Raw genomic sequence first — 57,671 nt, 5'->3', positions numbered from 1 at the left:
CTTGATTCAGGGGCAATTACACGTAAGTTGAAAAAAGCAGAAGCATCTAAATTGATTGGTGATTTGTTAAATGTTAAGACATTTGGTGTAAAAAATCCAAATTATAAACCAAATGCTTTGGTAGGTTCGCCTGAATCTAAAGAGCCTGAATTTATTTCACCGTTAGATAGTACAGATGGAGCATTTCTTGTACGTGAAATGGAAAAAACTTTCCGTGATTTATTCTATCAAATTAAAGATGATGATAAACTAGGATTTGAAGAAATTATTGATCGTGATCGTGACAAATCAAAAACACTTTCTGTTCTTCAATTTACAGATTTTTGGTATAACAAGGAAAGTATGGATCCAACTTTTGCGAATTGGGCAAAGAAAAATGCTAAGACATTCATGACGGTTATTGATCGTGAATTTGTTCCTGGAAAAGAACATGAAGCAACTGGTTTTAAAGCTGAAAATAGCGAGAATCAAATGAAAGCTTTAGGACACCCTAATATTTATGTTCGTAAAGAAATCAATGCTTCAACAGAATCTGATATTATTAAACAATTTGAAAATACAGCAGTTGAAAAGATTGAAGTAAAAACAACAGTAACGAAACAAAAGGGTACAGTTGAAGTTGTTGCTAGTCAAGGTATGAAATTAACTTCAGTACAGTTGATTTCACCAAATGGTACTTCTAAAGATTTACCAATCAAAGATGGAAAAGTATTATTTACAGGTGAATTGGAAGATGGTAAGTATATTGTGAAGTATACTTATACTGGTGATGGTTCAGTAAGAACAAAAGCTATTGTAGATGGTAAAGTGGTTACTGAAAAAGTAAGTAATTTAAAATCTGATGATGCAGTAGCAGGAAATTCTTCATCTAAAACGGATCAGTTAGAAGCGGTTCCTTTAGAAAAAGAACGTGTATTTGATAATACTGTTGAAATCTCTAGTCTTGTGATTAAGGCAAAAGAGCCTAAACTAGAAAAGGTAGAGACTGAAGTACATGAGGTTGCTGTTAAGGCTAAGGCGAAAGTTTTGCCTAAAACAAGTGCTTTACCAAATACTGGTTCAAAATCATCAGGATTGTCTATGTTGTTAGTAGCTGGCTTAGCTGTAGCTGGTTTGTTTGGATTCAAAAAGAAAGAAGAGAAAAATTAAAAATGAAAGAACAAAATAAAAATACTGTGAAGGGTCATGGATTCTTCCGAAAATCAAGTGCGTATGGATTGGTTTCAGGTCTTGCTCTTGGAGCAGTGCTTATCATGGGTGCTGGTGCTGTAAGTGCAGATGAAGTTGCTACTGGTGATGGGGCTGCTCCTTCAGCTCAGTTTGCTTCTGATGAAAAACAAGATCAATCTGTTGTGGTTGATAAAGTTTTGACTGAAGCAGTTGAAAAAGCTAAAGAAGCTGGGTTGACTGTTGAAAAAGAACCAACCAAAAACATTGGTACAGCTACAACTGATGAACAGGCTAAGGAGCTTGAAAAAACCGCAGAAAAAGAAGTGACTGCCCAAAAAGCTGAAATTGAGAAGAAAACAAATGAATATAAGACACAATATTCTAAAGCTGAAGCTTCTCGCAAAGATTTTGTGAAAGATCTAGCAAATAACCCTTTGTTATATTCAAGTGCATCTGCACAGTTGAATGATGCAGGTGATGTTGATTTTAATAATGGGAAAGCATCTTATGGACAATTCTCTTCAAGTAAAGGTAGTGTATCTTTCTTGAATACAGAGAATAATATTGACTTGAGTGATAAAAAACAACTTGATGGTGTAGTGACTTCTTCAGTTGGTTCACAAAAAGAAATCAATACATATTATTCTAAAGGGGATATGTTTTCTGCTAATACAAGTATTGCTGACAAGAAAAATTCAAAAGTAGTTCCTATTGAAATTGCTCAAGGTGAAACTATTACTTATAAAGTAAATTATGCACCTGATTCATTGCTTGCACAATTAGGTGTTGCTTATGTAGAAAAGAAAATTCGATTGAATGAATCTCCTTTGAAATCAGGTAAAGTAGTATTGTTGGCTGATCGTTATGGTAGTGGAAAAGGAAATTTTGTTCTTGGTGGTCTAGGGAAATTTGATGATGTTATTAAGACAGGTGATTGGTCTTATGATTTTACAAAAACATATTTTGGTAAAGATGGCAAAATTTTAGATTCAAAAGAATTAACCTCTAAAGTGTTTAATAAATTTGCTTTTGGTGGGAAAGAAATATTAAAAGCAAGTGATATTCAAGTAACTGTTGCCCCTAAAGATAAAAATGAAGAAATCTTTAATGGAGATGATGCAAAGCTAACACAAGTAAAAAGTCTGAGAGCTACCTATGGTGGAGAATCTTTTGATAAATATACACGGGTAGAAACAGTTGTAGATAATTCTAATAAACAAATTAACCCTGTTGCACATGAAATGATTTTTGGTTCACAAAAATTACGTCCTTTTGATGTTTCACATTTGGAAATTCCATCTAAACCAAACATGAAATATCATTTAGTATCTTATAAGAAGGTAACAAAGAAAAATGATGTTCCTACAAAACCAGTCGAAAAATATGGTTCTGTGACGGTAGAACATGTTACGGATAAGGGTGAAGTTTTGAAATCAACTGAAGATGTAGTGAAGAAAGGTAAGGTTGGTTCAGATTATTCAACTGAACAAGGTAAGTTTGATAAGGTTGAGAAGATTCATGAAAATGGCAAAGTCATTGAGCGTACAACTACATACAAACTAGTAGCGGTTCCAGGTAATGCTAAAGGTAAGGTTGTAGAAGGGAATACGCATGTTAAGTATGTCTACACTAAGACAGTTACTGACAAAGACGTTACCCCTAAACCAGTAGAACCATCTAAACCAACTGAACCAGCTAAACCAGCTGAGCCGGTTAAACCAACTGAGCCGGTTAAACCAGTTGAATCGCCTAAACCAACTGAGCTGGTTAAGCCAACTGAGCCAGCTAAACAAGAACCATCTGGACAATTAAAAGAACTTCCAAACACAGGAACAGCAGCAAGCATGCTTTCATTTATTGGGATTGTTTCTGGACTTCTTGGTTTAACTGGTTTGAAGCGTAAGAAAGACTAGTAATTAAGTCTTAACTAAATAAAAAATGATGACCACAAGTTGAATAAAGATTCTCTTGTGGTCTTTATTGAAAGGAGAAAAAATGCAAGTATTTATCGCTTCTGGACGTGTTGCATTCATCCCAAGCGATGCAGTAGGTCGAACTCAAAACGGTCATGTGAGTTTTAAATTTGAGTTTGTTTGTGACTCTAGCATGACTGATGATACAAATAAACCAATTTCTAGTTTCTTCCATGTGCAAGTATACGGAAAACAAGCAGAATTGATGGCTCAGAGTTTATCTAAGGGCTCTCCAATTCTCTTAAAAGGAGAAATTATCCAACGACCATATAACGATGAACAAGGTCAACGTCGAACGTATCAGTTTATTTCACCAAACCAACAAGGAGGAATCACTTTCCTTGAAAATAAGGAGGCATCTAACCGACGTAAACAGGAACAACAGGGGTTTTCTCAACCAACACCAAGTTCTATTCCTCCATCTTATCCTGAACCAATGGATGCGGATTCCCCATTCTAAAGGGATTGAAAGCATACAAGAACACTTGTGTGCTTTTTTTGTTGCTTATTTATTGTATAAAAAGTTATATAACTTATAGCACAACAATATCTTTTGTCCCTTTAACAAAGAATTTGAGATTATCTCTTAAAATATAGGGGAATTAATAAATAAAAAGAAAGGAGTGTATCAATGTCAAGACAAAAATATAATTATCTGTCTGATGAATTGATTGCAGAATCTCTTCAGGTGACCAATTACTTAGAACAAAGTCGATCTAGTCGATTGAATGTTCTTCAGTTGGATGGGGAGAAATGGTTAGAAAATTACTTTAACCGTTATGAGAAAGCCTCTCCAAGGCTACAGTTTCACATATTTCTCTTTTCGAGCTTCTATACTCGAAAAATGGAATGGTTCTTGGAAGGTGTAAGGGGGTAGTAGTTTGTTTGAGTTATTTGAAGTAGTGTTTTATACCCTTATCCAACTGATTCGAGCCAGTTGGATCAATACCTTCCTTTTTCTAGGATGCGCAGGTTATTATCTATTCAAGCTCTTCCAGCCGTATTTTTTAAGAAATTATCAAAGGTTACTAGCAGGTAAGAGTAGTCTAAGGCAAGCAATAAAAAGAGGTTGGAAAAATCGTAAAGGAATTGAGTGGAAGCAAGTATGGTTCAAATCAATTAGAGGGCTGATCAATGGGATGAAGTCAATCATACCTAAAATCTTTGCACTTGCCTCTCTCATCCTTTGGAATGTTTTCTTCAGGATATTCTACACTCTCCCTTTTGTTAAACGAGAACGGAAACGTTTTGATAAAGAAATGAAACCCATTCTTTATTTTAAAAGTTATCGTAGCTTCGTTTATATGGGATTAGGTTTTAGCTTTATAGCTTTTATCTTAACCAATTACCTGGTTACTGTTTTGAGGGCCACAATCCGCTTTCTCTATTTTAGTGCCTGGTCGTTTAAAGATGCTAGTAAGGCCGTAAACTTTGACTTAAACAGCCTCTTGTTTCAAAGCTTATTGAACGCTAAAGTCTTCTTAATAGCACCAATTTTAGCATTTCCAATCTTTCTATTGGGCTTAGTTATAGCCTGGAAATCTGCCTGGATAAACTTCGAACAGTTTCGAGACTATAACAACAATGAAGAAGGAGATGACCGCTTTGTGACGATTGATGAAATTCGTCGTCAATACAAAAAGATTCCCAATAAAGCTTTAACTTATCCAGGTGAAGGTGGTGCTCCAGTACTTCATGAGTTGACTCATGATTTAGCAGGGCAAACACTGAGAACCCAAATGTTATGGCAAAATAGAAAAATGAGCCGATACGTAACTAATGCGGAACGGATTTTAGGAATGTTAGCTTTTCCTTCAGGTTATTACTACATTGAAGATAAGCCGACGAATCTGTTAGGGATTGGGATGACTCGTTCAGGTAAAGGGGAAGGTCATATCACTCCAGCAATTGATATCAATAGCCGTGCGGAATTACAACCATCAATGGTTCTTGCAGACCCTAAAGGAGAACACTACCAAGCCTCCTACAAGCTCATGAGACAACGTGACTATGATGTGAATGTTCTTTCTTTCCAAAATATGGATTGGTCTATGTCCTTCAATCCTCTAGCTCTAGCCATAGCTGCCGCAAAGAAGGGATACTATGAGAAGACTCAAACCTATGTCAATGCAGTCGCAGAATCCATTTATCCGAAACAAAAAGGTGGAGAGAAGGGAAATGCTGAATACTTCCGTAAGTCTTCTATATCCCTATTTAACGCTCTGACAATGGCTTTGATGGATCGAGCCAATGAAACCTATCAAAATGGTGAAGACGATGCCTGGGATACTATTACCATCCCTAACGTTGCGAAATTCTTGGCGACAATGGGGTCTGAAGAAGTATTTGTAGATGGTGCTGGAGAAATCGTTGAAAATCCAAGCAGAGAACAACAAGTATCGAAGAAGTCAAAAATCACAGTCTATTTTGATAATTTGAGACAAGTCAATCAAAAACAATTCTCGAAATTTAGACAAATGGCGGATATTGAATTTCGTGCTTCAGACTTTGGTGGTGATGAGACTAAAGGGAATGTCTACTCTAGCATGATGACAGGAATCAACCTGTTCTTGCAAGACAACGTGGCCAAACTGACTTCTAAAAACTCTATTGATTTAGAGTCTGTTGGCTTCCCACGTAGATTATCTGTCAAGTTGAGATCAAGTACCAATAGTCAACTTAAAAATGAGTTCAAGCACAAAACTGCTAAAGTAACGATTACAGGATTGAAGAAATGGGGTAAAGTCGAAAAGAAAGTCGATTATGTAAATCAAGCGACGGCTTTAGTCGATGGGGAAGGCTATCTCACTTATGCCATTGAGCCTAAACTTCCAGATCAGTTTACGGTAACGATTGATTTCAATCATAAGAACAATGGCCATTCCCCTGTTCGAGATCAAGTCTTCCAATTTTCAGCTGAGAAAGTCTATCGAAAAGATGGAGATAGTCTGGAACTAGATGAGTATACCAAGAAGCCGATTTTAGATTATATCGATATAACCGTCCTTAAGAATAAAGAAGACACCCAAAATCTTCTTCAGGAGTCGGATATTGAACTGGTCTATTCAGATAAACCGAAAGTCATTTACCTGGTAACACCGCCAAACCGAACAGAGTATAATGGGATTGTTTCGTTATTCTTAGATCAGCTATTCAATGCTAACTATGAGCTTGCTCTCTCAAGTGGTCGTAAATGTATTAATCGGATTCTCCACATCTTAGATGAGTTTACAAATATCCCTGCAATTCCTCATATGGATACAAAAATTTCTATCGGATTGGGACAAAATATCCTCTATTACCTATGGATTCAAAATCTGGAACAATTGGATGATAAATATGGCCAAAATGTTGCCCGAACTATTATGGATAACTGTTCATTGAAGGTTTATGTTAAAACAACATCTTCAGACACTAATAAGAAATTTAGTGCTGACTTAGGTACACGTACTATCACAAGGAGACGGCGCTCCAGCAATATCCTGGACGAAGCAAATCCAAATGTAGCTGTTGAGAATCCAAAACAAGAATTGTTGACACCAACGCAATTGGCCAAGCTACAGGAAGGAGAAGCAGTTATCTTACGTGGGGTCAAGGGACGGGATAATGTTGGACGTAAGGTCACAACGGATCCAATCTTCCTACATGATAAGACGACCTTCCCTTATAAGTACATGTTCTTACAAGAGGAATTTGATACATCGATGACTCTTGCAGATATTCCAGTTGAAAGTGCCCACCGTGAGCTAGAGCTTCAGGATATAGCAGTTGATGCTGGTACAGCCTTTAACAACATCATAGACTGGAGGCAACGTTTGACCATGCCTATCCTCAGCAACAATGGCGAAACTCCTAAACTATCAGGTCGTTACAGTAAAGGACAAAAGGTACAATCCCAATCCTTTACTTCCACAGATGAATTATTCCAAGCAGCTGCAGCTAGTGTTATTCAAGGTGACTATGATTATTATGATGATGGAGACGACTTCTTTGCGGATGAAGTTATCTAAAAAGATGTACAATAAGTTATATAAACACTTGCAAGAAAAAAAGCTGTTTGCTATAATAAAATAAACAATGGTTAGGAGATAAATGATGAAAGCAAAGTACTTTTTAAGAATTGTTTTAGTAGGTTTAGCCTTGATTATACTTGGAGCTTGTGATCAAAAATCACCTGATTCTATTGCTAAAAATGTGCTAAAAGATAGCTATACAGGCTTTTCACCAGAACATAGTTCTGATAGTTCTGTTTTTAAGGGTGGAGTAGGAACTACCTTGAAATTTGATAAAGAAAAACGAACCATCTCAAATAATGACGGTAGAAGTGTTAAGTACAGTGTACTATCAGAGGAACAAGTAAAGACTATTCCAGCTGCTTTCAGAGGGACTATTGTTAGTTTAGAAAGTCAGCTGAAAGGAAAGGATAACTTTACAATCGCTGTTGGTGATAATGCAGATAAGCCTGAGGATGCAGGTGCCTATTATCAAGTCGTCTTGACTGAGGGGGGTAAAAAAATCCGAATCATTGAACTCCTTCGTGGCTATAAAGAGGACAATGCTTTCTATGATTTCAATGGAACAGCAGATTAATAAAAGTCTCAATTACTTGAGACTTTTTTTGTTGTCAGAATTTCATTGTCCCTTTAAAAACGATTTTGCCATTATTGAATATGATAGGGGTATCTTAAAAAGAAAGAAGGTATCTTTAGTGCACTATCAAACCTTTTCAGATTTGGTGAATGAGGTCAAGAATCTCAATGGTGAAATCACAGGTGAGAATGCAAAAAAGCTGGCAGAGTTCTATTCCTATTGGAATAACTATTTAGAACCGACTCCTGCATTTATGGCATTTCTCACCTATTTACCAGGAGGGATTGCCAAGGCTCTTTATCAAATCACTTCCAGTCTAGAACATGTTTTTAATAATATGTTTAAGCTCTTTGGCCTCTTCGGTTATCTGGGCGACCAGAAGACGATTATAGGCCAGTTCTTTTACTGGTTTCAGCTATTGGGGACGTCCTTGTTCACCCTGATTTTGGTCGTGTCAGCCGTCGCAGGAGTTTTTACTAAGCCAGTAAAGTATAAGGGGGTCATTACGAATTTCCTTTTGGTGACTGCTGTAACTGCCGTATTGCCACTAGCTTTGACCACTATCTCAACAGCAGTGGCACAGGATGCCATGTCTATCCAGACAGTCTCCAGTGAAGCGCCATCTGGCAGTAAACCGACTTCCTCCTTGGCTCTTCAACCCATGAAAAATAATGTGGTAGACTTAAAAGTCTTGATCTACAAGGATTTTTCTACGGAGTTGTTTCCAATGGATGATTATGGCTATATCAAGCCTGTTCAAGAGGGATCTACCCCTGTCAATAATATCACGGATAACCCTGAACAGCGGGACACGACTGATTTTGCGACCAAGATTGATTTTGGGGCAAACTATGGTACAACAAATCCAGAAATGCTAAAGAGGATGCAGGAAGACGACAAAATAGCAGGGATTAAGGGCTTGTTCCTCCATAAGTTGAATTCTAATAACACTGGAGTTGAAAGCATTACAGAACACCGCCTCATTAATCAATTGAGTGCTTTTGAATCCGTTTATATGCGTTATAAAGTCAACTGGATAGGGATGTTTCTTCAGTACATTATCCTTGTTGTTCTCTTGGTCAGCATGATCATTAAGCTCGTCAAATCAGTTTTTGATATTCTGATTGAAGCAATGATTTCTCCGATTCTTGGTTATAGCTCCCTATCAAACTCAAAGAAATACAAAGAGTTGTTAAGAACGATTGGTGGTGCCTTCGCAGGAATTTTCTTTGAAGTTATTATTATGCGTGTAACACTTGAGATTTTCAGAGATTTGCCAATCCTATCTGTTTCAGCAGTATCTAAGCTTTCTGGCGGATTCTTTGATGGGCTGAACATGTGGGAGCAGTGTCTCGCAGCTGCCTTTGTCTATGTGGGCGTATTCTTTGCGGCAATGCAAGGAGTGGCCATGATTGAACGCTGGCTTGGAGTTTCAACAGGACATAGCGAAACAGCTCAACAATTGCTTGGTGCTATGATGATGGGCAATGCCTTTGCGGCTGGAGCAGGTGGTGTCTTCAATGGGGGTATGGCGCTTGGTCAATTTGGTATGGATATGGTTAAAAAAGCTCCAGATGCCTTATCTAAAGGAAGCCAGATCCTAGGAAATAGCCTTGCCAAAACTGGAGGTGGTATTCAAGGTGCTTTGAACTCTGTAAAAGACCAGGGCTTGATGAATGCGGCCAAAGGTGGTGTAAGTAATATGGTTGATTTGGCAGATGTAAAAGGGCATGAAGCATTTAATAAAGTTAAGGGAAGCCTCGGAGGAGTTTTAAATAATTTGGATGATAAAGCTGTTTCTGCCCAAGAGGCTACATATAATGCTTTGAAGAACGATGCTTATGTACAAAGAGGTGGTTTCAACGGTATCTCTGGTAATGATAATGAGTTTACGCTCGATCCATCTGGTCAAAATGGAGGAGAACAACTGTTCCCAGATTCATCAGGTGATTTAGGAGGAGCTCCTTTCATAGATTCAAGTTTTTCAGCTGGAGAGACTGAATCAGTAACAGTTGATGTTAAATCACCATCAAACGGCTTGATTAAAGATCCAACACAACTGTCTGCATCCGAACCATTAAAATCTCTTCAGAAAGAACCAAAACTTGAAGCTAAAAAAAATCTTCGACAAAGTGTGCACCAAATGAATTACATGAACCAACAAATGCAACAAGCAGGACAGCGTATGCAGGGAGGACGTCATATCACAGGTGCTGAGAGTGACAACGAAGAAGAATAGGCTGCACTATGGATCTAACAGGAAAGAACATTGTTATCACAGGAAGTCTACGTCCTTTAACTCGAAAAGAAGCCATACGATTTTTGGAAAGTAAAGGAGCTGTCGTGCAAAGTTATATATCTAATAAAACAGATATATTGGTTTTAGGACACAAGCAGTTGAACCTTTTTGATTCAGATAAAAGGTCTAAAAAGCATGATGCAGCGCTTAGAAGAATATCAGAAGGTCAATCCATCACTTTCCTTTCTGAAGAATCATTCTTTGATTTAGTCAAGAAGTCTCAAGATTGAGGCTTCTTTTATTGTGCAAAAAAGTATATAACTTTTTGTACAATTCTTTCCTGGAAGATAATGGCAAAAATACTATTGTCCCTTTAAAAGATATTTTCGATTATTCATTATAATGTGAGTGTCAAAACAAATGTAAAGGAGAAATCAATGTACGGTGAAAAATACGGTGTACCTAGAGATATCTATGCCAAAATCAAGATTATAGGCCTTCTTATCCTAGATATTGCTTTTGTAGGAATTACTGGCGTAATCGCTTTGAGCGTTGGCCTAAAGATCTTTCCTAAAAGCCAGTGGATACAGATGTTCGCATTCATTTTGTTGACACCAGTCATGAGTTTATATCTTGTATTGCCAGCCAACGGTGGCAAAAAGAATTGGCACAGCATGTTTCTTTTCTTCAGACGAAGAAGAAAACGTTATATCAGCTTGAATTATATCAGAAGGAGAAAACCTTAATGGCGATTAAACAAATTCAATCCCCAAATAATGAGAAACGTCCGCTGGGACGTATTCAAGAAACGAAGAAACAAACGCAGGAATATTTTGATTTACATTCTTGCGTTGAGTTGTTAGATGTAAAATCAATCATTCCAAACAGCCAGGCTTATATCCAGTTAGTTGATTATGGCTACTTGCAGCTGATGGAGGTACCAGGTAAAGATTTAGGATCGATGTCTTATAACGAAGTTATGAGAACCATTGAAAATTTTGAAACCTGGTTGACTCGATTTGGACCGAATATCCAAGTGGAGACGACAACTTTACCAACAAATACTGACACGCAAATTTCTGACTTACGCCATCATTTGGATTTAGTGCGACAAGATATGTCTAAGCTATCAGTAAACGAGAGACGTTTTTTACAACTCAAGGATCGTGAAATTTGGCTTCAAACCCAAATTAAAGTTGAAGAAAATATCCGACAAGAAGTCTATAATACAGAGTTTATATTGTGGTTATTTGCGCCTACAACAACCGAATTGGACGAATTGGTTCGGAAGGCTAAAACCTATGGCAATAATGATTTTGTTCCGCAAGATATCAGCTACAGGAAGAAAATTCAGATTATAAAGCAATACAACAATATGAATGAGAAAGTGTAGGAGAGATAGCATGCCTGATTTATCAAAACGTAGACAAAGACAACTAAAAAACGAAGGATATGACCTTGCCTTTCTTAGCCAGATTCAACCGCAAGGAAATATTGATTTTCAAAAGGATGACCGCTCTTGGATAAGTGGAGATGGATACCATACAGTCTTACACTATTATGAGTATCCGACTGAAGGAATGGACCGCTTTTGGCTCTCCGAATTGTTATTGATTCCTGGAACACGTTCTTTCCTGTCACTATACAAGGAGGATAATAGACAACTTCAAAAAGAGATTGAGGGCTCTATTGAAGAGAAGTCAACACGGATTACAAACAATAGTAAACTAACCAACAATCGGAAAGAACTAGATGAAATTGACAATCTGAATAAACTAAGCCGTGAAATTGATAAGCAAAATATAGCTATGTACGGGATGTATATTCGTGTCTTTGTGTTTGCATCAACCAAAGAAGAATTATTTAAGAAGGTTGAAGAGGTCAAAGACAAAACGTCAAAATTCAAATCCACTATTCTATCTGGAGAATTAGATTTTGAATACCATGCCCCATTTATTCCAGCCGAATATCAGATTGATTTGCCCAATCATCGAAGAGGAATACCGACTCCAGCTCACTCAATAGCTGGGGGATATTTCTTTAATCATACGAAGCTAGAAGATGAGAAGGGTTTCTATCTGGGATGGACTCCAACAAACGGAGCGGTAAATTTCAATTTTCTAGAACGTGACGAGAAAAGAACACGATCCTTTATGATTCTATCTGGAAATCCAAAGATGGGACAACGATCTTTTCTTATGAAACATACAGACGGTCTCTATGCGAAGGGGCATTATATTCGTAACTTTGATGCTACTGGTCAGTTCCTTGATCAGACACGAAAACAACATGGATTGATTCTTGATTTATCAGGTAAAGCTAACCGTATCAATATCTTCCAGGTATTTCCAACAGTAACCAATGAAGCAGGAACTGAAATTGATAAGAAGAAGTCTTACAACCTTCATATCGAGAAATTGAAGAGTATCTATAAGCTCCTGAATAATGAAGTGACGGGAGACGATTTAATCACATTTGGAACTCTCTTGAATGAGTTCTATATTGAAGAAGAATTGTGGGCTCGGAATCCTTCGTTGAATCCAGAAAAACTGAAAGCGACGGATATTGTGAAGGAAGAGTATCCTATTCTGTCTGATTTTATTTTGTTTGTGGATGCCTACAAACGTCGGCTAGAACAGAGTTCTAGCACGGATACGGCTGAAATCAAGGCTGTTAAGCGTATTTACAATACGTTTAACGAACTATTGACAACAAACGCAGAAATTTTCGAGGGAACAACAGAATTCCAAGATATCTCTTCAGAGCAAGTTGTGACATTTGACTTCTCAGGATTGAAGAACGCCTCTCATTTGTTAAATGTTCAAATATTCTCGGTTCTTTCACTTGTCTCAGCTGATATTGTTAATAATGGAAAACGTTGTAAGCAATTGCTGAAGAGACAGCCTGACTTAACGGAGATGGATATGCAGCACTATATTGTTAATATTAGTGGAGCACAGACACTCATTAATCCTAAGCATGAAAGTAGTGTCAACCTTCTGGCCGATATGATTGATACAATGGGGGAAAACTTTGCTGGTGTTGTATTGTCCGTTAATTCTCTACGAGGGATTCTGTTTGAGACAGGGATTGGCACTCATAAGGATCCATACGTGACGGCAGTCCAGAGGATTTTTGGTCTGATGCAATATAGAGTTTTTGCTCAGACGGATGAAACCAGTGTTCCTCTACTAGCCAACGCCTTATCTGGCTCAATGAATCAGTCTGAACTAGAGACTTTGCCTCGTCTTGCGAGAGGACAGTTATTTATGAATATTGCAGGGGTAGGAAATTTGGTCTTTAACCAACAGCTGTTAGCTCCTGAAGTTGAGCGCTATGGTGGTATTGAATAAGAAAGGAAGTTAAACCAGAATGGCCAAAAATAAACTAGGAATGATTGCCAGGACTAAGCAGAGATTTGATCAATACGTATTGATTCGTAAATATCGCATGCAACAAGAAAGAGATTATTTCGCTTCAGAGGGAGAATCTGATCCGAAACGCCTGGAAGCACAAAAAGAACGAGATAAGGAGTTTTTGAACGGTCTCAAGAAGATTGGAATAGGATTTATTGTATTTTTAGTTTTTTATGGAATTTTGCGAACGATATTAGGATTGTGGTAGATAAGCGAGGTATCCATGAAAAAAATATTTAAACTGAAGATCCTCATTCCTTTTGTGGCTCTCCTATTAATTATCAATGTCGGGATAACCATGTTAGTTGGGATAATGGGAGCTGTAAGCAATAATGGAAGAAATGATTGTGGTACCGTCGAGACAACATCTTCAACCAGCGACTCAACAGTTTCTTCAGCTGATGGTTCCATCGATGACTTTGTAAAAAAGCATAAGGAAGCCTATATCCTGTCTTGGAAGGCAGGAGGTTTCCTACCTTCAGCCTCTATCACTCAAACAATGATAGAGAATGGCTTCAATTTTACGAATCCTAATGGTACTTCCTTCTGGAAAGCTCACAATATGGGAGGTGTTAAAACCTCTAGCAAAAGTAATTTTCCAGTTACTCTTGCGACGTATGGTGAAGATAGTGTTGATTTAAGTGGGACAAAGCCTGGAGCGAACGTTGGAGACGGCACAGGAGGAGCTTATACTTGGTTCTCTAGCTATGATGCAGGTATTGTAGGGAAAGCTGAGTTTATGGCTCACCAGACACTTTATAAAGGGGCTATAAACAATACAAATGGTATTGCTAGCCTATCTGCTATAGCAGATGGTGGATGGGCCACAGATGGCACTTATAAGAGCAAACTAACTGATATGTACCAAAAACTAGGTACGAAGTATCAGTGGCTTGATAAGGAAGCTATTGCTGCTCACGGTGAGAAACCTTATGAAGGATCCAGTACACAAGATATCGGTTCTTCAGATAGTGCGGTGTCTTCTTCAGCTGAAAAAAGTGGATGTGGAGAATCAGGTAGTAGTACCGATGGAACGGGAACTGTCCCTTCAGATGCGACTGCATGGGGGTATAAACCAGAAGACTTACCAGATAGCTTGAAACCATTCATTATTGATCCTAAGAGCTTAGGTATGGATTATGCCAAATCCACAGGATGGTATAATCCTGGAAGTGACGAGTATGCTGGACAATGTGTGAATCTTACAATTAGTATTGGAAATCACATATGGGGTCATTCTGGTTCAGTTCAAGGTAATGGGAAAGATCAGGCAGCAGCCTGGGCATCAATATTTGGAAATTCAGTTAAGTCAACACCCAAAAGAGGTGCTATCTTTTCTACACAGGTAGGAGGCGGAGGCTATGGTCATACAGGAATTGTATGTCATGTCTTCGAGAACGGATCTATCTTATTTGTAGAACAAAATACACCTCTGAGTGGATGGGATCAGTTCAAAACTCCATATACATGGAATTATCGTATTTGGACTAAATCACAACAACAAGAACAGGAAATATCTTTTGCTTATCCTGATGACCGAGAAGCTAAATTAAGTTCAAATTAAAAGGAGTATATGAGATGATTGATTGGATAAAGGAGAATATGGTTGTATCGATTGTAGCAGGTATTCTATTGATTTTGGCAGGAATAGGGATTGTATCGAGTTTCAGGCCATCTCAACAAACTAAAATAGAGGAACCAGCTCAAGTGAGTTCTTCAGGAACCGCTCAAAACGAATCGTCTTCCCAAGAGGAAACCACAGACGAGAAGCATTATCGGACAGCTAAGCTAAAACTAGAACGTCCCTATGCAGAGGGAACACTAGAAGATAAAAAGGAAGTGTTAAAAGCCTTTGAAGATGCAGTAGCAGATATAAAAAAGACGAAGTTTCTGCCAAATGTCAAGGGAACAATCGAGAATCATTTATCTATGACACAGAATGCGATGGTTCAAACCTTTGCGATGGCTATTCTGACGAATCAGTATGATTTCCAACCTGAACAATTGGAAGTGATGCCAACTGAATCAGATGATGTTATTCAATTTTTGATTGTTCTAACTAAAAACGGAGAAGAGAACAGCTATTTCGTTGGAAATTTTAATACTACGGTTCAACAAATCCAGCTAAAAGCCTATGTTGGCGGAAATATAGGTGGTACATACGGCTAACAAGTTGCACAAAAAGTTATATAACTTTTTGTGCTTTTATATTGACAAGTAAAGTTGTTTTGGGTATAATTAATTATATAAAAAGTTATATAACAAAATACACAATTATCCAAGGAGGGAATCATGAAGATTCAAACTACAAACTTAGGAAAAGGTGGCGGTGGTAAGACTACAGATACCTTTAATGAAGGGGATTGGTTGGCACGTGTTAAGGGGCTTAGAACACTACTTATTGATGGAGCTTGGGAATGCAATTTGACTAGAACATTTGATGTAAAATGTGAGAAAACCATCTATGATATATTTACGACTGGAGAGTATGAGATTGTTCCAATATCAGAAAATCTCAGTTTGATTTGTGGTGATGAGCGTTTGACAGATGAGCAGTTAGATCTTGCTAGTCGAAACAACAAATATCTCCAGTTGTTTATGTGGTTTAGCGAACATTACGAAGAGTTAGAAGGACAATTTGATGTCATTCTGATTGATACGCACAATGACGAGAGCCTAGTTACGGCTAATTTTATAGCTGTGTCAGATATTGTCTTGGCTGTTTCTGATGCCTCTCTTAATGGTTTTCGTGCCTGGTTATCTTTGAAAAATTTTGTAGACTTCATTAAGAGCGAAGCTATCGAAATCATTACTAAGAAAAGCTATGTTAAAGCAGAACCTTATCTTATTGGGAATAAGATTAAGTATGTTGGAAACAATGTAACAGACACTTGTAAACAATTTTTAGAAGTTGTTGAAGAAGATTCAGCTTATCTGGGATCTATCCAGGAGAAAGAGCTCATGGCCAAGAGTCTTGTGATTAGTCAGAGTGTCTTTGAGCAGCATGAAGAGATGACAGCTAACCAAAAAGAGACACATCAAAAGTTTTATGATAATATAAACTACGTATATGAAAATATTTTGAGTGTGTTAGAAGGAGAGGTAGCATGACAGAGAATCGATTCGCACAAGTAAAACAAACATTCCAAAGTACACCAAAGAGAGAAAAGACTTCTTCATCTAGGAAACAAAATCAGGAGACTAGAAAGTCTCCTGAAAGCTATAACAAAAAGCAACGTTTTCCTTTCTCTCTGCATCATAATGTTCGATACAATATGTTAGATGCTTTAGTAGAGTATCACGGTGAAAAATCAGCTTCATCTTATATTGAGAATCTGATTATAAGAGAATGGGAAAAGATGCAGAGAAAAATTAAGCAATGAGATATCAGAAAGGATGATTTTTTATGATAGATTTTAGTAGAGAAATAAAGAAGAAAAATGACAATGACGATGAAGAACCAGAACTAGGGAAAGATTATATTCATGATATGAAGAAAAAGAGAGAGAAGGAGGAAGAGGCAAAGAAAAAGTTGACAGATCAAAAATTGATTAATAAGTGGGAAAATCTAGAAGAAGAGTCGATTTCAAAAAGAGAAAACGAAGAATTTGGCATGGAAAAATGACAAAAGGAGGTAATTGAAATGATTTTCGTAGATATAAAAAGGCTTGTTCAACTCTTCTTTATTTTTCTAGGAGCTATAGCTGTCTATATGTTCTATAAAACATTTGGGCTTAGTATGGTGTTTCTAATTGTTTTAGGATTGGCTGTTTTAAAATTCGCTCCAGCTTTCTTTCCAGTTGTATTATTACTGTATTTTGGTCTTCACTTTACAGGAGATTTTTCCTTTATTGCAGATGGAATTGTGACAATTCTATGGAGTATCATTTTGATTCCAATGGCTATATTCACTATTGACATGAGCAAATCCTACTTTAGTAAGAAGGAGAAACCCTGGTATGACCAATGAGAGTTTATCTGAAAAGATAGACTCTTTTTTGTCAGAACAAAGGATTATTTGAACATTCAGGTCAAAATTTATTAAAATAAGCGTAATTTTAATAAGGGAGGATTCTGAATGGCTTTCTTTGATGAGAGAGAACTAAAAAATCAATTGCTGTTTCAAAATGCAAAAGAATTTTATAACTTTGTTTCTAGGTATGATGAGGAGATGATTCCAGTCATGAAAGCAAAGGGCTATACCTGTATTCATTCAATGGAGCGAACCGTCGCTTTTACATTTGGAGAGTTTACTTTTAGAAGAAGACGTTGGAAAAAGGGAGATCATTGGGTCATTCCAGTAGATGAAAAGTTAGGACTTCAGAAGAACGTCCGCTTCTCCTGGGAATTTATGTATCAGGTGGCCAAATTATCTACTTTAATGCCATATGATAAAGTAACTCAGGTAATCCAATTGACTTATCACATCTCTATTACAAAGCCAATTGTAGTAAAAGCTGTAAAAATTTGTGAGAAGTTATTGGAGGAAAGAGAGGACTATCGATATTATGAAGAGAATAAAGAAGTTAGCAAAAGAAAAGCCCAGGTTATTTATATTGAGGGTGATGGTGTGATGGTCAAAGCACGTGACACACAGAAGGATAATAAACATTATGATTTATCACATTTTGTAGTCCATACAGGAAGCCAGAAAGTTGGGAGCAATCGATTTGAACTCCAGGACAAGAAGGAATTTATTGGTCTTGACAATCGCTTAGTGAGGGAGCAGGTAATTGATTATCTATTCAATAATTACGAAGTTACGGATCAGACTTTATTGATTACGAACTCTGATGGAGGTCATGGATATACACCCTATGTTTTCAAAGAAATTGCGAAGGTTTTGCGAATTAAACGACATGAACATTTTTGGGATGAGTACCATGTAAATAAGGAGTTGAAGAATTATTTAAAATTTTACTCTGAAGAACTATTAGATAGAGCTTTCCAGGCGATTAAGCAACATGATAAGCAGTTGATGAGAACTGTTCTGGATACGACTGAAAGTTATATCGAAACAGAAGAAGAACAAGAGTCATTTGAGAGGTTCAAGAGTAAAATATTGAGAAATTTCCAATACACTAAACCAGCCGAACAAAGAGGATTCAGTCATGCAGGAATAGGGATAATGGAGAGTCAGCATCGTAAGGTCACTTATAGAATGAAAAAAAGAGGAATGTACTGGACACTTGCTGGAGCTGAAACGATGAGTCGGATAATTGTTTTGAATTATGAGGATTCTTTGAGGGAACTATTCTTTGGTAACTGGAGAGAAGATTATGAAAAATTTATTTCTTTAGAGGAAGTTTCTGCTTACACCATTAAAAAAAGAATGAGTAAAACGTGTAAAGAAAGTACATCTAGATATCAATGTTACCCTGATAGTAAAAGGGTATCCTACTTCAGAAAACAATAGAAGTATATAACAAATTGTGCAAAAAGTTATATAACAATAACCTTTGTAAAAGAAGGCCTTTTTGTGCTACAATCAAACATAAAATGCTTGCACGGTGTGTAAAAATGTGTTATAATCTACTTAAATTAATCGAATAAAAAAAGCCGAAAAGTGCGCTAACACTTCTCGGCTTACCGAGTAAGAAACCGACCTTCTTACTCAGTCTTTAATTAATGATACCTAATAAGTGTATCAATGTCAAGGCTGGGCAAGAAATTTGTCCAGTCTTTTTTTAAAACTCGGTGATGTTCTCCTAAAAAATGTATGAATTTAGGCGTTCTAAAAAATTCTACCGCATACTTCTGAGTGCTTATACTTTACATAAGTAGTCAAAAGTGCTATACTGTAAGTAAGAATATGAGAAAGTGAGGCGGGGAAATATCTTCGCCTCTTGCTTATGAGGAGGTGGACGCAATCGCAACTATCGTAGAATTAGTCAGAGAAGTCGTAGAACCTGTCATTGAAGCTCCCTTTGAACTCGTTGATATCGAGTACGGAAAGATTGGCAGTGACATGATTCTTAGTATTTTTGTAGATAAACCAGAGGGAATTACCTTGAACGACACAGCGGACTTGACAGAGATTATCAGTCCTGTCCTAGATACTATCAAGCCAGATCCCTTCCCAGAACAATATTTCCTAGAAATCACCAGTCCAGGCTTGGAGCGTCCTTTGAAAACCAAGGAAGCGGTCGCCGGAGCAGTTGGGAAATACATCCATGTTGGACTTTACCAAGCCATCGATAAGCAAAAGGTCTTTGAAGGAACCTTGCTAGCCTTTGAAGAGGATGAGTTGACTATGGAGTATATGGACAAGACTCGTAAGAAAACAGTCCAAATCCCATACAGTTTGGTATCAAAAGCACGTTTAGCAGTAAAATTATAGTAAAAGAAAGGAAGCTTTTGAAGATTCAAAAGTGAATAGAAGATGAGTAAAGAAATGCTAGAGGCCTTCCGCATTTTGGAAGAAGACAAGGGAATCAAAAAAGAAGACATCATTGATGCAGTGGTGGAATCACTTCGTTCAGCCTATCGCAGACGCTATGGGCAGTCTGACAGTGTAGCCATTGATTTCAACGAAAAGACAGGTGACTTTACAGTTTATACTGTTCGTGAAGTAGTTGATGAAGTATTTGATAGCCGTTTGGAAATCAGCTTGAAAGATGCTCTTGCCATTAACTCAGCTTACGAGCTTGGGGACAAGATTAAATTTGAAGAAGCACCAGGTGAGTTTGGTCGTGTAGCAGCCCAGTCTGCAAAACAAACCATCATGGAAAAAATGCGCAAGCAAACACGTGCTATCACCTACAACACTTACAAAGAGCATGAACAAGAAATCATGTCAGGTACAGTGGAGCGCTTCGACAATCGCTTTATCTATGTCAACCTTGGCAGCATCGAAGCTCAATTGTCAAAACAAGACCAAATCCCTGGAGAAGTTTTTGCTTCTCATGATCGTATCGAAGTTTATGTCTACAAGGTTGAAGACAATCCTCGTGGTGTGAACGTATTTGTGAGCCGTAGCCATCCAGAAATGATTAAACGTTTGATGGAACAAGAAATTCCTGAGGTCTATGACGGAACTGTTGAAATCATGAGTGTTGCTCGTGAAGCAGGTGACCGTACCAAGGTTGCTGTTCGTAGCCACAATCCAAACGTGGATGCGATCGGGGCAATCGTCGGACGTGGTGGTGCTAACATCAAGAAAATCACTAGCAAATTCCACCCAGCTCGCTACGATGCCAAGAGCGATCGTATGGTTCCAATCGAAGAAAACATCGACGTTATCGAATGGGTAGCCGATCCAGCTGAATTTATCTACAACGCTATCGCTCCTGCTGAAGTTGACCAAGTTATCTTTGATGAAAACGACAGCAAACGTGCCTTGGTCGTTGTGCCAGATAACAAGCTTTCTCTTGCGATCGGTCGTCGTGGACAAAACGTTCGTTTGGCAGCTCATTTGACAGGCTACCGTATCGATATCAAGTCTGCAAGTGAGTTTGAAGCCATGGAAGCAGCAGAAGAAGCTGGCCAGGTAGAAATAGACGAATTGGTCGAAGAATAAAAGCTGATCAGAGGAGGGAAGGATGAAAACTAGAAAAATCCCTTTGCGCAAGTCTGTTGTGTCCAATGAAGTGATTGATAAACGAGATTTACTCCGTATTGTCAAGAACAAAGAAGGACAGGTCTTTATTGACCCGACAGGCAAGGCTAATGGTCGTGGCGCTTATATCAAGCTAGACAATGCAGAAGCCCTTGAGGCCAAAAAGAAAAAAGTCTTTAACCGTAGCTTTAGTATGGAAGTTGAAGAAAGCTTTTATGACGAGTTGATTGCCTATGTCGATCACAAAGTGAAAAGAAGAGAGTTAGGACTTGAATAAACAAAAAATTGCCAATCTCTTGGGACTTGCTCAAAGAGCAGGGAAAATCATCTCGGGTGAAGAGATGGTCGTTAAGGCTATCCAAGACCAGAAAGTAAAGCTGGTATTTCTCGCCCATGATGCTGGTCCCAACCTGACCAAGAAGATTCAGGATAAAAGTCATTATTATCAAGTAGAAGTTATTACCGTGTTTTCAACACTGGAATTAAGCATAGCAGTCGGAAAATCAAGAAAAGTTTTGGCTGTGACAGATGCTGGATTTACAAAGAAAATGAGGTCTCTTATGGAATAGAAGAGGAGGACATGATTTGTCTAAGAAAAGATTGTACGAAATCGCAAAAGAACTTGGAAAAGAAAGTAAAGAAGTTGTAGCGCGTGCAAAAGAGTTGGGCTTGGATGTAAAAAACCACTCATCAAGTGTGGAGGAAGCAGCTGCTTCAAAAATCGTAGCAAGTTTTAAACCTGCTCCTGCTCCAAAGGTAGAATCGAAACCTGTGGCTCCAAAACCAGCAGCAGCTGTTGCCCCTAAAGAAGAAAAAGTGGCACCAGCAAAACCGCAGAGTCGAAACTTCAAGGCTGAGCGTGAAGCACGTGCAAAAGAGCAGGCTGAACGACGCAAGCAAAATAAGAGTAATAACCGTGACCATCAACAAAATGGGAATCGTCAAAAAAAAGATAACCGTAATGGTGGTAAACAAGGTCAAGGCAATCGTGACAACCGTCGATTCAATGATCAAGGTAAAAAACAACAAGGTCAGCAAAATCGCGGAAATGATCGCCGCAAGCAAGAGGACAAACGTCCAAATCAAGCTGGCCCACGTGTTGACTTTAAAGCCCGTGCAGCTGCTCTAAAGGCAGAGCAAAATGCAGAATATGCTCGTTCAAGTGAGGAACGCTTCAAGCAAACTCAAGCAGCTAAAGAAGCCTTGGCCCAAGCAAACAAACGCAAGGAACCTGAGGAAATCTTTGAAGAAGCTGCTAAATTAGCTGAACAAGCGCAGCCAGTTCAACCAGTGGTTGAAGTTGCTCCTGCAGCTAAAGAACCTGTAGTGGATACACGTCGTAAGAAACAAGCCCGACCAGACAAAGATCGTGATGATTACGATCACGAAGAAGATGGTCCTAGAAAACAACAAAAGAATCGAAGTAGTCAAAATCAAGTGAGAAATCAAAGAAATAGTAACTGGAACAATAACAAAAAGAATAAAAAAGGCAATAACAAAAATAACCGTAATCAGGCACCAAAACCTGTTACAGAGCGTAAGTTCCATGAATTGCCAACAGAATTTGAATATACAGATGGTATGACCGTTGCGGAAATCGCAAAACGTATCAAACGCGAACCAGCTGAGATTGTTAAGAAACTCTTCATGATGGGTGTGATGGCGACACAAAACCAGTCCTTGGACGGTGAAACAATCGAACTCCTCATGGTAGATTACGGTATTGATGCGAAACAAAAGGTTGAAGTCGACAATGCTGATATTGAACGTTTCTTTGCTGAAGAGGGTTATCTCAATGAAGATGAACTCGTAGAGCGTCCACCGGTTGTAACGATCATGGGACACGTTGACCATGGTAAAACAACCCTTTTGGATACCCTTCGTAATTCTCGTGTTGCAACAGGTGAAGCCGGTGGTATCACTCAGCATATCGGTGCCTATCAGATTGAGGAAAATGGTAAGAAGATTACCTTCCTTGATACACCAGGACACGCAGCCTTTACCTCTATGCGTGCGCGTGGTGCTTCTGTTACCGATATTACCATCTTGGTCGTAGCGGCAGATGACGGGGTTATGCCTCAAACTATCGAAGCCATCAATCACTCAAAAGCAGCTAATGTCCCAATCATCGTAGCTATCAATAAAATCGATAAACCAGGTGCTAATCCAGAACGTGTTATCGGTGAATTGGCTGAACATGGTGTTATGTCAACAGCTTGGGGTGGCGATTCTGAGTTCGTAGAAATCTCAGCCAAGTTCAACCAAAATATCGATGAACTCTTGGAAACTGTCCTTCTTGTGGCTGAAATCCAAGAACTCAAAGCAGACCCAACAGTTCGTGCCATTGGTACTGTTATTGAAGCTCGTTTGGATAAAGGTAAAGGTGCGGTTGCAACCCTCCTTGTTCAACAAGGTACTTTGAACGTTCAAGATCCAATCGTTGTCGGAAATACTTTCGGACGTGTCCGTGCTATGACCAACGACCTCGGACGTCGTGTGAAGGTCGCAGGCCCATCAACACCAGTATCGATCACTGGTTTGAACGAAGCGCCAATGGCGGGTGACCACTTTGCTGTTTACGAAGATGAAAAATCTGCGCGTGCAGCTGGTGAAGAACGTGCCAAACGTGCTCTTATGAAGCAACGTCAAGCTACTCAACGTGTTAGCCTTGAAAACCTCTTTGATACCCTTAAAGCAGGAGAACTCAAGTCAGTTAACGTCATCATCAAAGCCGACGTACAAGGTTCTGTTGAAGCTCTTTCTGCATCACTTCAAAAGATTGATGTGGAAGGCGTTAAAGTAACCATTGTTCACTCAGCAGTTGGTGCTATCAATGAATCTGACGTGACTCTTGCCGAGGCTTCAAATGCCTTTATCGTTGGTTTCAACGTGCGTCCTACACCACAAGCTCGTCAACAAGCAGAAGCTGACGATGTAGAAATCCGTCTCCACAGTATTATTTACAAGGTTATCGAAGAGATGGAAGAAGCCATGAAAGGGATGCTTGACCCAGAATTTAAAGAAAAAGTTATTGGTGAAGCGATCATCCGAGAAACCTTCAAGGTATCTAAAGTGGGAACAATCGGAGGATTCATGGTTACCAGCGGTAAAGTTACCCGTGACTCTAAAGTCCGTGTTATCCGTGATGGTGTTGTTATTTACGATGGCGCTCTGGCTAGCTTGAAACACTATAAAGATGACGTTAAAGAAGTTACAAACGGCCGTGAAGGTGGTCTTATGATTGATGGCTACAATGATATCCAGATGGATGATGTGATTGAAGCCTACATCATGGAAGAAATCAAGAGATAAATTTCTGCTCCTTTCTTAAGTGGTGAGGGACGCAAGCAAACCCATGGTTTCATTGCTTATTTTTGAGACTCTAGGCTCAAAAATAAGCAGTGATTGAACTGAATTATAAGTCCAAGCACTTTCACCACGGCGAAAGAAGCAGATGAGTTCAAATTGAACTTCGTTTCAATTTGAATTGAAAATCAATAACTTAAGAAAAGCTAGGTCTGCTGGCCTAGCTTTTGGTTCAATTGAGAGAAAGGAAGAAATATGGCAAATCATTTCCGTACGGATCGTGTAGGCATGGAGATCAAGCGCGAAGTCAATGAGATTTTGCAAAAGAAAGTCCGTGATCCGCGAGTCCAAGGTGTGACTATCACTGATGTTCAGATGCTAGGTGACTTGTCTGTTGCTAAGGTCTACTACACTATTTTGAGTAACCTGGCTTCAGATAATCAAAAAGCTCAAGTCGGACTTGAAAAAGCAACTGGTACTATCAAACGTGAACTTGGTCGCAATTTGAAATTGTACAAAATTCCAGACTTAACTTTCGTCAAAGACGAATCCATCGAATATGGAAACAAGATTGACGAGATGCTACGCAATCTGGATAAACATTAAGCAGAAAGAGGGGGCCCCCTCTTTTTTGTGTGGAAAATAGGTGGAATTTAAAACGGAAAAATATTCTTTTAAAAATGGGATTCTGTATTTATAAAATATTTCTAATCAGAAAATGCTTTTTTTTTTTAGGAAATATGATATGATAATTTCATAAATAAAAGGAGATTCTATTAATGAATAATGTAAAAAAAGTTTGTCGTTTAGCTTTACTATGTCTGTCCGTTTCTACTCTAGTTGCTTGTAGTTCTCTGTCTGAAAAAACAAGTAATTCATCTAGTGATAGTAAAACGGAAAGTTCTGGGAAAAAAGGATTTTTAGATAAAGCAAAAGATAAATTAGGTTCTAGTGACTTTAATCCACAAGATGTCAGTGATGAGACAATTGAATCTATCAAAACTTATGAAGATTATTTGACTATGTGTGAGAAAATTATCAATAATTACTATACAGAAACTGATGAAGCCTTTAAGGGAACTGCTTTAGAAGATAGTGCTTCTATCCAAGAATTAAAAGATGCTACTAAAAAAGAAATGGAAGAACAGAAAAAACAATATGGTCCATTGAAGAAAGCACCTATTCAAGGAAAAGAGGAAATAATTCAGTTTTTAAAGGAATATCGTGATTCTCTACACGATCAAGTAGAACAGTTGAAAGCTAGTCTTTAATAAGAAGAATGGAGTTCGGGATGGACTATCAATTGTTACCTCATGAATACATGGTTATGAATAGTGAACATGTTAGTTTTGGGAAAAATAGTATGTATACTGATGAGCTCATTTTAACAAATTTACACTTGATACATATCAAAAAAGGTATTTTTGGAGGAAAAAAAGCTCAAACTACTATACCAATTAACCAAATTAAGGTTTTTGAGGGGAAACCACAAGTTTCAGTTACAAAATCCAATGGTATGAAACGATTAGAAATCTATTATAATGGTGGACAAGTTATCTTCTCATTCTCTAATACTAAGGATACTGAAAAGTGGGCAACGAATATTATTAAATTAATCTCTGGTGATACAAGCAACTTTGCAACCTTGGGTGATAATAGCTTATTTGGTGTAGAAATTTTGGCAGAGACTCTAAAAGATACGTTTGACACTTTCAAAGCAGGGCTTGGTATTAAGGATGCAGAACCAGAGAAACTATCTACTAAATGCAGTTTTTGTGGAGCTCCTCTGTCTGGAACCGTAAAACAAACTGTCAAATGTAGTTTTTGTGATATGGAACAGACCTTGTAGGAGATGAAATATGGGAATAATTAAAGCATTTACAGATTCATTTAGTGGTACTTTTGCAGATCAATGGAAGGAGATTATTACAGTTCAGGCTTTTGATGAACATACAGCTATAAGCCCGGGTGTTCTTCAAGTCAGTAATAATGGTAGAGGAGTTAATAGTCAGGGGTCTATAGGTGTCATTTCAAATGGGTCTAAGATATTTATTCCTGAAAATACTGCTGCTTTTATTTTTAGTCAGTCTGGAATAGAAGAAATTATCACTGAACCAGGTGGATATGAATATCAAAATGGGGAGAGTAGTGTTTTTAATGGTGATGGTCTAAAAAAATCACTGTTTGATAATGTTGTTAATCGTGTTGGATTTGGCGGACAAAGTGATCAGCAAAAACAGATTTGTTTTGTCAATTTGAGAGAAATTCGCGATATTAGGTTTGGTACTCGTGGTCCGGTTATGTATAACGACTTGTTTTATGGAACAGACTTAGAAGTACGCGCTTTTGGAACTTTTTCTATTCAAATTACGGATGCTATCAAGTTTGTAAAAAATTTCCTTCCTGCAAATGTAACCTACTATAGCTTTGATAGTGCTCAAGCAAGGGCTCAGATAGTCACGGAATTTCTTCAATCCTTTACCGTTGCCCTTAATTCGTTATCAACAACTTATCGTATCTCACAGCTACCATCACAAGCATCAGTACTTGCAAAACAAGTATCGAATGATGAACAGTATGCTGGTACTTGGAAAGATCGTTTTGGGTTTGAAATTATAAAAGTTGCTATTGCTAATATTGAGTTCTCACCAGAATCTAAGGAACTGGTTAAACAATTTTCATCAAATAAGATGAATCTAAAGGCCTTTGATGATGTGTCGCAGAAAGCTTCTAATATTGCTGCACAACAAAAAGTCGCATCAGGGATCGAACAACATGGGCTAGGAGATGGTGCGGAGATGATTTTTGGTATGAATATGGCACAACAGTTAGATGAAAAAGCAACTAAACCAAGTTTATCTTTTGATGAGCAAATCGAAGCTCTTACTAAACTCAAATCACTTTTAGATGCAGATATATTATCTCAGGAAGAGTTTGATCGAAAGAAAAAAGAAATTATGGACTTATAAGATTGACGAGATACTACGCAATCTGGATAAAAACTAAGTAGAAAGAGGGGCAACCCTCTTTTTTGTGGCTATAAGTCGGTCATTGTCTAGTCAGATTATATAAATAGAAATTCAGAAAATAAAATAAATCTTGAAAATATCATTTATTCCATAAATATGATAAGATAAAGCTTGATATGAATGAAAAATGGAGATAGAGATGGCTAAAGAAGATGTGGCGATGCAAGTGTTGCAACAGGTAGTAAAACTTCCTGTCGTCAAAGTGAACCGGTCAAAATTTTTAATGGACAAATTCTCTAAGGAAGTGGCTTCAAAGGATATTCCTAGATTATTGGAAGAAGGGCCGACAGCTTTATTACCTCAGGAAACCTTAGATCGAGTGGCTAATGCATGTATTAGAGATAATGTATTGCTAGCAAGTGGGACATCTGTTTTGGCTGGATTACCTGGAGGTATTGCCATGGCCGTTACCATTCCGACAGATGTAGCCCAGTTTTACGCATTTTCACTGAAACTAGCTCAGGAGCTAGGCTATATTTACGGCTATGATGATCTTTGGGCTTCACGAAATGAATTGAGTGAAGAAGCCAAAAATACGCTCTTGCTCTATCTGGGAGTGATGTTGGGAGTAAATGGTGCGGGCGCTCTACTTCGTTCTGGTGGTGTTACAGTTGCTAAGCAAGTGATGAAAATCGTAAACAAAAAGGCTTTGACAAAGACTCTTTGGTATCCAATTTTGGAAAAAGTTCTGAAAATCTTTGGAGTGAATCTGACCAAGGGAGGATTGGCTAAGGGGATGGGGAAAGTTATTCCTATCTTAGGTGGAGTCCTATCAGGTGGCTTAACCTTTGCGACCATGAAGCCCATGGGAGAAAGATTGCAAAAAGAATTGTCCAAATTGATTAACTACGATGAAGCACAATATCAAAGAGATGTTGCCACTATTCGAAAAGAAGTGGAAATCATAGAAGGAGATTGACATGGGATTCATAAAAGTGTTGGCCAAAACCTATGGTAATTATCTTCTTACAAGGCAAGCTTTAAAAGTTGCAGAAACCATAAAAAAAGATGAAAACACAGTAGTTAGTTTGGGGAAATTATTTCTCGTAGATAAGCTTATGGATACAGCTACTTGGTTAATGAAACCGGAGGATAAAGAATGAAATCTTTTTGGAGGCTCTTCACTCTTCTTTTTATAACACCAATTGTTGGTCTGATAAAAATACTCTGGTTCCTAATCTCTTTCGCCTTCCAATTACTGTTCTATAAGATTCTTTTCAAGATCATAGATTGGTTTTTCAAACTTCTCTGATGATCATGGTAAAGATAAGACTTTGAGGTTTTACTAGGAAAAGTCTATATAATTAGAAATAATGAAATTATACGAAATAAACTAGCAAGTCTTCTACTGCTAGTTTTTTAATCTTTGCCCTTGTGGTATAATAAAAAAGAAAAAACTGTTAGAGAATATGATGGAGGTTATGATGGACAATATCATTGATGTATCTATTCCTGTTGCGGAAGTTGTGGACAAGCATCCAGAAGTTTTAGATATCCTAGTAGAACTCGGTTTTAAACCTCTTGCAAATCCTTTGATGCGAAATACAGTCGGACGAAAAGTATCGCTCAAACAGGGGTCTAAACTGGAGGGAACCCCTATGGATAAGATTGTACGCACACTTGAAGCAAATGGTTACGAAGTGATTGGAATAGACTAATGGCAGATGAACGTATTCATATCCTACGGGATATTTTATTAGAATTGCATAATGGAGCCTCCCCTGAATCTGTTCAGGAACGCTTTGATGCAACCTTTACAGGTGTATCAGCTATCGAGATTTCTCTCATGGAGCACGAGTTGATGAACTCGGACTCAGGCGTTACCTTTGAAGATGTCATGGAACTTTGTGATGTGCATGCTAATCTCTTTAAAAATGCTGTTAAGGGCGTCGAAGTTGAAGATACAGAGCATCCAGGTCATCCTGTGCGTGTTTTTAAGGATGAAAATCTAGCCCTCCGTGCTGCCTTGATTCGTGTTCGAAGATTGTTAGACACGTATGAGTCTATGGAAGATGAGGAAATGCTTGCGGAGATGCGTAAGGGGTTGGTTCGTCAGATGGGGCTTGTAGGTCAGTTCGACCGTCACTACCAGCGTAAGGAAGAACTCTTCTTTCCTATCATGGAGCGTTATGGACATGATTCGCCTCCAAAAGTCATGTGGGGAGTCGATGATCAGATTAGGGAACTCTATCAAAAAGCCTTGGGGACAGTTAGGTCACTACCAGAAACATCCATTAGTATTGTAAAGGCAGATTTTGAGGCTTTTGCGACTGAATTTGAGAGTATGATTTTCAAGGAAGAGTCCATCCTCCTCATGATTCTGCTCGAATCCTTTACCCAGGATGACTGGATTCAGATTGCCGAGGAAAGTGATGCTTATGGCTATGCTATCATCCGGCCATCTGAAAAATGGGTTCCTGAACGTCAAAGTTTTGTTGAGGAAAAAAGTATAGAAGAGCCAACTCAGCTAGAAACTGTAGATGGACAAGTTCAGCAAGTGATCGATACACCAGAAGGTCAGTTTACCATCACCTTCACACCTAAGGAAAAGGAAGCGGTAGTAGACCGCCATAGTCAACAGGCTTTTGGAAATGGCTATCTTTCAGTTGAACAAGCTAATCTTATCCTCAACCACCTGCCTATGGAGATTACCTTTGTTAATAAGGATGATATTTTCCAGTATTATAATGACAATACTCCAGCGGATGAAATGATTTTCAAGCGAACACCGTCCCAAGTTGGACGAAATGTCGAACTATGTCATCCGCCCAAGTATTTGGAGAAAGTCAAAGCGATTATGCAAGATCTTCGTGAAGGGAAAAAAGACAAGTACGAGATGTGGTTCAAGTCAGAATCACGTGGAAAGTTTGTCCATATCACTTATGCTGCTGTACACGATGAAAATGGAGAATTTCAAGGAGTCTTGGAGTATGTTCAGGATATTCAACCCTATCGTGAGATTGATAGCGACTTTTTCCGTGGATTAGAATAAGGAGAAAAAATGAGTTACGAACAACAATTTATGAAAGAATTTGAAGCCTGGGTTAATACCCAAATCATGATTAATGATATGGCGCTCAAGGAAAGCCAAAAGGTCTATGAAGAAGATCAAGATGAGCGTGCTAAAGATGCCGTGATTCGCTATGAGAGCCGTTTGGATGCCTACCAGTTCTTGCTAGGCAAGTTTGAAAATTTCAAGACAGGCAAGGGATTCCATGATTTACCAGAAGGTTTGTTTGGTGAGAGAAATTATTAATTTTTAGAAATTAGAAAGGGGAGTGGGACTCCCTTTTTCATTGTTCCTTGAGCCTTTTTGTGTTACAATGTTAGCATGAAAACGAAAAATATTATTAAAACAGGTTTAGTCGTGGCAGGGCTTGGAGCACTTGCCTTTGGTGCTAAGAAAGTCGCTGATGATCACAAACTCATGAAGAACCAGGAAGAGTTGACAGCTATTGTGCGAGACTATTTCTCAGAAATGGGTGAGATTGGAACTCTCTATGTCCAAGTGTACGAAAGTAGCTTAGAACGTCTTGTTGGTGGTGTTATTTTTGAAGATGGTCGTCACTATACCTTTGTCTACGAAGATGAGGATCTCATCTACGAGGAGGAAGTCATATGATTTCTCCTAAGAGTATAGAAGAATTAGTAAATCTAGTAGAACAGGATGGCAAGAAGGTCTTCCTTTTTGTTGCGGATTGGTGTGGCGATTGTCGCTATATCTATCCAGCTCTGCCAGAGATTGAAGAGATCAATCCAGAGTTTACCTTTATACGAGTAGACCGAGATGAGTACATGGAACTTGCAAAACTATGGGATGTATACGGGATTCCAAGTCTTGTTGTTTTAGATAAGGACAAGGAGATTGGACGCTTTGTCAATCGTGACCGTAAAACCAAGGCACAAATAAACGACTTTTTAGCAGAATTAAAATAGGAGAAAAGAAAGAATGATTTTTACATATAACAAAGAACATGTCGGTGATGTCCTTATGGTCATCGTGAAAAACAGTGGCGATGCCAAACTAGATGTTGAGCGTAAAGGCAATGTAGCGCGTGTTTTCCTAAAGGAAACTGGTCAAACTGTTGCTTGGAATATTTTTGAAGTTTCTAGCATGTTTGAAATCGCTGAGCGCGGGCAAGTCTTTTTAACTGACGAGCAAGTAGCACGTTTGAACCAAGAATTGCAAGTTCAAGATTTTACCGAAAAGATTATCAATGACAAGGAACCGAAATTTGTCGTTGGTGAAATCGTAGAAATGGTGGCACATCCAGATAGTGATCACCTCAATATCTGCCAAGTGGCAGTTGCGAGTGATAAGACAGTGCAAATCGTTGCAGGAGCTCCTAATGCGCATGTCGGTTTAAAAACCATTGTTGCTCTTCCAGGAGCTATGATGCCAAAAGGGAATCTCATTTTCCCAGGGGAACTTCGTGGTGAAAAGAGTTTTGGGATGATGTGCAGTCCTCGTGAACTTGCCTTACCAAATGCTCCACAAAAGCGTGGCGTCATTGAATTGTCAGAAGACCAAGTTGTCGGAACACCATTTGACCCAGCAAAACACTGGACAGCTTAAATTTGTTAAGTTAGATAGGAGAAAGTAAGATGGCAAAAAATGTTGTGATAACAGGTGCAACATCAGGTATTGGTGAAGCTATTGCGCGTGCCTATCTAGAAAAAGGTGAAAATATCGTTCTTACAGGGCGTCGAACAGAAAGACTCGAATCTCTTAAAACTGAGTTTGCAAAAGCTTTTCCAAATCAAAAAGTTTGGACCTTTCCCCTTGATGTGACCGATATGACAATGGTTAAAACTGTTTGTTCAGAAATTCTTGAAGCAGTAGGTTCGATTGATATTTTAGTTAATAATGCTGGGCTGGCTCTCGGTTTAGCACCCTATCAGGACTATGAAGAGTTGGATATGCTGACCATGCTGGATACCAATGTCAAGGGCTTGATGGCTGTTACTCGTTGTCTCTTGCCTTCTATGGTGACTGCAAATCAAGGCCATATCATTAATATGGGTTCAACCGCAGGTATTTACGCCTACGCTGGTGCAGCAGTCTATTCAGCAACCAAGGCTGCAGTCAAAACTTTTTCAGATGGGATTCGGATTGACACCATAGCTACAGATATCAAGGTGACAACCATTCAGCCTGGTATTGTAGAGACTGACTTTTCTAAGGTCCGTTTCCATGGAGATGAGGCACGGGCGGTGACGGTCTATCAGGGACTTGAAGCCTTACAGGCGCAAGATATTGCAGATGCTGTTGTCTATGTAACCAGTCAACCACGACGTGTACAAATCACAGATATGACCATCATGGCTAATCAACAGGCCACTGGATTTATGATTCATAGAGATTAACATTATTTTTAAAAAAGTTACAAATTTTGTAACTTTTTTCTTTTACCTTCGAATAGATAAGTAGGAGGATGAAAAATGTATAATAAAGTTATTATGATTGGACGCTTGACGTCTACACCAGAATTGCACAAAACCAACAATGACAAGTCCGTTGCACGAGCAACTATCGCAGTGAATCGCCGTTATAAAGATCAAAATGGGGAACGTGAAGCAGACTTCATCAATATTGTGGTCTGGGGCAAATTGGCTGAAACCTTGGCTAGTTATGGAAGCAAGGGTAGTCTCATTTCTGTGGATGGGGAACTTCGTACCCGTAAGTTTGAGAAGAATGGCCAGACCAACTATGTAACAGAAGTTCTCTGTACAGGTTTCCAACTCTTAGAAAGCCGTGCCCAACGTGCTATGCGTGAAAATAATGCAGGACAAGACTTAGCAGATTTGGTCTTGGAAGAAGAGGAACTTCCATTTTAATATCAATCAAATAGAAGAGCTGGTTCGCCTATAGACCAGCTTTTTCTATTGTTTTTGTAGTATTGTTCGGAAATTAATTCTTAAATAGGTCAAATAAATGCACTTGTACAATAAAATCAAGCACTTTTTTTGAAAAAGTAGTAGAATAAAGTAATATATATTCAAAATTTTCAGAAAAGGAATGAAATTTGAAGAAAAATAAAGAGAAAATAGAATTGTTGAAATGGCTGATAAAGCGTCTATTACTGCTGATTCCAGTGGTCTGTGTTCTCTTATGGGTTTTCGGCCGTTGTCAAACAAGTGGCATCAAGGATCAGACTAAAATTGGTGTCACCTATATGACCATGAACAATGGGTTCTATAAAAGTATTCATTCGGAAATTAGTCGAATTGCCGATGAAAGAGGAGCTCTTGTTTACGTCCGAGATCCAGAATTGGACGAAGAAAGACAGAGCCAACAGATTGATGATTTTTGTGCTCAAAAAGTTGATATGATAGTGATCAATCCGGTCAAGGGGGATAGCCAGTCAATTTTAACTGCTCTTGAAAAAGCTAGAAAACAAGGAATTAAAATCATTGCGGTCGATACCCAACTGAAGAATTTTAAGCCAGATGCAAGTATTGTATCCGATAACTACCAAGCGGGAGTATTGATTGCTAAAGAGTTGATGAAACGTTCTTCTAGTGCTCGGGTCCTCCTTTTGGAACATAAGGGGACTGTTTCAGCAGATACGCGGATTCAGGGGTTTAAAGACACTATTGAGGAGAACAGTTCTTATCAGATTGTATCGGAACTGGAAACCAAGGGGCAAACGGAAATCGCCATGCCGGCTGTCCAGAATTTTTTACAATCAGGGGTTGAAATTGATACCTTGGTTGCCTTAAATGATCGCTCAGCTATAGGAGCTCTGGCTGCAATTAAGGAGCAAGGAATAACTTACCCCATTGCGATTTATGGAATCGATGGTTCACCAGATATGAAATCTTTGTTGCACTCGACGGATGATGTTGTGGGAACCGTTGCTCAGTCCCCTTTGAAGATGGGAGACCGCGTGATGGAGGTTATTCAAGATATTGCTGAAGGGAAGAGCTATACCAAAGAGGTGAGCATTCCAGTTGAAATGATGACAAAGGAAAACATTGATCAGTTTGATGTGAATGGGTGGCAGTAATGAGAAAGTTTAGAGGTGTTCGATACAGTTTGGCCATTCTTATGGTCGTCAATTTTATCGCTGTTATGCTAAACAGTATCATCTATCTTCAAGCAACCAACTATATCATAGCTCAACGCCAAGCTTCTCTATTATTAGAGCGTCTAGAGCGTATTCCCTTTGCTCCATCTACGACTTTTTGGTTGTCTGCAGTTTTGTTTGCTGGGATTGCTTTGATATCGATGAGTCGATATCGGCCTCAAACGAGTCGATGGTCTATTTTTGATAAGAGGAATATTCTGGAGATTCTCCTGATGCTGCTTCTGATGTGGGTTCAAAATGTAGCTTATAACGGGCTCATTCTCTTGGTTTTTGCGGATATCTTCTATGGTTCCAAAGAGTTGAATACCAAGAGAGATCGGAAGTATTGGTTTGCCTTTATCCTAGTGAGCTTCTTGATGCTACTTGTGACAAATTCAGATGTCTTTTCGCTTTTCTTCCCGATTCCATCCTTAGATGTCTATATTCATTTTTATCCTGAATCTATCCGCATTCTGGCCTTTTTCTTAAAGAATTCCCTATATGCCTCGAATATGGTACTCTTCATTATTTCACTTTTGTTTTATATTATGAACGTCCTTGCGGAGAACCACGAAGTAGAGGAAGAATTGGCCATGGTGTCCAAGGTTAATACGGAGTTGAACAATTATATGGCCCTGTCTGAGAAGATTGCAGAGGATCGGGAGCGTAAGCGGATTGCTCGTGAGATTCACGATACTTTGGGGCACGCACTAACAGGAATCTCAGCAGGTTTAGATGCTGTTGGGGTCTTGATTGATATCGACCCAAATCGGGCAAAAGAACAGGTAAAAAATGTGTCAGAAGTTGTCCGCGAAGGGATCCAAGATGTGAGAGGTTCTCTTAATCGTCTTCGTCCGGGAGCCCTTGAGGGACGAACTCTCAAAGATGCTTTAGAAAAGACCATCCGCGAGTATCAAATTCTTTCCAACTTACAAGTTGATCTAAACTATGAATGGGTAGATGTCGATATGGATGTCATGATTGAAGATACGATCTTTCGTGTGATTCAAGAGTCTATGACCAATGCGGTTCGCCACGGTCACGCCAGCCAGCTAAAACTCCATTTTTTTGAGGATAAAGAGAATTATTTGATCGCTTTGCAAGATAATGGAGTTGGGTTTGAAACCTTAACTTATGGTTATGGACTCAAACAGATGATGGAGCGTATTTCAATTCTAGGAGGCCAGCTTCAATTTGAAAGTAGCGATGGATTTTTTACACGTGTCAGTTTACCAAAATATCAAGAGGGGAGATAAGATATGGTGATAAAAGTAATGGTGGCAGATGACCAAGCCTTAATTCGAGAATCTTTGAAAATTATTTTGTCGGCTCACTCCGACATCGAAGTGGTAGCTACAGTGGAAGATGGGAATCATGTCTTGTCCAGTATTCCACAGACGCATCCTGATCTGATCCTGATGGATATTCGGATGCCAGGCATGGATGGGGTTTTGGCTACAAAAGAAGTAAAAGAACACTATCCGGATATCAAAATTATTATTTTAACAACCTTTGACGATGATGAATTTATCTATAGTGCACTCAAGTATGGTGCTTCAGGATATCTCTTAAAGGGAGCCTCGACAGAAGAGCTCTATGAGGCTATTAAGGTGGTGCATCAGGGTGGAGCTATGATCAACCCAAATATCGCTAGCAAGGTCTTTCAGATATTCTCTCAAATGGCCAAATCGAATTTCTCTATTGCTGTGGATGAGGACAACGTCAAGGATTTGAGTACGACAGAATGGCGAATTATTCAAGAAGTCGGCTATGGCGAGTCAAACAAAGAAATTGCGGCCAAACTTTTCTTATCAGAAGGAACTGTGCGCAATTACTTATCAACGATTTTGGCGAAATTAAATCTAAGAGATCGAACGCAATTAGCAATTTGGTCAGTTCAAACAGGAGTGACTAGACGCGATTTTTCAAAAGGAAATACGGAATGAAATTAAACCGAAAGCATCTTTGTTGGGGAATCGTTCTCCTTTTTGTGCTCTCTGTGAGTACTGGTTTTTATTGGTGGCAACAACAACCGATCGTGCTCCATATAGGCGTTTATGCAGGATCTAGTTGGGATGTACCGACCAGTCAACGCTCCCATGCTTTGGATCTTGCGATTCAAAAATTTGAAAAGTCCCATCCTAATGTCCGTGTGGAATATGAAAATGGGATTCCACAGTCGGATTATTCAGACTGGCTCTCAGAAAAGATTGTTTCAGGAAAGACGCCGGATGTGTTTATGGTTTCTGAGCAAGATCTGTCCTTATTGGCGGCGCGTGGCGTTCTAGAAAAGTTAAATGGCTATATGAATCAAGAAGACCAAGCTGCTTTTTATCCTGTTGCATTTGAATCAGGTGTCTATCAGGGGCAATCCTATGCCTTACCTTATGAAAGTAATCCTATTTTGATGTGTGTCAATAAAGATTTGCTGGATAAAGAAGGCATTGAGGTTCCCAAGGAAGGTTGGAGCTTGGAAGAGTTCTATACAATTTGTAAAAAACTAACCAAAGATACCAATGGAGATGGTCAATTGGATCAGTTTGGGAGTACAGAATACACCTGGAAAGAAGCTTTGGCAGCAAATGGGGGTAGTCTCTTTCAAGGTGGGATGCTCAAACTTACGGCTCCAGAAGTCAAAGAGTCTTTGACTTTTTTACAAAAATTGGAAGAGTTGAATAAGAACTATAAGGTGAGTTCCAAAGATTTTGACCAGGGGAAAGTCGCTTTTTATCCCATGACTTTGGCTCAATATAGAACCTATAAACCTTATCCTTACCATGTTTCAAAATATTCAAACTTCACCTGGACCTGTATTCCTATGCCTGCTAAGTCAAAAGCTACAAAGGCGACTTTGGTTACGACGACTTCTTTTGCCATGTCGGCACGGACTCCTCATTCCAAGTTAGCTTGGGAATTGATGCAATTGTTGACAGAAGATCCAGAAATTCAACAACTCCTCTTTGCTCAATCTCAAGGGATTTCCGTTATGCCACAGGTGGTCCAAAGTCAATCTAGTAAAGATCTTCTACAGGTAGATGATTTTGGCACGGATTCCTTGACCAATCAGACCTTGAATCGTATAATGGAACAAGCTGTTGAAAGTAGTCCCAAGAATGTCTCTAAAGAAATGTTGGAAAAGCTGGACTACTTGATTGGCAATGCTTTGCGCGATCAAGATGTCGAGAACCGCTTGCCTCAAATTCAGAGGGAAATTGAAAGTAGTCTTCAGGTAGGAGTTTAAAGAAAAATAAGATGACATTGTGTCAAGTGACAGATGTCATTTTTTTGTTGCTAAATGTCATGTTTATCATGTGACATTTGACAATGTAAAAGCGCTTCCAAATATTCTACAATGGAGTCAAATAAAGGAGGTGTAGCAAAATGAAATATCTCATTTTAGTCAGTCATGGTGGATTGGCAGAAGGGCTAAAAACATCGCTAGCTATGTTTGCTGGTGACAAGATGAATCAGGTCATCGCAGTTGGACTTAAAGAAGGAAAATCAGTCGATGAATTTGCAGTTGATTTTAGAGAGAGCATCTCAGAATTGACAGCAGATGATTCTGTGCTGGTCTTGGCAGATATTGTAGGTGGTAGTCCATTAACCACGGCAGCCACTGTCCTAGAAGAAGCTGGAAAGCTAGATGGAGCTTTGATTCTTGGTGGGATGAACCTGACCATGGCCCTGACAGCAGTTGTGATGAAGGATGTGTTGGATGGAGACGATTTGTCAGCAACTATCTTATCAGAAGCACAATCTGCACTACAACCTTTTGAAGTTTCAGCCACTAGTGCTGAAGAAGATGATGACGATATTTAATAGGGAGGTACCTTATGGTAGTAACATTTGTACGGATTGATGACCGCATGATTCACGGTCAAACAGTCACACGCTGGGCAAAAGAAAAACCATGTGATGGTTTGATTGCCGTAAACGATGCAGCAGCATCAAACAAGGTTTTGATCCAAGCTTACAAAGGCGCATCAGAAAAGAAAACCTTTGTATGGACAAAAGAAGCCTTTAAAGAAAAGTCAGCAAAAGTAACGGAATCTGACAGTCGGTACTTCTTGATTACCAAAAACCCAATCGATATGAAGGAAATTTTGGTGGATCAAGGTTTTGTCCCAGGAGATGTTAAAGAAATCATCGTTGGTCCTGCAAATGATAGACCTGGTGCAGTGAAATTGGGCAATAACCAATCCATCACCCAGGAAGAAGCAGAAGCCTTTCAGGCTATTCAGGCAGCAGGTTACAAGGTTAAATTCCAATTGTTGCCGGATGTTTCAATTGGTTACTGGGATGATTTCAAATCTAAATTTGGTTTTTAAACCTAACAGTTTTATTAGTTAGGTAAATAAATTTACAAACAAAAGGAGCGTTTGTTATGACAATTTCATGGATTCAAGCAATCTTGCTTGCTGTTTTCGCCAGCTTGTCTTCAATGCCTGGTATGGGAGGTTCCAGTATCGGGAACTATACACTCGGTCGTCCCTTGATCGGTGGGTTGATTTCAGGTTTAATTCTTGGAGATGTGACAACCGGTATTATGGTCGGGGTTGCCCTTCAAGTCGTTTATATCGCCTTGGTAACACCTGGTGGAACCGTATCTGCCGATGTTCGTGCCATCTCTTATATCGGTGTTCCTCTTGCTATCTTGTTTGTGCATGCAAATCACATCACAGACGAAGCTGGAATTGCCGCAGCTGCAGCCCCAATCGGTGCGGCCGTTGGGACAATCGGTACTGTTCTTTTCTACGGTACAGCTACAATGAACTTGCTTTGGCAACACATTGGTTGGAAAGCTGTTGAAGAAGGAAACTTCAAAAAACTCTACGCAGTTGACTGGGTTTATCCTTGGATTTCTCACTTCCTCTTCTCTTTCCTTCCAACTATGATTATCACTAAATATGGTGAAAACATGGTTGATTTGATGAAACTTTACCTGCCTATGGATGGTTTCTGGATGAAAGCCCTCTTTACAGTTGGAGCCCTTCTCCCATGTGTCGGTATTGCTATCTTGTTGAAACAAATTGTTACAAAAGCAACTGACTTCATTCCATTCTTTGTTGGATTTACCTTGGCTAAATCTCTAGGATTGAACTTGGTAGCTAGTGCGGTTGTTTCATTAATCTTTGCAGTAATCTACTATGAACTTGAAGTGATTAAATCTATGAAAGCAGCTCCGGCTGGAGTGGTGTACGTAGATGATGATGAGGAGGATATTTAAGATGGCTGATAGAAAGAAAATTTCAAAGAAAACATTAGCAAAAGCATTTCATCATTGGTATTATGGTCATTTGACTTGTTTCTCTCAAGAACACATGCAAACCTTTGGGTACTTGACTTCTATGCTTCCAATCGTAGAAGAAATGTATGATACAAAAGAAGAACAAAAAGATGCCATGCAAACCTATACTGCCTTCTTCAATACTGAACCACAACTTGGCTCTCTCGTTGTAGGGATTACGGCTGGTTTGGAAGAAGCGCGTGCAAATGGAGATGCAGTAGATGGTGAAACCATCAATGGTATGCGTGCCGGTTTGATGGGGCCAATCGCTGGTATCGGTGACTCATTGGTCGTTGGGACCTTGATTCCAGTTCTTTTGGGGATTGCACTTGGTCTTTCTAAAGGTGGTAACGTCGCTGGTGCTATCTTCTACATCGTCGTATGGAACCTCTTAGTATACTTTGGTATGCGCTTTGCCTTCTTCAAAGGATATCAATTGGGGGATAAAGCCGTTGAATTCCTAGTAGGACCAAAAGGACAAGCTCTTCGTAAAGCAATTAGCGTTGTTGGTGGTATGGTTATTGGTGCGGTAGCAGCAACTTGGGTATCTGTTACAACAGCCCTTCAATTCGAGAATTCTGAAGGAAAAGTCTTTTTAAATATCCAAGAAAAGATTGATGGTGTTTATCCAGGGCTCTTGACAGCAACTTTCATCACTATTTGCTGGTGGTTAATGTCTAAGAAAAAAGTTTCACCAAACAAAGTTATGTTGCTTCTAGTTGTTGTCGCTTTGGTCGGTGTTGCTCTAGGTATCTTTGACCCACATCTTAATTACTAAGCTCAAGAAAAGCACATATTTACTAGTAGAAAATTTTGAGAATGAAGTAGACTAACCTCCTTCTCTTCCCCTTCATTCTCAATTTTTGTCAGGAGGATTTTCATGGTTACAAAACAAGAACTTGTTAATGGATATGAAACAGAAATTAGGTATCAACGTCATATGATTGAAAATCTTGGCCGTTGGTTTAGCTTACTCTTTATCATTGCCAGTATAGGTATGGTCTTGATTTATCTCTTTCATAAAAGCTTCCTCACAATCTTAATTTTCGGAATTTTACTTGCTTTGGTTGGAATATTGGGAATGGTGGTTTTTGGATATGGTATCTACCGAGGGCGGATCAATCTCCAAAAGGTTATCAATGATTTCAATCAAAAATTGACGATTCTCAATTAATATTAAAGGAACATCTCATTCATTTTTGAGGTGTTTTTTTCTTGACTATTTCTGACTAAGTGATACAATAGAACTATGGTTTAGCACTCATACGTAAAGAGTGCTAACAATATGATTATCTTATGGAGGAAAGCAGATGTTGAAACCATTAGGAGACCGCGTGGTCTTGAAAATTGAAGAAAAAGAACAAACTGTTGGAGGCTTTGTCCTTGCAGGATCAGCTCAAGAAAAAACAAAAACAGCTAAAGTAGTGGCTACAGGACAAGGTGTTCGTACCTTGAGCGGTGAACTAGTCGCTCCAAGTGTAAAAGTTGGAGATCAGGTTTTGGTTGAAGCTCATGCAGGTATTGATGTCAAAGATGGTGACGAAAAATATGTCATCGTGGGTGAAGCTAACATCTTAGCAATCGTTGAAGAATAAGAGGAGGAAGGTAAGTATGTCAAAAGAAATTAAATTTTCATCTGATGCACGTTCAGCAATGGTCCGTGGTGTTGATATCCTAGCTGATACAGTTAAAGTAACCTTGGGGCCTAAAGGACGTAATGTAGTTCTTGAAAAATCATTCGGCTCACCATTGATTACCAATGACGGTGTAACCATCGCTAAAGAAATCGAACTAGAAGACCATTTTGAAAATATGGGTGCCAAATTGGTATCAGAAGTAGCTTCTAAAACCAATGATATCGCTGGTGACGGGACAACTACTGCAACAGTTTTGACCCAAGCTATTGTTCGTGAAGGGATCAAAAACGTTACAGCAGGAGCAAATCCAATTGGTATCCGTCGTGGGATTGAAGCAGCGGTTGCTGCAGCTGTAGAAGCCTTGAAGAACAATGCTATTCCTGTTGCAAACAAAGAAGCTATCGCGCAGGTTGCTGCCGTATCCTCTCGCTCTGAAAAAGTTGGTGAGTACATCTCTGAAGCCATGGAAAAAGTTGGCAAAGATGGAGTCATCACCATTGAAGAATCACGTGGGATGGAAACAGAGCTTGAAGTTGTAGAAGGAATGCAATTTGACCGTGGTTATCTATCACAGTACATGGTCACTGACAATGAAAAAATGGTTGCAGACCTTGAAAATCCATACATTTTGATTACAGATAAAAAGATTTCAAATATCCAAGAAATCTTGCCACTACTAGAAAGCATCCTTCAAAGCAGTCGTCCCCTCTTAATCATTGCAGACGATGTTGACGGTGAAGCTCTTCCAACTCTTGTTTTGAACAAGATCCGTGGAACCTTCAACGTAGTTGCTGTTAAGGCGCCTGGATTTGGTGACCGTCGTAAGGCTATGTTGGAAGATATCGCTATCTTGACAGGTGGAACTGTTATCACAGAAGATCTTGGTCTTGAATTGAAAGATGCTACCATTGAAGCACTTGGTCAAGCAGCGAGAGTAACTGTAGATAAAGATAGCACTGTTATTGTAGAAGGCGCAGGTAATCCTGAAGCAATTGCTAACCGTGTTGCTGTCATCAAATCACAAATTGAAACAACAACTTCAGAATTCGACCGTGAAAAACTCCAAGAACGCTTGGCTAAATTGTCAGGTGGAGTTGCTGTTATCAAGGTCGGTGCTGCAACAGAGACAGAATTGAAAGAAATGAAACTCCGTATCGAGGATGCCCTAAACGCGACTCGTGCAGCTGTTGAAGAAGGAATCGTTGCAGGTGGTGGTACTGCCCTTGTTAATGTTATCTCTGCTGTTGCTGCCTTGGAGTTAGAAGGTGATGAAGCAACAGGACGTAACATTGTTCTTCGTGCCTTGGAAGAACCTGTACGTCAAATCGCTTACAATGCAGGTTATGAAGGTTCAATTGTTATTGATCGTTTGAAAAATGCAGAGCTTGGAACAGGCTTCAATGCTGCAACAGGTGAATGGGTCAACATGATTGAAGCAGGAATTATCGATCCTGTTAAGGTTAGCCGTTCAGCCCTTCAGAACGCAGCTTCAGTAGCAAGCTTGATTCTTACAACAGAAGCAGTCGTAGCTAACAAACCAGAACCAGCTGCACCAGCACCAGCTATGGATCCATCTATGATGGGTGGCTACTAAGAAATAAATAAAAACAGGTAGAATGAAAGATTTCTACCTGTTTCTTTTGAATTACTCAAAAAGAGGAAGCTCAGCCTCCTCTTTTTACATCTATTTAATTATGGTTTGATAACTTCAGCTCCACCCATGTATGGACGAAGAACTTCTGGAATGGTCACAGAACCATCTTCATTTTGATAGTTTTCAAGAATAGCAGCGACTGTACGACCAACAGCAAGTCCAGAACCATTCAAAGTATGAAGAAGTTTAACCTTACCATCGGCTTCATCACGGTAACGGATTTGGGCACGACGAGCTTGGAAATCTTCTGTATTTGAACAGCTTGAGATTTCACGGTAGGTATTTTGCGCAGGGATCCATACTTCCAAGTCATAAGTCTTAGCAGCAGAGAAGCCCATATCTCCAGTAGAGAGAGCAACCACACGGTATGGAAGGTTGAGTTTTTGAAGGATGTTTTCAGCGTTGGCTGTCATCTTTTCTAGTTCTTCGTATGACTCTTCAGGTTTGGCAAATTTCACCATTTCAACCTTGTGGAATTGGTGCAAACGAATCAAACCACGAGTATCACGACCAGCTGAACCAGCTTCAGAACGGAATGATGGGCTCATAGCAGTAAAGTAGATTGGTAAGTCTTTTCCATCAAGAATTTCATCACGGTAGTAGTTGGTCAGAGGAACTTCAGCTGTAGGAATGAGGACGTAGTTCGTATCTTTCAATTCAAATGTATCTTCTTTGAATTTTGGATATTGACCAGTACCGAACATAGAATCATGGTTAACCATGTAAGGTGTGATGACTTCAGTGTAACCTTCTTTTCCATGCTCATCCAACATAAAGTTGTAGATAGCACGTTCCAAACGAGCCCCAAGTCCTTTATAGAAGAGGAAGCGCGCTCCAGTTACCTTTCCACCACGTTCCCAGTCAAGAATACCAAGATCTTCACCTAGATCCCAGTGAGCTTTTGGTTCAAAGTCGAACTCGCGAGGAGTTCCCCAACGGCGAACTTCTACGTTATCATCTTCGTCTGCACCGATAGGCACGCTATCAGCTGGGATGTTTGGAAGAGTAGTGGTAAATTCTGTTAATTTCGCATCAATTTCTGCCAATTCAGCATCAAGAGCTTTTACCTCGGCAGAGAGGGTCTGCATAGCTGCAATCTTATCATCGGCATTTTCCTTGTTGCGCTTAGCTTGAGCAATTTCAGCAGAAACCGTGTTACGCTCAGCCTTGAGGGTTTCAACCTTGACCAAGATGTCACGACGTTTAGCATCGATTTCTTTCATCTCGTTCAAGATAGCAGCATCTACACCACGTGTAGCTAGTTTTTCTGCGACAGCATCAAAGTCTGTACGAATACGTTTGATATCTAACATATAAACTCCTTTATGAAAAAAGCACACCTGACAAAGCGTTGGAGTGGCAGGGCCACGGTTCCATCCAACTTCACAGGTGTGCACTTGATTCTGTATTTGATTTAAAACAACGGTAGAATTTCAATTAAATCTTCTATCTGCTCGCAGCACCCGCAGACTTTCTGAAAGAAGGAAGTAACCTACTTATCCGTTTCTATGATTATACTAAACTTTCTATTTTTTTGCAAATAGATTTTTAATTTTTCGACCAATGATTTGAACTAAGGTAGGAAGTTTGACTACCTTGTCATTTCCCAATTTTTCACGAGCAATCTTAAGAATTTTTCCAGAGTCTTTTGAGGCGAAGAGAAATTTTCCTTGATCTGTAAAGATTTCAAAATGACGACTAACCTTGCGGCCTGAAACATTGGCTCCGATTTGATTAATGCTGGACCATGGGATTTGAATATAGTCCTCGACATTACGATCTGCGTAAAATTCTAAAGCATGATCTCCGACCAGAAATTTTCCAACCTTTCCTGTAATGGAGAGATAGGAAGTTCCAGTTGTTTGCAAGTCGACGACCTTGTTGAGGGATTGTGCCATGTTTAGTCTTCCTTATTTTCACCGAAAAATGCTTGGTAGAGAGCTTTAAGAGCGGCTTTTTCTTGGTCTTTATGGACAACAAACATGATAGAAACTTCACTAGAGCCTTGTGACATCATTTGGATGTTGATGTTGTTCTCAGATAGGGCACGAGTGGCTGTAGCAGTTACCCCGATATGACGCTTCATTTTTTCCCCAACAATCATAATGATAGAGAGGTCGTGTTCGATTTCAGCGTGGTCTACCTCTGCTTTTTGGACTAATTGACGAAGGATTTCTTCTTCCTTGATTGGAGTCAATTCTCGTGAACGTAAGATGATAGACAGGTCATCGATACCAGTTGGCATGTGTTCCCAACCAATATTAAGGTCCTCAAGAATCTGAAGAACTTTACGACCAAAACCGATTTCGCGGTTCATCAAATACTTAGACATATTAATGCTGACAAAGCCAGAATCTCCAGCAATACCAACAACTGGGAATTTGTCGCTGCTATGTTGTAGTACGATACGAGTTCCTGGATGGTCAGGGTTATTGGTGTTCTTGATAACCAAAGGAATTTTCCCACGGTAGGCAGGTAGAAGTGCTTCATCGTGTAGTACAGAGAATCCTGCATAGGCCAATTCACGCATTTCACGGTAGGTCAATTCAGGGATAGAGTGTGGTTTATGGATAATACCAGGGTGAGCTGCAAAGATTCCATCTACATCAGTAAAGTTTTCATAGAGGTCAGCTTTGACACCAGCAGCAATGATTGAACCAGTAATATCTGATCCCCCACGTGAGAAGGTACAAATTTGATCTTCTTTAGTAACACCGAAGAAACCAGGGATAACAAGAACTTCAGTTGAATTTGTCAATTCCTCGATTTTATCATAACTTGATGGGATGATTCGCGCATTTCCAGGTTCGCTCGTAACGACGATACCAGCTTCCCTAGGATGAACATAACGCGCCTCCAAGCCATTTTGGTTAAAGTAGGCTGCAATCAACTTAGCATTGTTATTTTCTCCAGCTGCTAGGAAGGTATCATAGAGGAACTTATTATCTTCAATTGGAAGAGTAGCTAGAGAGCGAATGCTTTTTGAAATTTTGTCTAAAACGGCTGGTTTGAGACCTAATTCGCTAACCATAGCAGCATAGCGATCAATAATCCAGTTTTGGCTTTTGCTAATATCATTTCCAGCTACATAGTCGCGGTAGTATTTAATCAAGGCATCTGTCACCTTGGTATCTTCAGAATTTCGTTTACCAGGTGCAGATACAACCACAAAACGACGTTCTGGATCACTTTTGACAATATTTAAAACTTTTTCTAACTGATTAGCAGAGGCAAGCGAGCTTCCACCAAATTTAACAACCTTCATAAGAACTCCTAAAGTAAGTATTTTATACGATTATAGCAGAAAGAGGGGCTTTTTTCAATCTGGAAAATGTCCTATATAATTGTTTGAATGTCTCATCAGGAAAGCTTATAATAAAGGTGCAGGAGAAAAGACTCTTCTAACGAAAGGAGTTGGGGGAAGATGATTAAAAGAGTAGTTTGTTTAATCTTATTAGTCCTTAGCTTCGTGATGATTCCTACAAATATCGGAGCAAGTTCTCAACCTCTTCCCAGTGGTCGTTTGACGGGAGAAGAATTAGCGATAGAATATGCTCAGGAAGGTCAGATTTCAGTTGAGAGGGCTAAAATTATCTTATCTATCGGCTTGTCAGATAGTAAGTCAAGGACCTATCGAATTCTCTCTGAAAAGATTATCGTCAATCCTAACTATGAAGCTAGAGTCAAGTTTTATTGTCGAACAGATGAAAGTGGACAATTTAGAGGAATCACGAAACTCTTAGCTACAAGTCTGGTCAACAAGGACGGAAATAAGGAGGCTCCTTTTACAGGAAATCTTTTTGCCTACCTAGAAGATCCAAATCGTGTTTTTTACATGGTTTCAGGAGAATTCTACCATAAGGGATCAAACCAAGAACAGCTTTATCAGAGAGAAGGAGGACGAATGCTTGAAGTGATTTATGATTTCATGGATGATACAAGTACTGGTTTTCCTGTATTTTTAGAGACCAAACTAAGATTTTAAAATCGGCCGAGACACTTTCGGTCGATTTTTCTCTTGTTTAAAAAGCCGGAAAAAGATATAATTTGAAAACAAAATAATTTATTCTTCGTTGTAAATTAAAAGGAGTGCCTATGAATCATATTCTCTATCAAGTTCAAGACGATTTAGCGATACTAACTTTAAATCGTCCTGAGGTGGCCAATGGTTTTCATATTCCTATGTGTCAAGAAATTCTAGAAGCATTGGAATTGGCTGAAAAAGATGCTTCGGTTTCGTTTATTCTCATTAATGCTGCTGGCAAAGTCTTCTCCGTTGGAGGGGATTTAGTAGAAATGAAACGTGCAGTCGATGAGGATGACATTGGCTCCCTTACTCAAATTGCGGAGTTGGTAAATACGATTTCCTATAAGATTAAACAAATTTCTAAACCAGTCATTATGGAGGTGGATGGAGCAGTTGCTGGAGCTGCGGCTAATATGGCTTTAGCAGTTGATTTCTGTATTGCTTCTGACAAAGCTAAATTCATTCAGGCCTTTGTAGGTGTGGGCTTAGCTCCTGATGCGGGTGGCTTATTCTTGCTTACACGATCACTAGGTACGACTCGGGCAACGCAATTAGCTATGACTGGAGAAGCTTTCACAGCAGAAAAAGCACTGGAAGCTGGAGCTGTCTATCGTCTGTGTGCTAGTGATCAACTGGAAAAGACAAGAGAACAACTATTGAAGAAGTTGAGAAGAGGCTCCTCTAACTCCTATGCTGCTATTAAAAAGTTAGTCTGGGAGAGCGAGTTTAAGCAGTGGCACGAGTACGCACAGCTAGAACTGGAATTGCAAAAATCTCTATCTTATACGGAAGATTTTAAAGAAGGTGTTCGTGCACATTCTGAAAGACGACGTCCAAAATTTATCGGAAAGTAAAAAAATACTTGCACAATTCTTTGAAGTTTGATATACTTTTTTTGTCAAATGTTTTGATAGTTAAACTTTTTTGATAAGGGAGGGAAGAGAATTGGACTACCAACGGATCAATGACTATTTAACATCTATTTTTAATAACGTCCTGGTGATTGAGGAAGTAAGTTTGCGAGGTAGTCGTTTCAAGGACATCTCTATCAAGGAAATGCACACAATTGATGTGGTTGGTAAGTTTCCAAATGCGACACCAAGTCAAGTGTCCAAAGAGTTGATGGTAACTCTAGGAACAGTGACAACTAGCTTGAACAACTTGGAACGAAAAGGTTACATCGAACGCTTACGTTCAGATCAGGATCGTCGTGTAGTACATCTGCATTTGACCAAGAAAGGTCGACTTGTACATCGTCTCCATAAACGTTTCCACAAGGCCATGGTCGAAAGAATTATCGAAGGCATGAGCCCAGAGGAAATGGATGTTATGAGTAAAGGTTTGATCAATCTTTATCAATTTTTGGAGGATTTGAAATAATGGCTTTTGCGAAAATAAGCCAGGTTGCTCATTATGTACCAGAGCAGATTGTCACAAATGAAGATTTGGCTCAGGTTATGGATACGAGTGATGAATGGATTTCAAGTCGAACTGGGATTAAGGAACGTCGCATTTCTAAGACAGAATCAACAGGAGATTTGGCAACGGCAGTTGCAAAACAACTCCTAGAGAAGTCAGGTATTTCTGCTGAAGAGTTGGATTTTATCATTCTAGCTACGATGACACCTGACTCGATGATGCCTTCAACAGCCGCTCGTGTTCAGGCTAAAATCGGCGCTCACAAGGCTTTTACCTATGACTTAACAGCTGCCTGTAGTGGCTTTATCTTTGCCTTATCAACTGCAGAGAAGTTCATCTCTTCAGGAGCTTATCGTAAGGGTCTAGTTATCGGTAGTGAAACCATGTCAAAAGCTTTAGACTGGTCAGATCGATCAACAGCTGTTCTTTTTGGAGACGGTGCTGGTGGCGTCTTACTAGAAGCAAGTGAACAGCCACATTTCCTAGCGGAGAGTCTCAATAGCGATGGTTCGCGTAGTGAGTGTTTGACATATGGACAGACTGGTTTAACTTCACCATTTTCAAATCAAGAAAAGCCCGATGCTTTCTTGAGAATGGATGGTCGAGCAGTCTTTGATTTTGCGATTCGAGATGTTGCTAAGTCTATAAAAAATACTATAGTAGAGAGTCCTCTGTCGGCAGAAGAACTAGATTATCTCTTGCTTCATCAAGCTAATATTCGAATTTTAGATAAGATGGCTAGAAAGATCGGTGTAGATCGAGACAAGCTTCCTGCCAATATGACCAAGTATGGAAATACCAGTGCGGCAAGTATTCCGATCCTACTTTCAGAGTGTGTAGAGGAAGGGCTCATTCGTTTGGATGGTAGCCAAAATATTCTCTTGTCAGGCTTCGGTGGAGGTTTGACATGGGGCACACTTATTGTTACAATTTAGGTAATCATGTGGTGAACACATTGTTATAAAAAACTATTTATTTTAAAGGAGTCTATCATGGCAGTATTTGAAAAAGTACAAGAAATTATCGTTGAAGAACTTGGAAAAGATGCATCAGAAGTAACGCTTGAATCTACTTTTGATGATTTGGATGCAGATTCATTGGACTTGTTCCAAGTGATCTCAGAAATTGAAGACGCTTTTGATATCCAAATCGAAGCTGAAGATAATTTGAAAACAGTTGGCGACTTGGTTGCTTACGTTGAAGAGCAAACAAAATAATTAAAATAAAAGAAGAAGGAGTAGGGGAGACCCGCTCCCTCTTGTTTAGGCAATAGTTTGACCGTCAAATTATAAAAAGATCGAACTATTACGTAAGCAAGACATATGGAGGCAATATGAAAACACGTATCACTGAACTATTAAATATTAAATATCCGATCTTCCAAGGTGGAATGGCCTGGGTGGCAGATGGCGATTTGGCTGGAGCTGTTTCAAAAGCGGGTGGTCTCGGTATCATTGGTGGAGGAAATGCTCCTAAAGAAGTGGTTAAGGCTAATATCGATAAGATTAAATCATTAACAGACAAACCTTTTGGTGTCAATATCATGCTTCTGTCTCCATTTGTTGAGGATATTGTTGACCTTGTGATTGAAGAAGGAGTTAAGGTAGTCACAACTGGTGCAGGGAATCCAAGTAAATATATGGAACGATTCCATGAAGCAGGAATCACCGTTATTCCTGTAGTACCTAGCGTAGCTTTGGCTAAACGAATGGAAAAAATTGGAGCGGATGCCGTCATTGCTGAAGGTATGGAAGCTGGTGGACACATCGGTAAATTAACGACCATGACCTTGGTTCGTCAAGTTGCAGCTGCTGTTTCAATTCCTGTTATCGCTGCTGGTGGTATTGCAGACGGTGAGGGAGCAGCAGCTGGATTTATGCTTGGTGCAGAAGCTGTGCAAGTAGGAACTCGTTTTGTAGTTGCTAAAGAATCAAATGCTCATCCAAACTATAAAGCTAAAATTTTAAAAGCTCGTGATATCGACACAACGATCTCAGCACAACATTTTGGACACGCAGTTCGTGCCATTAAAAACAAATTGACTCGTGATTTCGAGCAAGCTGAAAAAGATGCCTTCAAACAAGAAAATCCAGATTTGGAAATTTTTGAACAAATGGGGGCAGGTGCTCTAGCCAAAGCGGTTGTTCACGGAGATGTGGATGGTGGATCTGTTATGGCAGGTCAAATTGCTGGCCTTGTTTCCAAAGAAGAAACTGTTGAAGAAATCTTAAAAGATATTTACTACGGTGCAGCTGAAAAGATTCAAGCAGAAGCTGCTCGTTGGGCAGGAGTTACAAGAAATGACTAAAACAGCCTTTCTATTTGCAGGTCAAGGAGCACAGTACTTAGGAATGGGGCATGAACTCTATGACCAATATGCTATCGTCAAGGAAACAATCGACCAAGCTAGCCAAGTCTTGGGGTATGACCTTCGTGACTTGATTGATAATGATGAAACAAAGCTACATCAGACTCGTTACACGCAACCAGCTATTTTAGCTACGTCCGTTGCTATTTACCGACTACTAAAGGAGAAAGGTTATCAGCCTGATATGGTGGCAGGATTGTCTCTTGGAGAATATTCTGCCCTGGTAGCTAGTGGTGCACTGGATTTTGAAGATGCGGTGGCTCTAGTTGCTAAGCGTGGAGCCTATATGGAAGAAGCAGCACCTGCAGGGTCTGGTAAAATGGTAGCCGTACTCAATACTCCAGTTGAAGTTATTGAACAAGCTTGTCAAGAAGCTTCTCAACTTGGTGTTGTAACTCCAGCTAACTACAATACCCCAAGTCAAATTGTTATTGGTGGTGAGGTAGTGGCGGTAGATCGTGCAGTTGAACTTTTGCAAGAGGCAGGAGCAAAACGCTTGATTCCGCTCAATGTTTCTGGTCCATTCCATACAGCTTTATTGGAACCTGCTAGTCAAAAATTAGCTCAAGCCCTAGAAGATGTTGAGTTTAGTAACTTTGTTTGTCCACTTGTTGGCAATACAGAAGCAAATGTCGTGGGAAAAGAACGAATTGCTGAACTCCTGACTCGTCAAGTTAAGGAACCCGTTCGCTTTTATGAAAGTATTGCAGTCATGCAAGAAGCGGGTGTCACTCGTTTTATTGAGATTGGACCTAGTAAAGTTTTGTCAGGATTCGTCAAAAAGATAGATAAAACAGCTCAACTTGCTAATGTGGAAGATCAAGCAAGTTTACAAGCACTCTTAGAAAATTAGCCAAACTGGTAGAAGTTCTGAAAGGAGAAAAATGAAACTAGAACAGAAAAATGTCTTTATTACAGGCTCAAGTCGAGGAATTGGTCTTGCCATTGCTCATAAATTTGCCAGCTTGGGAGCCAATGTTGTCTTGAATAGTCGTGGTGAAATCTCCGAGGAGCTTCTAGCCGAATTTAAACCATACGGAGTGAAGGTCCTTACTATTTCTGGTGACGTTTCTGATTTTGCGGACGCAAAGCGTATGGTGGACCAAGCCATTGAAGAGCTGGGTTCAGTTGATGTCCTCGTTAATAATGCTGGGATTACTCAAGACACTCTCATGCTGAAGATGACAGAAGAAGATTTTGAGAAGGTTTTAAAAGTCAATTTGACAGGTGCCTTCAATATGACACAATCAGTCTTAAAACCGATGATAAAAGCTCGCGAAGGTGCTATCATCAATATGTCTAGTGTCGTTGGTTTGATGGGAAATATCGGTCAAGCAAACTACGCTGCTTCCAAGGCCGGTTTGATTGGATTTACCAAATCGGTAGCACGTGAGGTTGCCAATCGCAATGTGCGTGTCAATGCCATTGCTCCAGGAATGATTGAATCAGATATGACTGCAGTTCTATCTGATAAGGTGAAAGAAGCCATGTTGGCACAAATTCCGATGAAACAATTTGGCCAAGCTGAGCAAGTCGCAGAGGTGACAGCCTTTCTTGCAAGTCAAGATTATCTAACGGGACAAGTCATCGCAATTGATGGTGGACTAACCATGCAATAAGAGTTAAAATAGAGGTATAAAAATGAAACTAAATCGAGTAGTAGTAACAGGTTATGGATTAACATCTCCGATTGGGAACACACCAGAGGAATTTTGGAACAGTCTAAAAAATGGAAAGATTGGAATCGGTGAAATCACTAAGTTTGATCATAGTGCTTTTGATGTTCATAATGCGGCAGAAATTCAGGATTTTCCTTTTGACAAATATTTTGTAAAAAAAGATACCAACCGTTTTGATGACTATTCTTTGTATGCCTTGTATGCAGCTCAAGAAGCAGTGAACAATGCAAATCTTGACCTTGAAGCACTTGATAAAGACCGCTTTGGTGTCATTGTGGCATCAGGTATCGGTGGTATCAAAGAAATCGAAGACCAAGTGCTTCGACTACATGATAAGGGACCAAAACGTGTAAAACCATTGACACTTCCAAAAGCCTTGCCAAATATGGCTGCAGGGAATGTTGCTATGCGCTTTGGGGCAAATGGGATTTGTAAATCTATCAATACAGCTTGTGCTTCATCAAATGATGCTATCGGGGATGCCTTCCGTTCTATCAAATTTGGTTTCCAAGACATCATGCTAGTTGGTGGTTCAGAATCTTCTATTACTCCATTTGCCATTGCTGGTTTCCAAGCCTTAACAGCTCTTTCAACAACAGAGGACCCAACTCGTGCTTCTATTCCATTTGATAAGGATCGTAATGGATTTGTCATGGGTGAAGGATCAGGTATGTTGGTTCTTGAAAGTTTAGAGCATGCTGAAAAACGCGGTGCAACTATCCTAGCTGAAGTTGTCGGATACGGGAACACTTGTGACGCCTACCATATGACTTCACCACATCCAGAAGGCCAAGGTGCTATTAAAGCTATCAAACTTGCCTTGGACGAAGCTGAGATTACACCAGACCAAGTAGCCTATGTCAATGCTCATGGTACATCAACTCCTGCTAATGAAAAAGGAGAGAGTGGAGCGATTGTAGCTGTTCTTGGTAAGGAAGTACCTGTATCTTCAACCAAGTCATTTACAGGACACTTGCTCGGCGCAGCAGGTGCAGTTGAAGCCATTGCAACAATTGAAGCCATCCGTAACAACTATGTTCCAATGACAGCTGGAACAACAGAACTATCAGACTACATTGAAGCAAATGTTATTTATGGACAAGGCGTGGAACGTGAAATTCCTTATGCTATCTCAAACACTTTTGGATTTGGTGGGCATAATGCAGTTCTTGCTTTCAAACGTTGGGAGAATAAGTAAAGATGAATTTAAATGAAATCAAAGACTTGATGGCACAATTTGACCAGTCAAGCTTGAGAGAATTTTCTTATAAAAATGGAACGGATGAGTTACTCTTCAGCAAGAATGAAGCAAAACTTGTTGCAGAAACAAGTCCAGCACCTCAACCAGTTGTTTCAGCACCTGCACCTACAGTATCACCTCAAGCTCTAACTTCAACACCAGCTGTAGAAGTAGTTTCAGAAACAAGCGCTACTGAATCTGTAGCTGAAGGAGATTTAGTAGAGAGCCCACTTGTCGGAGTTGCTTACTTGGCTGCGGGACCAGACAAACCTAATTTTGTTTCAGTCGGTGATACTGTTAAAAAAGGCCAAACCTTGGTCATCATCGAAGCCATGAAGGTCATGAACGAAATTCCAGCACCTAAAGACGGTGTCGTAACAGAAGTTCTTGTTGCTAATGAAGAAATGGTTGAGTTTGGGAAAGGCTTGGTACGAATCAAATGATTGATATTCAAGGGATTAAAGAAGCTTTGCCACACCGCTATCCCATGCTCTTAGTGGATCGTGTTTTGGAAGTCAGCGAAGATACAATCGTTGCTATTAAAAATGTAACGATTAACGAACCTTTCTTCAACGGTCATTTTCCTCAATACCCAGTTATGCCAGGAGTCCTCATTATGGAAGCTTTAGCACAAACAGCAGGTGTTTTGGAATTATCAAAACCTGAAAACAAAGGGAAGCTTGTCTTCTATGCTGGTATGGACAAAGTCAAATTTAAGAAGCAAGTTGTTCCTGGTGATCAGCTTGTCATGACAGCAACGTTTGTCAAACGTCGTGGCACAATCGCCGTAGTAGAAGCGAAGGCAGAAGTAGATGGTAAGCTTGCAGCAAGCGGGACTTTGACCTTTGCTATTGGAAACTAGGGAGGTTTTCCATGTTTCGTAAGATTTTAATTGCCAATCGTGGTGAAATTGCTGTTCGTATTATTCGTGCGGCACGAGAGTTAGGAATTGCTACAGTTGCTGTTTATTCGACTGCTGACAAGGAAGCTCTCCACACGCTTTTGGCTGACGAGGCTATCTGTATCGGCCCTGGAAAGGCTACAGAATCTTATCTGAACATCAATGCTATCCTTTCAGCTGCGGTCTTGACTGAAGCTGAAGCCATTCACCCTGGATTTGGTTTTTTAAGTGAAAATTCCAAATTTGCCACCATGTGTGAAGAAGTCGGTATCAAATTTATCGGACCATCAGCTCGTGTCATGGATATCATGGGGGATAAAATTAACGCCCGTGCTCAAATGATTAAGGCTAATGTTCCCGTCATTCCAGGTTCAGATGGAGAAGTCCATACTGCAGAAGAGGCCCTCGCTATCGCCGAAAAAATTGGTTATCCAGTTATGCTGAAAGCTTCAGCTGGAGGTGGTGGTAAAGGGATTCGTAAGGTTGAAAAAGCAGAAGATCTTGTTTCAGCCTTTGAAACAGCCTCTAGTGAAGCTAAAGCCAACTTTGGTAATGGAGCTATGTACCTAGAGCGTGTGATTTATCCTGCTCGACATATTGAAGTACAGATTCTTGCTGACCAGATGGGCCATGTTATTCACCTAGGTGAGCGTGACTGTTCGCTTCAACGGAATAACCAAAAAGTTTTAGAAGAAAGTCCTTCAATTGCTATCGGGAAAACACTTCGTAATGAAATTGGTGCTGCAGCTGTTCGTGCAGCGGAGTCTGTAGGCTACGAAAATGCTGGTACGATTGAATTCCTACTAGATGAAGCAAGTGGGAAATTCTACTTTATGGAGATGAATACGCGTGTCCAAGTGGAACACCCAGTAACCGAATTTGTATCTGGTGTGGATATTGTTAAGGAACAAATCCGTATCGCGGAAGGTCAACCATTGACTTTGAAGCAAGAAGACATTGTTCTAAAAGGACATGCTATTGAGTGCCGTATCAACGCAGAAAACCCAGCCTTTAATTTTGCACCGAGCCCAGGTAAGATTACTAATCTTTATCTACCAAGCGGTGGTGTTGGCTTGCGTGTTGACTCTGCAGTTTATCCAGGGTATACCATTCCACCCTACTATGATAGTATGATTGCTAAAATTATTGTCCATGGTGAAAATCGTTTTGATGCTCTCATGAAAATGCAACGAGCTCTTTATGAACTCGAAATTGAAGGGGTTGTCACCAATGCTGATTTCCAACTCGATTTGATTTCAGATCGTCGAGTGATAGCAGGGGACTACGATACTTCCTTCTTGATGGAAACTTTCTTACCACACTATCAAGAAAAAGAATAATGTAATACTCTTCGAAAATCAAATTCAAACCGCGTCAGCTTCGCCTTGGATTATATATGTGACTGACTTCGTCAGTCTTATCTACAACCTCAAAGCAGTGCTTTGAGCAACCTGCAGCTAGCTTCCTAGTTTGCTCTTTGATTTTCATTGAGTATAAAAATAGTATAAGACCGAAAAGGGGGATGTATGGCTCTATTTAGTAAAAAAGATAAATATATTCGAATCAATCCCAATCGTTCGACTGTAAATCAACCTCAGATCAAGCCAGAGGTTCCAGATGAGCTCTTCTCTCAATGTCCAGGTTGCAAATATACGATTTACCAAAAGGACTTGGGGAGTGAGAGAATATGCCCTCACTGTGGCTATACCTTCCGTATTTCAGCTCAAGAGCGTTTAGCTTTAACCATTGATATGGGTACGTTTTTGGAAATGTTTAAAGGGATTGAGACTCAGGATCCTTTGAATTTTCCAGGCTATCGTAAAAAATTGACTTTGATGCGTGAAAAGACAGGTCTTGATGAGGCTGTTGTAACAGGAACAGCTTTGATTAAGGGAGAGAAGGTTGCCCTTGGCATCATGGATTCTAACTTTATTATGGCGTCAATGGGAACAGTTGTTGGTGAGAAAATCACTCGCTTGTTCGAATATGCGACCGCTGAAAAATTACCTGTCGTATTGTTTACAGCTTCTGGCGGAGCACGCATGCAGGAAGGAATCATGAGCTTGATGCAGATGGCCAAAATCTCTGCCGCAGTCAAACGTCATTCCAATGCAGGTCTCTTTTATCTGACAATCCTTACAGACCCGACGACTGGAGGAGTAACAGCTTCCTTTGCTATGGAAGGGGATATCATCTTGGCAGAACCCCAAAGTTTGGTAGGTTTTGCTGGACGCCGTGTGATTGAAAATACAGTAAGAGAAGACCTACCAGAAGACTTCCAGAAAGCAGAGTTTTTACTGGAACATGGTTTTGTAGATGCAATTATTAAACGGCGAGAATTGCCAGATACGATTGCTCGATTAGTAAGACTACACAGGAGGGAGAGTTGATGAATATTGCGAAAATCGTTAGAGAAGCTCGTGAACAAACTCGCCTAACAGCCTTGGACTTCGCAACAGGAATTTTTGATGATTTTATTGAGCTTCATGGGGACCGCTCCTTCCGTGATGATGGTGCTATTATTGGTGGTATCGGTTGGTTGGGAGACCAAGCAGTGACTGTTGTTGGAATCCAAAAAGGTAAAAGTTTACAAGATAATCTTAACCGTAACTTTGGTCAACCTCATCCTGAAGGTTACCGAAAAGCCCTTCGTTTGATGAAACAAGCAGAAAAGTTTGGTCGTCCAGTTGTAACCTTTATCAATACTGCTGGTGCCTATCCTGGTGTAGGTGCAGAAGAACGTGGTCAAGGTGAAGCAATTGCTAGAAATCTCTTTGAAATGAGCGACCTAAAAGTGCCCATTATTGCCATTATTATCGGAGAAGGTGGCTCTGGTGGAGCTCTAGCTCTAGCAGTGGCTGACCGTGTTTGGATGCTGGAAAACTCTATCTATGCAGTTCTCAGTCCTGAAGGCTTTGCTTCTATCTTGTGGAAAGATGGCACGCGTGCCATGGAAGCAGCTGAGTTGATGAAAATCACTTCCCACGAACTTTTGGAGATGGAAGTCGTAGATAAGGTTATTTCAGAGAGAGGTCTCTCTGCCAAAGAACTGCTAGCTCGTGTGAAAAATGAACTTCAAACAGAAATTGAACAATTAAAACAATTACC

The 57,671-nt window shown here is 39.6% G+C and carries 66 protein-coding genes (2 of these 66 only partly in view); 63 read left to right on the top strand and 3 right to left on the bottom strand.

Annotation, left to right across the window (positions count from 1 at the left end; translation table 11 throughout):
- The 49 genes from O3633_RS04770 to groL all read left to right on the top strand — a co-directional run.
- A protein-coding gene (locus O3633_RS04770; RefSeq protein ID WP_371620566.1) for an LPXTG cell wall anchor domain-containing protein crosses the window boundary here: on the top strand, positions 1–1,149 show its end. It extends 1,539 nt beyond the left edge of the window; 1,149 of the gene's 2,688 nt are visible here — the last part of the coding sequence; the start codon falls outside the window, past its left edge; it ends in the stop codon at positions 1,147–1,149.
- 2 nt (positions 1,150–1,151) lie between these two features.
- Positions 1,152–3,083, top strand: coding sequence for a MucBP domain-containing protein (locus O3633_RS04765; RefSeq protein WP_371620565.1), 1,932 nt, complete (start codon positions 1,152–1,154; stop codon positions 3,081–3,083).
- Between the two features lie 82 nt (positions 3,084–3,165).
- Positions 3,166–3,603, top strand: coding sequence for a single-stranded DNA-binding protein (locus O3633_RS04760; protein WP_371620564.1), 438 nt, complete (start codon positions 3,166–3,168; stop codon positions 3,601–3,603).
- Positions 3,604–3,774: 171 nt separating this feature from the next.
- Positions 3,775–4,020 carry a hypothetical protein gene (locus O3633_RS04755; protein ID WP_371620563.1) on the top strand — a complete coding sequence of 82 codons (246 nt, stop codon included), beginning with the start codon at positions 3,775–3,777 and terminating at the stop codon, positions 4,018–4,020.
- 4 nt (positions 4,021–4,024) lie between these two features.
- Entirely contained in the window at positions 4,025–7,153 is a 3,129-nt protein-coding gene (locus tag O3633_RS04750; protein ID WP_371620562.1) for a VirD4-like conjugal transfer protein, CD1115 family, read from the top strand.
- Positions 7,154–7,235: 82 nt separating this feature from the next.
- The gene (locus O3633_RS04745) at positions 7,236–7,733 is read left to right on the top strand and encodes a hypothetical protein (protein ID WP_371620561.1); all 498 of its coding nucleotides are present in this window, start codon (positions 7,236–7,238) and stop codon (positions 7,731–7,733) included.
- Between the two features lie 118 nt (positions 7,734–7,851).
- Positions 7,852–9,972 (top strand): pLS20_p028 family conjugation system transmembrane protein, encoded by a 2,121-nt coding sequence (locus O3633_RS04740; protein ID WP_371620560.1) that lies wholly within the window; start codon positions 7,852–7,854, stop codon positions 9,970–9,972.
- Positions 9,973–9,980: 8 nt separating this feature from the next.
- Positions 9,981–10,262, top strand: a complete 282-nt coding sequence (locus O3633_RS04735) for a BRCT domain-containing protein (protein ID WP_371620559.1) — start codon at positions 9,981–9,983, stop codon at positions 10,260–10,262.
- A gap of 147 nt (positions 10,263–10,409) precedes the next feature.
- Entirely contained in the window at positions 10,410–10,718 is a 309-nt protein-coding gene (locus O3633_RS04730) for a DUF5592 family protein (protein ID WP_006154524.1), read from the top strand.
- Entirely contained in the window at positions 10,718–11,365 is a 648-nt protein-coding gene (locus O3633_RS04725) for a TraC-like domain-containing protein (protein ID WP_371620558.1), read from the top strand. Before O3633_RS04730 ends, O3633_RS04725 begins: the two co-directional genes overlap by 1 nt.
- Positions 11,366–11,375: 10 nt before the next feature.
- On the top strand, positions 11,376–13,325 hold the full coding sequence (locus O3633_RS04720) for a putative type IV secretion/conjugal transfer ATPase (RefSeq protein ID WP_371620557.1): 1,950 nt from the start codon (positions 11,376–11,378) through the stop codon (positions 13,323–13,325).
- A gap of 19 nt (positions 13,326–13,344) precedes the next feature.
- Positions 13,345–13,596 carry a hypothetical protein gene (locus tag O3633_RS04715; RefSeq protein WP_001107251.1) on the top strand — a complete coding sequence of 84 codons (252 nt, stop codon included), beginning with the start codon at positions 13,345–13,347 and terminating at the stop codon, positions 13,594–13,596.
- A 15-nt stretch (positions 13,597–13,611) separates the two neighbouring features.
- Positions 13,612–14,952 carry a CHAP domain-containing protein gene (locus O3633_RS04710; protein ID WP_371620556.1) on the top strand — a complete coding sequence of 447 codons (1,341 nt, stop codon included), beginning with the start codon at positions 13,612–13,614 and terminating at the stop codon, positions 14,950–14,952.
- Positions 14,953–14,966: 14 nt separating this feature from the next.
- Positions 14,967–15,557, top strand: a complete 591-nt coding sequence (locus tag O3633_RS04705) for a hypothetical protein (RefSeq protein WP_371620555.1) — start codon at positions 14,967–14,969, stop codon at positions 15,555–15,557.
- A gap of 123 nt (positions 15,558–15,680) precedes the next feature.
- A complete protein-coding gene (locus O3633_RS04700; RefSeq protein ID WP_371620554.1) occupies positions 15,681–16,499 on the top strand; it encodes a ParA family protein in 819 nt (272 codons plus the stop codon).
- On the top strand, positions 16,496–16,771 hold the full coding sequence (locus O3633_RS04695; protein ID WP_371620553.1) for a hypothetical protein: 276 nt from the start codon (positions 16,496–16,498) through the stop codon (positions 16,769–16,771). The genes O3633_RS04700 and O3633_RS04695 overlap by 4 nt, the downstream gene beginning before the upstream one ends.
- 23 nt (positions 16,772–16,794) lie before the next feature.
- Positions 16,795–17,013 (top strand): hypothetical protein, encoded by a 219-nt coding sequence (locus O3633_RS04690; RefSeq protein WP_371620552.1) that lies wholly within the window; start codon positions 16,795–16,797, stop codon positions 17,011–17,013.
- A gap of 18 nt (positions 17,014–17,031) precedes the next feature.
- Complete coding sequence (locus tag O3633_RS04685; RefSeq protein WP_371620551.1) at positions 17,032–17,358, top strand: hypothetical protein; 327 nt, start codon at positions 17,032–17,034, stop codon at positions 17,356–17,358.
- A gap of 108 nt (positions 17,359–17,466) precedes the next feature.
- Positions 17,467–18,804 carry an ISLre2 family transposase gene (locus O3633_RS04680; RefSeq protein ID WP_371620550.1) on the top strand — a complete coding sequence of 446 codons (1,338 nt, stop codon included), beginning with the start codon at positions 17,467–17,469 and terminating at the stop codon, positions 18,802–18,804.
- 444 nt (positions 18,805–19,248) lie between these two features.
- Positions 19,249–19,728 (top strand): ribosome maturation factor RimP, encoded by a 480-nt coding sequence (rimP, locus tag O3633_RS04675; RefSeq protein ID WP_000338687.1) that lies wholly within the window; start codon positions 19,249–19,251, stop codon positions 19,726–19,728.
- 42 nt (positions 19,729–19,770) lie between these two features.
- Positions 19,771–20,907 (top strand): transcription termination factor NusA, encoded by a 1,137-nt coding sequence (gene nusA, locus O3633_RS04670; RefSeq protein ID WP_371620549.1) that lies wholly within the window; start codon positions 19,771–19,773, stop codon positions 20,905–20,907.
- Positions 20,908–20,929: 22 nt separating this feature from the next.
- On the top strand, positions 20,930–21,223 hold the full coding sequence (gene rnpM / locus O3633_RS04665) for an RNase P modulator RnpM (RefSeq protein ID WP_000857562.1): 294 nt from the start codon (positions 20,930–20,932) through the stop codon (positions 21,221–21,223).
- Positions 21,216–21,515: a YlxQ-related RNA-binding protein gene (locus O3633_RS04660; protein WP_223140590.1), complete on the top strand. Its 300-nt coding sequence runs from the start codon at positions 21,216–21,218 to the stop codon at positions 21,513–21,515. The genes rnpM and O3633_RS04660 overlap by 8 nt, the downstream gene beginning before the upstream one ends.
- A 16-nt stretch (positions 21,516–21,531) precedes the next feature.
- Positions 21,532–24,258 (top strand): translation initiation factor IF-2, encoded by a 2,727-nt coding sequence (gene infB, locus O3633_RS04655; protein WP_371620548.1) that lies wholly within the window; start codon positions 21,532–21,534, stop codon positions 24,256–24,258.
- Between the two features lie 249 nt (positions 24,259–24,507).
- Positions 24,508–24,858, top strand: coding sequence for a 30S ribosome-binding factor RbfA (gene rbfA, locus O3633_RS04650; RefSeq protein WP_075227613.1), 351 nt, complete (start codon positions 24,508–24,510; stop codon positions 24,856–24,858).
- Between the two features lie 173 nt (positions 24,859–25,031).
- Positions 25,032–25,523, top strand: a complete 492-nt coding sequence (locus tag O3633_RS04645) for a hypothetical protein (protein WP_371620547.1) — start codon at positions 25,032–25,034, stop codon at positions 25,521–25,523.
- Positions 25,524–25,543: 20 nt separating this feature from the next.
- A complete protein-coding gene (locus tag O3633_RS04640; protein WP_371620546.1) occupies positions 25,544–26,101 on the top strand; it encodes a hypothetical protein in 558 nt (185 codons plus the stop codon).
- Between the two features lie 10 nt (positions 26,102–26,111).
- Entirely contained in the window at positions 26,112–27,221 is a 1,110-nt protein-coding gene (locus O3633_RS04635; protein ID WP_371620545.1) for an SPFH domain-containing protein, read from the top strand.
- Positions 27,222–27,420: 199 nt separating this feature from the next.
- Positions 27,421–28,200, top strand: coding sequence for a hypothetical protein (locus O3633_RS04630; protein ID WP_070460198.1), 780 nt, complete (start codon positions 27,421–27,423; stop codon positions 28,198–28,200).
- 1 nt (position 28,201) lies between these two features.
- Positions 28,202–28,384 carry a hypothetical protein gene (locus O3633_RS04625; RefSeq protein WP_371620544.1) on the top strand — a complete coding sequence of 61 codons (183 nt, stop codon included), beginning with the start codon at positions 28,202–28,204 and terminating at the stop codon, positions 28,382–28,384.
- A 321-nt stretch (positions 28,385–28,705) separates the two neighbouring features.
- Positions 28,706–28,939: a DUF1858 domain-containing protein gene (locus O3633_RS04620; protein ID WP_000368731.1), complete on the top strand. Its 234-nt coding sequence runs from the start codon at positions 28,706–28,708 to the stop codon at positions 28,937–28,939.
- Positions 28,939–30,273, top strand: coding sequence for a DUF438 domain-containing protein (locus O3633_RS04615; protein ID WP_371620543.1), 1,335 nt, complete (start codon positions 28,939–28,941; stop codon positions 30,271–30,273). Before O3633_RS04620 ends, O3633_RS04615 begins: the two co-directional genes overlap by 1 nt.
- A 9-nt stretch (positions 30,274–30,282) precedes the next feature.
- Positions 30,283–30,537 (top strand): DUF1912 family protein, encoded by a 255-nt coding sequence (locus O3633_RS04610; RefSeq protein ID WP_371620542.1) that lies wholly within the window; start codon positions 30,283–30,285, stop codon positions 30,535–30,537.
- A gap of 75 nt (positions 30,538–30,612) precedes the next feature.
- On the top strand, positions 30,613–30,903 hold the full coding sequence (locus tag O3633_RS04605; RefSeq protein ID WP_371620541.1) for a DUF4651 domain-containing protein: 291 nt from the start codon (positions 30,613–30,615) through the stop codon (positions 30,901–30,903).
- Entirely contained in the window at positions 30,900–31,217 is a 318-nt protein-coding gene (locus O3633_RS04600; RefSeq protein ID WP_371620540.1) for a thioredoxin family protein, read from the top strand. The genes O3633_RS04605 and O3633_RS04600 overlap by 4 nt, the downstream gene beginning before the upstream one ends.
- A 13-nt stretch (positions 31,218–31,230) precedes the next feature.
- Positions 31,231–31,857: a YtpR family tRNA-binding protein gene (gene ytpR, locus O3633_RS04595; RefSeq protein WP_371620539.1), complete on the top strand. Its 627-nt coding sequence runs from the start codon at positions 31,231–31,233 to the stop codon at positions 31,855–31,857.
- A gap of 29 nt (positions 31,858–31,886) precedes the next feature.
- The gene (locus O3633_RS04590; protein WP_371620538.1) at positions 31,887–32,648 is read left to right on the top strand and encodes an SDR family NAD(P)-dependent oxidoreductase; all 762 of its coding nucleotides are present in this window, start codon (positions 31,887–31,889) and stop codon (positions 32,646–32,648) included.
- Between the two features lie 75 nt (positions 32,649–32,723).
- The gene (locus O3633_RS04585; protein WP_000282453.1) at positions 32,724–33,119 is read left to right on the top strand and encodes a single-stranded DNA-binding protein; all 396 of its coding nucleotides are present in this window, start codon (positions 32,724–32,726) and stop codon (positions 33,117–33,119) included.
- Between the two features lie 188 nt (positions 33,120–33,307).
- Positions 33,308–34,291: a substrate-binding domain-containing protein gene (locus O3633_RS04580; protein ID WP_371620537.1), complete on the top strand. Its 984-nt coding sequence runs from the start codon at positions 33,308–33,310 to the stop codon at positions 34,289–34,291.
- Positions 34,291–35,607 (top strand): sensor histidine kinase, encoded by a 1,317-nt coding sequence (locus O3633_RS04575; protein ID WP_371620536.1) that lies wholly within the window; start codon positions 34,291–34,293, stop codon positions 35,605–35,607. Before O3633_RS04580 ends, O3633_RS04575 begins: the two co-directional genes overlap by 1 nt.
- 6 nt (positions 35,608–35,613) lie before the next feature.
- On the top strand, positions 35,614–36,297 hold the full coding sequence (locus O3633_RS04570; RefSeq protein ID WP_006147185.1) for a response regulator transcription factor: 684 nt from the start codon (positions 35,614–35,616) through the stop codon (positions 36,295–36,297).
- Entirely contained in the window at positions 36,294–37,592 is a 1,299-nt protein-coding gene (locus O3633_RS04565) for an extracellular solute-binding protein (protein WP_371620535.1), read from the top strand. The genes O3633_RS04570 and O3633_RS04565 overlap by 4 nt, the downstream gene beginning before the upstream one ends.
- A gap of 140 nt (positions 37,593–37,732) precedes the next feature.
- Positions 37,733–38,170 (top strand): PTS sugar transporter subunit IIA, encoded by a 438-nt coding sequence (locus tag O3633_RS04560; RefSeq protein WP_371620534.1) that lies wholly within the window; start codon positions 37,733–37,735, stop codon positions 38,168–38,170.
- A 14-nt stretch (positions 38,171–38,184) separates the two neighbouring features.
- The gene (locus O3633_RS04555) at positions 38,185–38,679 is read left to right on the top strand and encodes a PTS sugar transporter subunit IIB (protein WP_371620533.1); all 495 of its coding nucleotides are present in this window, start codon (positions 38,185–38,187) and stop codon (positions 38,677–38,679) included.
- 56 nt (positions 38,680–38,735) lie between these two features.
- Positions 38,736–39,578 carry a PTS mannose/fructose/sorbose/N-acetylgalactosamine transporter subunit IIC gene (locus O3633_RS04550; RefSeq protein WP_006151610.1) on the top strand — a complete coding sequence of 281 codons (843 nt, stop codon included), beginning with the start codon at positions 38,736–38,738 and terminating at the stop codon, positions 39,576–39,578.
- On the top strand, positions 39,562–40,416 hold the full coding sequence (locus tag O3633_RS04545; protein WP_223339403.1) for a PTS system mannose/fructose/sorbose family transporter subunit IID: 855 nt from the start codon (positions 39,562–39,564) through the stop codon (positions 40,414–40,416). Before O3633_RS04550 ends, O3633_RS04545 begins: the two co-directional genes overlap by 17 nt.
- A 102-nt stretch (positions 40,417–40,518) precedes the next feature.
- Complete coding sequence (locus tag O3633_RS04540; RefSeq protein ID WP_223339402.1) at positions 40,519–40,812, top strand: DUF202 domain-containing protein; 294 nt, start codon at positions 40,519–40,521, stop codon at positions 40,810–40,812.
- Between the two features lie 136 nt (positions 40,813–40,948).
- Positions 40,949–41,233 carry a co-chaperone GroES gene (groES, locus tag O3633_RS04535; protein WP_371620532.1) on the top strand — a complete coding sequence of 95 codons (285 nt, stop codon included), beginning with the start codon at positions 40,949–40,951 and terminating at the stop codon, positions 41,231–41,233.
- Between the two features lie 16 nt (positions 41,234–41,249).
- Positions 41,250–42,869 (top strand): chaperonin GroEL, encoded by a 1,620-nt coding sequence (groL, locus tag O3633_RS04530; RefSeq protein ID WP_371620531.1) that lies wholly within the window; start codon positions 41,250–41,252, stop codon positions 42,867–42,869.
- 98 nt (positions 42,870–42,967) lie between these two features.
- On the opposite strand, the gene serS is transcribed toward groL, so the two are convergent.
- The 3 genes from serS to O3633_RS04515 form a co-directional block, all read right to left on the bottom strand.
- Positions 42,968–44,242 (bottom strand): serine--tRNA ligase, encoded by a 1,275-nt coding sequence (gene serS, locus O3633_RS04525; protein WP_000884217.1) that lies wholly within the window; start codon positions 44,240–44,242, stop codon positions 42,968–42,970.
- A 213-nt stretch (positions 44,243–44,455) separates the two neighbouring features.
- Positions 44,456–44,827, bottom strand: coding sequence for a DUF956 family protein (locus O3633_RS04520; RefSeq protein WP_049508922.1), 372 nt, complete (start codon positions 44,825–44,827; stop codon positions 44,456–44,458).
- 2 nt (positions 44,828–44,829) lie between these two features.
- Entirely contained in the window at positions 44,830–46,194 is a 1,365-nt protein-coding gene (locus O3633_RS04515) for an aspartate kinase (RefSeq protein WP_371620530.1), read from the bottom strand.
- A 159-nt stretch (positions 46,195–46,353) separates the two neighbouring features.
- Between O3633_RS04515 and O3633_RS04510 the strand changes: the two genes are divergently transcribed.
- The 14 genes from O3633_RS04510 to O3633_RS04445 form a co-directional block, all read left to right on the top strand.
- Positions 46,354–46,914 (top strand): hypothetical protein, encoded by a 561-nt coding sequence (locus O3633_RS04510; protein ID WP_371620529.1) that lies wholly within the window; start codon positions 46,354–46,356, stop codon positions 46,912–46,914.
- 110 nt (positions 46,915–47,024) lie between these two features.
- Positions 47,025–47,810 carry an enoyl-CoA hydratase gene (locus tag O3633_RS04505; protein ID WP_371620528.1) on the top strand — a complete coding sequence of 262 codons (786 nt, stop codon included), beginning with the start codon at positions 47,025–47,027 and terminating at the stop codon, positions 47,808–47,810.
- A 91-nt stretch (positions 47,811–47,901) separates the two neighbouring features.
- A complete protein-coding gene (fabT, locus tag O3633_RS04500; RefSeq protein ID WP_000386344.1) occupies positions 47,902–48,336 on the top strand; it encodes a fatty acid biosynthesis transcriptional regulator FabT in 435 nt (144 codons plus the stop codon).
- A complete protein-coding gene (locus O3633_RS04495) occupies positions 48,336–49,310 on the top strand; it encodes a beta-ketoacyl-ACP synthase III (RefSeq protein WP_371620527.1) in 975 nt (324 codons plus the stop codon). The genes fabT and O3633_RS04495 overlap by 1 nt, the downstream gene beginning before the upstream one ends.
- A 57-nt stretch (positions 49,311–49,367) precedes the next feature.
- Positions 49,368–49,592, top strand: coding sequence for an acyl carrier protein (locus O3633_RS04490; protein ID WP_000257840.1), 225 nt, complete (start codon positions 49,368–49,370; stop codon positions 49,590–49,592).
- Between the two features lie 116 nt (positions 49,593–49,708).
- Positions 49,709–50,683 (top strand): enoyl-[acyl-carrier-protein] reductase FabK, encoded by a 975-nt coding sequence (gene fabK, locus O3633_RS04485; protein ID WP_049503073.1) that lies wholly within the window; start codon positions 49,709–49,711, stop codon positions 50,681–50,683.
- Entirely contained in the window at positions 50,676–51,596 is a 921-nt protein-coding gene (gene fabD, locus O3633_RS04480; protein ID WP_371620526.1) for an ACP S-malonyltransferase, read from the top strand. The genes fabK and fabD overlap by 8 nt, the downstream gene beginning before the upstream one ends.
- 31 nt (positions 51,597–51,627) lie before the next feature.
- Complete coding sequence (gene fabG / locus O3633_RS04475; protein WP_000764331.1) at positions 51,628–52,362, top strand: 3-oxoacyl-[acyl-carrier-protein] reductase; 735 nt, start codon at positions 51,628–51,630, stop codon at positions 52,360–52,362.
- A gap of 22 nt (positions 52,363–52,384) precedes the next feature.
- Positions 52,385–53,620 (top strand): beta-ketoacyl-ACP synthase II, encoded by a 1,236-nt coding sequence (gene fabF, locus O3633_RS04470; RefSeq protein ID WP_070460154.1) that lies wholly within the window; start codon positions 52,385–52,387, stop codon positions 53,618–53,620.
- Between the two features lie 2 nt (positions 53,621–53,622).
- Positions 53,623–54,105, top strand: a complete 483-nt coding sequence (accB, locus tag O3633_RS04465; RefSeq protein ID WP_371620525.1) for an acetyl-CoA carboxylase biotin carboxyl carrier protein — start codon at positions 53,623–53,625, stop codon at positions 54,103–54,105.
- Positions 54,102–54,524 carry a 3-hydroxyacyl-ACP dehydratase FabZ gene (gene fabZ / locus O3633_RS04460; RefSeq protein WP_000565515.1) on the top strand — a complete coding sequence of 141 codons (423 nt, stop codon included), beginning with the start codon at positions 54,102–54,104 and terminating at the stop codon, positions 54,522–54,524. Before accB ends, fabZ begins: the two co-directional genes overlap by 4 nt.
- 11 nt (positions 54,525–54,535) lie before the next feature.
- The gene (gene accC / locus O3633_RS04455) at positions 54,536–55,903 is read left to right on the top strand and encodes an acetyl-CoA carboxylase biotin carboxylase subunit (protein WP_371620524.1); all 1,368 of its coding nucleotides are present in this window, start codon (positions 54,536–54,538) and stop codon (positions 55,901–55,903) included.
- A gap of 186 nt (positions 55,904–56,089) precedes the next feature.
- Positions 56,090–56,953 (top strand): acetyl-CoA carboxylase, carboxyltransferase subunit beta, encoded by an 864-nt coding sequence (accD, locus tag O3633_RS04450; RefSeq protein WP_049503080.1) that lies wholly within the window; start codon positions 56,090–56,092, stop codon positions 56,951–56,953.
- A protein-coding gene (locus O3633_RS04445; protein ID WP_371620523.1) for an acetyl-CoA carboxylase carboxyl transferase subunit alpha crosses the window boundary here: on the top strand, positions 56,953–57,671 show its 5' portion. The gene runs 49 nt beyond the window's last position; only the first 719 of its 768 coding nucleotides appear in the window; the start codon lies at positions 56,953–56,955; its stop codon lies beyond the right edge, outside the window. The genes accD and O3633_RS04445 overlap by 1 nt, the downstream gene beginning before the upstream one ends.

Origin of the sequence: Streptococcus sp. 27098_8_22 (genome assembly GCF_041432415.1) — a bacterium.
GTDB classification, from domain to species: domain Bacteria; phylum Bacillota; class Bacilli; order Lactobacillales; family Streptococcaceae; genus Streptococcus; species Streptococcus pseudopneumoniae_M.
Note: the sequence above shows the minus strand (reverse complement) of the source record. Positions and strands in the feature narration are given on the sequence as shown.

Bases quoted from the DNA above. Each gene is read 5' to 3' on its own strand.
- O3633_RS04605 (WP_371620541.1), top strand. From the start codon at position 30,613: ATGAAAACGAAAAATATTATTAAAACAGGTTTAGTCGTGGCAGGGCTT.
- groES (WP_371620532.1), top strand. From the start codon at position 40,949: ATGTTGAAACCATTAGGAGACCGCGTGGTCTTGAAAATTGAAGAAAAA.
- O3633_RS04715 (WP_001107251.1), top strand. From the start codon at position 13,345: ATGGCCAAAAATAAACTAGGAATGATTGCCAGGACTAAGCAGAGATTT.
- accD (WP_049503080.1), top strand. From the start codon at position 56,090: ATGGCTCTATTTAGTAAAAAAGATAAATATATTCGAATCAATCCCAAT.
- O3633_RS04695 (WP_371620553.1), top strand. From the start codon at position 16,496: ATGACAGAGAATCGATTCGCACAAGTAAAACAAACATTCCAAAGTACA.
- O3633_RS04590 (WP_371620538.1), top strand. From the start codon at position 31,887: ATGGCAAAAAATGTTGTGATAACAGGTGCAACATCAGGTATTGGTGAA.
- O3633_RS04710 (WP_371620556.1), top strand. From the start codon at position 13,612: ATGAAAAAAATATTTAAACTGAAGATCCTCATTCCTTTTGTGGCTCTC.
- fabG (WP_000764331.1), top strand. From the start codon at position 51,628: ATGAAACTAGAACAGAAAAATGTCTTTATTACAGGCTCAAGTCGAGGA.
- O3633_RS04735 (WP_371620559.1), top strand. From the start codon at position 9,981: ATGGATCTAACAGGAAAGAACATTGTTATCACAGGAAGTCTACGTCCT.
- O3633_RS04725 (WP_371620558.1), top strand. From the start codon at position 10,718: ATGGCGATTAAACAAATTCAATCCCCAAATAATGAGAAACGTCCGCTG.
- O3633_RS04625 (WP_371620544.1), top strand. From the start codon at position 28,202: ATGGGATTCATAAAAGTGTTGGCCAAAACCTATGGTAATTATCTTCTT.
- O3633_RS04495 (WP_371620527.1), top strand. From the start codon at position 48,336: ATGGCTTTTGCGAAAATAAGCCAGGTTGCTCATTATGTACCAGAGCAG.
- O3633_RS04615 (WP_371620543.1), top strand. From the start codon at position 28,939: ATGGCAGATGAACGTATTCATATCCTACGGGATATTTTATTAGAATTG.
- O3633_RS04560 (WP_371620534.1), top strand. From the start codon at position 37,733: ATGAAATATCTCATTTTAGTCAGTCATGGTGGATTGGCAGAAGGGCTA.
- O3633_RS04515 (WP_371620530.1), bottom strand. From the start codon at position 46,194: ATGAAGGTTGTTAAATTTGGTGGAAGCTCGCTTGCCTCTGCTAATCAG.
- O3633_RS04555 (WP_371620533.1), top strand. From the start codon at position 38,185: ATGGTAGTAACATTTGTACGGATTGATGACCGCATGATTCACGGTCAA.
- O3633_RS04690 (WP_371620552.1), top strand. From the start codon at position 16,795: ATGATAGATTTTAGTAGAGAAATAAAGAAGAAAAATGACAATGACGAT.
- O3633_RS04700 (WP_371620554.1), top strand. From the start codon at position 15,681: ATGAAGATTCAAACTACAAACTTAGGAAAAGGTGGCGGTGGTAAGACT.
- O3633_RS04520 (WP_049508922.1), bottom strand. From the start codon at position 44,827: ATGGCACAATCCCTCAACAAGGTCGTCGACTTGCAAACAACTGGAACT.
- O3633_RS04680 (WP_371620550.1), top strand. From the start codon at position 17,467: ATGGCTTTCTTTGATGAGAGAGAACTAAAAAATCAATTGCTGTTTCAA.
- O3633_RS04720 (WP_371620557.1), top strand. From the start codon at position 11,376: ATGCCTGATTTATCAAAACGTAGACAAAGACAACTAAAAAACGAAGGA.
- O3633_RS04540 (WP_223339402.1), top strand. From the start codon at position 40,519: ATGGTTACAAAACAAGAACTTGTTAATGGATATGAAACAGAAATTAGG.
- O3633_RS04755 (WP_371620563.1), top strand. From the start codon at position 3,775: ATGTCAAGACAAAAATATAATTATCTGTCTGATGAATTGATTGCAGAA.
- fabF (WP_070460154.1), top strand. From the start codon at position 52,385: ATGAAACTAAATCGAGTAGTAGTAACAGGTTATGGATTAACATCTCCG.
- O3633_RS04765 (WP_371620565.1), top strand. From the start codon at position 1,152: ATGAAAGAACAAAATAAAAATACTGTGAAGGGTCATGGATTCTTCCGA.
- O3633_RS04600 (WP_371620540.1), top strand. From the start codon at position 30,900: ATGATTTCTCCTAAGAGTATAGAAGAATTAGTAAATCTAGTAGAACAG.
- O3633_RS04585 (WP_000282453.1), top strand. From the start codon at position 32,724: ATGTATAATAAAGTTATTATGATTGGACGCTTGACGTCTACACCAGAA.
- O3633_RS04490 (WP_000257840.1), top strand. From the start codon at position 49,368: ATGGCAGTATTTGAAAAAGTACAAGAAATTATCGTTGAAGAACTTGGA.
- ytpR (WP_371620539.1), top strand. From the start codon at position 31,231: ATGATTTTTACATATAACAAAGAACATGTCGGTGATGTCCTTATGGTC.
- fabZ (WP_000565515.1), top strand. From the start codon at position 54,102: ATGATTGATATTCAAGGGATTAAAGAAGCTTTGCCACACCGCTATCCC.
- O3633_RS04745 (WP_371620561.1), top strand. From the start codon at position 7,236: ATGATGAAAGCAAAGTACTTTTTAAGAATTGTTTTAGTAGGTTTAGCC.
- fabD (WP_371620526.1), top strand. From the start codon at position 50,676: ATGACTAAAACAGCCTTTCTATTTGCAGGTCAAGGAGCACAGTACTTA.
- O3633_RS04730 (WP_006154524.1), top strand. From the start codon at position 10,410: ATGTACGGTGAAAAATACGGTGTACCTAGAGATATCTATGCCAAAATC.
- fabK (WP_049503073.1), top strand. From the start codon at position 49,709: ATGAAAACACGTATCACTGAACTATTAAATATTAAATATCCGATCTTC.
- accB (WP_371620525.1), top strand. From the start codon at position 53,623: ATGAATTTAAATGAAATCAAAGACTTGATGGCACAATTTGACCAGTCA.
- O3633_RS04635 (WP_371620545.1), top strand. From the start codon at position 26,112: ATGGGAATAATTAAAGCATTTACAGATTCATTTAGTGGTACTTTTGCA.
- O3633_RS04610 (WP_371620542.1), top strand. From the start codon at position 30,283: ATGAGTTACGAACAACAATTTATGAAAGAATTTGAAGCCTGGGTTAAT.
- nusA (WP_371620549.1), top strand. From the start codon at position 19,771: ATGAGTAAAGAAATGCTAGAGGCCTTCCGCATTTTGGAAGAAGACAAG.
- rnpM (WP_000857562.1), top strand. From the start codon at position 20,930: ATGAAAACTAGAAAAATCCCTTTGCGCAAGTCTGTTGTGTCCAATGAA.
- O3633_RS04505 (WP_371620528.1), top strand. From the start codon at position 47,025: ATGAATCATATTCTCTATCAAGTTCAAGACGATTTAGCGATACTAACT.
- O3633_RS04630 (WP_070460198.1), top strand. From the start codon at position 27,421: ATGGCTAAAGAAGATGTGGCGATGCAAGTGTTGCAACAGGTAGTAAAA.
- O3633_RS04510 (WP_371620529.1), top strand. From the start codon at position 46,354: ATGATTAAAAGAGTAGTTTGTTTAATCTTATTAGTCCTTAGCTTCGTG.
- O3633_RS04685 (WP_371620551.1), top strand. From the start codon at position 17,032: ATGATTTTCGTAGATATAAAAAGGCTTGTTCAACTCTTCTTTATTTTT.
- O3633_RS04760 (WP_371620564.1), top strand. From the start codon at position 3,166: ATGCAAGTATTTATCGCTTCTGGACGTGTTGCATTCATCCCAAGCGAT.
- groL (WP_371620531.1), top strand. From the start codon at position 41,250: ATGTCAAAAGAAATTAAATTTTCATCTGATGCACGTTCAGCAATGGTC.
- accC (WP_371620524.1), top strand. From the start codon at position 54,536: ATGTTTCGTAAGATTTTAATTGCCAATCGTGGTGAAATTGCTGTTCGT.
- O3633_RS04575 (WP_371620536.1), top strand. From the start codon at position 34,291: ATGAGAAAGTTTAGAGGTGTTCGATACAGTTTGGCCATTCTTATGGTC.
- serS (WP_000884217.1), bottom strand. From the start codon at position 44,242: ATGTTAGATATCAAACGTATTCGTACAGACTTTGATGCTGTCGCAGAA.
- O3633_RS04705 (WP_371620555.1), top strand. From the start codon at position 14,967: ATGATTGATTGGATAAAGGAGAATATGGTTGTATCGATTGTAGCAGGT.
- O3633_RS04550 (WP_006151610.1), top strand. From the start codon at position 38,736: ATGACAATTTCATGGATTCAAGCAATCTTGCTTGCTGTTTTCGCCAGC.
- O3633_RS04640 (WP_371620546.1), top strand. From the start codon at position 25,544: ATGGACTATCAATTGTTACCTCATGAATACATGGTTATGAATAGTGAA.
- O3633_RS04565 (WP_371620535.1), top strand. From the start codon at position 36,294: ATGAAATTAAACCGAAAGCATCTTTGTTGGGGAATCGTTCTCCTTTTT.
- O3633_RS04620 (WP_000368731.1), top strand. From the start codon at position 28,706: ATGGACAATATCATTGATGTATCTATTCCTGTTGCGGAAGTTGTGGAC.
- O3633_RS04545 (WP_223339403.1), top strand. From the start codon at position 39,562: ATGAGGAGGATATTTAAGATGGCTGATAGAAAGAAAATTTCAAAGAAA.
- rbfA (WP_075227613.1), top strand. From the start codon at position 24,508: ATGGCAAATCATTTCCGTACGGATCGTGTAGGCATGGAGATCAAGCGC.
- O3633_RS04645 (WP_371620547.1), top strand. From the start codon at position 25,032: ATGAATAATGTAAAAAAAGTTTGTCGTTTAGCTTTACTATGTCTGTCC.